This window comes from Amycolatopsis sp. w19, from assembly GCF_051373225.1.
GTDB lineage: Bacteria > Actinomycetota > Actinomycetes > Mycobacteriales > Pseudonocardiaceae > Amycolatopsis > Amycolatopsis japonica.
The window spans coordinates 112138-167196 of the sequence record NZ_JBPQFM010000018.1; the positions used below are offsets into that span (position 1 = coordinate 112138).

Here is a 55059-nt window from a genome sequence, read left to right on the forward strand (position 1 = left end):
CCGCGTCGTCTGATCGGCGTGACCAGTCCTTCGGCTTCGAGGACCCCAACGGCCTTGCGAACGGTGTTGACGTTGACGTCGTACTCGTCGGCCAGCTCGTCTTGCTTGGGCAGCGTGGTGTCCGGGGCGTAGTCGCCCCGCTGGATCGCGTCTCGCAGGATCGCGGCCAGCTCTCGGTATCCGGTGCCCACCTGGTCCTCCTTCGTCGGTCGATAACGCTAGCGGTATCACCCCATCATGGTCTACGGAGCCCGATAGAGATAGTTCTATTGACAACTCGCGCGACGAAGCGCTTAATAGAACTACCTCTAACAAGGTGTAAGCCCGCTAGGGCTCCAGAGACGACAGGAGACAGACGACATGGCGATCGCCAAGGGACACCGTTTCGAGATCGACTTTGATGCTGCGTTCCCGCTGGGGCTGGTGATGGTCGGTGAGGTCTCGCCGGACAACGAGTACCAGTCGCGGGAGGACAGGTCTGCTGGCCGACCTGTTCGTCAGCGGGTCGACGAAGTGACGGGCAAGCGTCAGTGGAAGGCGACGGTCACCGACCCGAGCGAGACCAACTCCAAGCGCGCGTCCTACGACGTCACGTTCCTGGCAGATGTACAGCCGGTGCCGACCACGTCGGAGGTGCTGCCGGGGATGCGGCCGATCGAGCTGGAGGGCCTGACGGCTGAACCCAAGGTGGCTGGCCAGGGCGAGTTCAAGTACCAGTCCTACCTGTTCCGCGCGACCGGCTTCAAGGCCGCTGCCTCGGGTGGCGTGTCCAAGTCGGGTCGGGCTTCCAGCGCTGCTGAGTCCACGCCCAAGGCAGCGTGATGACGGGCCGGGTGCCTGGTAGTCAGGGCGTGGCCGTGGTTCCACCGCACCTGGTCCAGGCCTGGGAGGCGGCGTACCGCCACTACAGCGCGATGACGCAGCGGACGGCGCAGAGCGGGGATGCTCTGGCGGCGCATGACATGGCCGTCGCTTCCTTCGCGGTGGCGTCGGCGTGGCGGGAACTGGCGACTCAAAGCCAGTTGCCCTGGTGGGTATTGGCTGCGGTGACGGCGGCGGCCGAAGGGTTCGAGGACAACGGGCGGTCGTGGGAAACGCGCGCCTACGGGGAAGGGCAGGTCCGTGGCGTTCAACGCGATGTGGAAGCCGGGGCCGCAGGCGGTGGCGGGGATGCAGGGCCATGGTTCGGCGGATCCGGCTCTGGTGATCTATCTGGATCCGGACAGCCTGGCGATTCTGCCGCCGTCCGACCCGGCCGTGTGGCCGGAGTTCATCCGGCTCCTTCGCCAAATCCGCGACAGCGCGGACGAACTGGCCGTCTTCCTCGGCAAACACACGACGGTGCGCGATGACGACGCCCGGCCGGAATGAGCCACAAACGTTGAAGGACGCGCACCTCGTCGCATCCGCTCGTCGCCCGAAACCGGGATCGAACCTGGAGACGTGGCTGAAGTTCCATCAGGCCAACGCGCGCATGTACCGCGAAGTGTCCGATGTGGACCGAGGGCACCACCATGAACTTCGTTACTGGGTGGGTTACGAGGAGCGGAAGGCGGAGGAGGTGGCCGCGCAGATCCAGAAGAACAAGTCGGAAGCTAGCTGAGAACCGAATAGCTGTAGGAAAACGTGCGTGGGGACGTGCGGCGTACAAACACGTCCTCACGCGTTTCCCTCGGCTCGTAAGGCGCAGAACCGGTACCTGGCCTAGGAAACCTCGCCGGTCCTGCGCTGTCCACAACCACTGGGAAGTGAACAATGACAACGCTAAACGATGGCAACAAGCGTCCGCTAGACGGGGTCACCCGAACGCGCTGCGCAGTCTGTAAGCGGTTCGCGAAGCTGCTGCCCGGCGAGACCGAGTGTGCTCCCTGCCGGGGAATGCTTCCGCTGGATCTGACCGGCGGTGGTCGCCGATGAACGCGAACGGACTCGGTCTTCTCCTCGTCGGCGGTGGGGTGCTGGGTGTGGTGGTGTGGCTGCTGCACAAGCTCGGCCGCGCCTTGGCCACGATCGCGGAGGTTCTCGCTGCGGCTGCGGTGGTCTTCATTGCCCTGTGGTCGGCTCTGAAGTTGTTGGTGTGGCTGGGAAAGCAGGTCTTCGCGCACTGGCGGACCAGCCTCGGTGTGATTGCCGTGGTGGCCTGGTGGCAGTGGCTCGGCTGGCTGTCGCTCGCGATCACGACGGGGTCGGTCGCGGTGGTCTTGGTGGTGTGGCGGCTGCTCGACGTGGTGTCGTTCGACCGGTGCTGTGGCCGGTTTTTGCGGGCGTGGTGGTTGCGCTGGTTCACCTACGCCCGGAAGCTGCCGGGCTGGCTGCACGCCTGTGGCCTGTCCATCTCTGACGGCACTGTGCCTGTGGAAGTGACCGTGAACCTCGTCGGCCGTCGTCGGAAGGCGGTGTCGCGTACTGCGGGCGGTGCTGCGGTGCAGGTGCCGAAGGTGCTGGGCGTGAGGTCGGGGCCGTCGTGGGATGAGGTTCGTGTCCGGCTCGTGCCAGGGCAGAAGCCGGAAGACTTCGACGACGCTGCCCGCGCCCTGGCCGTGGCTCGCAAGGTCACGCGGTGCCAGGTCCGGGAGCTGGAACCCAATGTCGTCTCCCTCGACTTCCAACGCCGGGACCTCCTCAAGACACCGGTGGACTGCACGGAGCTGCCCGAGCTGGTGGCCGTCGATGCAGTGGATCTGCGGCGGGTGTTCGCCGGACGCACTGAGTACGGGAAGGACTGGCGGGTTCCGCTGACCGGTCCGGGCGCTCACATGCTCGTCGCCGGGGCGACAGGGGCCGGGAAGAACTCCGTGATGTGGTCCCCACTGGTGTCGGCCGCCTCGGCGATCCGGACCGGAACGGTGCGCGTCTCGGGGATCGACCCGAAGGGGATGGAACTCGCCTACGGACGTGGAATCTTCGTCCGCTACGGGGTTGCGGGCAAGGAGGCGATCGAGGTCTTGGACGACCTCCTCGACGGTCTCGAATCTCGCAAGCGCGAGTTCGCCGGACACACCCGCAATGTCCCCATCTCCACCGAGAACCCCTTGGAGGTCCTGGAGTTCGACGAGATCGGGGCACTCACCAAGTACACCGACCGCAAGACCCGTGAAGCCATCGTGGAACGGGTGGCGATCCTGACGACGCAGGGCCGTGCGCTGGGCTACACGGTGCGGGGCTATGTGCAGGAGCCGACGAAGGACACGGTTCCGGTTCGGGAGCTGTTCCCTCGGCGGGTGTGCTTGCGCGTCACCTCGAAGACGCATGTCGGGATGGTCCTCGGTGATGGCGCGTACGAGCGCGGGGCGTGGGCGAACCGGATCGAGGAGTCGGCTGCGGGCGTCGGCTACGTCTGGGGCGAGGGCATCCGCGAACCCCTGCGGGTCCGTGCTGGCTGGGTCCCGGACGAGACGGTCAAGGCGCTGGAGACCTACGTGACCAACGACGGTGCCCACGTGATCGACCTTCCTATCCGTCGCGGCGGAGAGGAGGTGGCGGCGTGAACCGCGTTTTGGTGTTCCTCGATGCGATCCGCGATCACCTCGACTCCTACTCCTTTCCGCCGGTTGCGTCCGTGCGGGTTGGGATTGGCTCGGACCCCGGGTCTGTCCAGCTCGACACCGACCGTCTGACGGACGTGGCGCGGGGCCTGGTCGTCTGGGCGGATTCGCTAGAGAACGTGACCGCCTCTATCTGGCGGGTGCCCCATGGCGGCCGTGTGCATCTGGAAGTACAGGGCCGGACTCCCTGCGGCATCCCGGTCTTGGTCTACGGCGGAGTCCGGTTCGACGAAGCGACCTTCCCGGATCTCCCTGCGGGGATGCGGCAGGAGATGCCGGTGTTCGTGCTGCGGCAGTGGAACAGCGCTGGGGAGGTGGCAGCGTGACAGGCACCAAGGAAGCCGCGGTGACCCCGCCGGCCAACTCGCGGGCCGCTCGGATGCGCGAACCTCTGGCCTCGGACGTAGTCAAGGCGACCGCTGAGAAGCACGGGGTCTGTGTCCGGCCGTTCACGATGGAAGTCGGGGATACCGAGACCGGTGAACTCCGGTACGTTCCCGTCCCCTGCGGCTCGACCGTGGAATCGGTGTGCCTGCCGTGTGCCCGGAAGGCGAAGGCGCTGCGACAGGTTCAGTGCCGCGAGGGCTGGCACATCGACACCGAACCGGACTTCACGCCGGAACCACCGACCGAGACACAGACGGAGCTGTTGGCGTTCCGGGCTGACCTGGTCGCGGCCTACCGCGAGGTGAGCGACCAGGCCGAAGCCGACGAGCTGAGGGAGGAGATCCAGGGCGTCGACGACGAACTTCGGCAACTCGGGATGCGCGGCCGCCTCCCCTCCATCGACCTGCCCACGAAAAAGGCGGTCAAGCGGTCGACCAAGCGGCGACAGGACGCGCCGAACCTGCCTCGACGCAAGGTCGCCAAGACCACGCTCGGACGGGAGTACGCGGGCAAGTTCCGGCCCTCGATGTTCGTCACGCTCACCTGCGACACCTACGGCCCTGTTCGCTCCGATGGTGCTCCGGTGAACCCGGCGACGTATGACTACCGGCGGGCGGCTCGGGACGCGGTGCACTTCTCGGCCCTGGTGGACAGGTGGTGGCAGAACCTGCGGCGAGTCGTGGGCTGGGACGCGCAGTACTTCGCGACCGTGGAGCCTCAACGGCGGGCCGCTCCGCACCTGCACGCGGCGGTCCGGGGATCGGTGCCGCACGACGTGATCCGCCAAGTCACCGAAGCGACCTATCACCAGGTGTGGTGGCCTGCGCACGACGAAGTGGTCTATGTCGATCGGATGCCGCTGTGGGACGGCGACCGCAGGGTGTTCGTCGACCCCGACACCCGCGAACCACTGACCGACTGGGACGACGCTGTTGAAGCCGTGGAAGACCCGGCGCACGTGGTCACCTTCGGCCGCCAGGTGCACTCGAAAGGCATCCTCGGTGGCTCGGAGGAAGCCGGGCGGCACATCGGCTATCTCACGAAGTACCTCACCAAGTCCACCGGTGAAGTCGTCGAAGCCGACACCGTGCGGCAGAAGGACCATCACGACCGGTTGCACGCGGAGCTGTCGGTGACACCGTGCTCGCCTCGGTGCGCGGTGTGGTTGCTCTACGGGATCAATCCCAAGGGCGCCAACGGAAAGACCACGCCAGGGCACTGCAAAGGACGGGCGCATGGGCGGACCACGCTCGGCCTGCCGGGGCGGCGAGTGCTGGTGTCGCGGAAGTGGTCCGGCAAGACGCTCGTCGACCACAAGGCGGACCGGAAGGCGTTCGTCCTGGAGGCGCTGGCGGCGGTCGGGATCGAGAAACCAGCACCGGACCCGGCTCGGCTCGTCTGGCGCAAGGTCGACGCGGGCGACGCGGGCGACGCCAATGTGCCACCTCGGGACCACCTGGTGATGCACGCGATCTCGGAACGGATCACGTGGAAAGCCGAGTACGACAAGGCATTACTCGCCGCGCAGAGTCCGCCAGATCTTTCGGCAACTCCGCTGGCAGCTTAGGAACTGGGGGCGAAACCGTGGGAAAGAACTATCTGACAGTCGAAGAAGCAGCCGAGTACCTGAACACGCGCGTCCGGTTCGTGAGGCGGTTGATCGCGGAGCGGCGCGTGGCGTTCCACAAGGTCGGCGTACACGTGCGGTTCGCGGTCGCTGATCTTGAGGAGTTCATCCAGGCCGGTCGGGTCGAGCCGATCACGCGGGCGTCGGTGATCCGGGACCTCGGAAGGGCGGCCTGACATGGCGAGTAAGCGAGGACGCCGGGGTTTCGGCAATGTCCGGCAACGAGCATCGGGGAAGTGGCAGGCGCGCTATCCGGGACCGGACGGCCAGATGCGGAACGCTCCGACGACGTTCGCCAGCAAGCGCGCGGCCGAACAGTGGTTGTCAGTGACCGAAACGCAGATCATCAAAGGCGAATGGATCGACCCTGAGCGGGCGAAAGTCACGCTTGGGAACTACGCAGACCAGTGGATTACACAGCGGCCTGGCCTCCGTCCGCGCACGGTCGAGTTGTACCGGTGGCTTCTGCGGAAGCACATCGAAGCGGATCTCGGCGGCGTCGAACTGGGCAAGTTGTCGACGGCGATCGTTCGGCAATGGCGTGCGGATCGGCTGGCGGCGGGAGTGTCGGAGTCGGTCACTGCCAAGGCGTACAGGCTGCTGCGGGCGATCCTGACCACGGCGGTCGACGAGGACAAGATCTTGCAGCGGAACCCCTGCCGGGTACGGGGTGCCGATAAGGAGAACCCGGCTGAGCGGCCGATTGTCACCGTTCCACAGGTATTCGATCTGGCTGGGCGGATGCCGGAGCGGTTTCGGGCACTCGTGCTGCTGGCCGCGTTCGCGTCCCTTCGTTGGGGTGAGGTGTCGGCTTTGCGGCGGTGCGACGTCGCGGAGGATGGGAGCTGGGTTCGGATCTCGCGGGCGCTGGTCGAGGTTCCGGGTCGTGGGCTGATCGTCGGTCCGCCGAAGTCGCGGGCAGGAGTGCGGACGCTGATCGTTCCGGCGGCGATTCGGCGGGACGTGGTGAAGCACCTCAACGCGTTCGTGAAGCCGGATCACGACGCGCTGCTGTTCACCGGTGAGCGTGCGGGCAACCCCGTGCGGCGCCCGAACTTCAGTCAGCGGACCAAGTGGACGGAGGTCGTGGCGAAGATGGGGCTCAAGGGCCTGCACTTCCATGACCTCCGGCACGCCGGAAACATCTGGGCGTCGAAGGCGGGCACGTCGACCAAAGACCTCATGGCGCGGATGGGGCATGACGACATGCGGGCGGCGCTGATCTACCAGCGCGCGACCAGCGACGCCGACGAACGGATCGCTGATCGGCTCTCGAAGCTCGTCGACCAGCACCGGAAGGGCGGCACGGACGACGATGACGACGGTCTGAGCGGTCAGCCGGTACCGGTCGGCTAATGGCCCATTAATGGCCCAGCCAGAAGATCGGCCGGATAAAGCGAAAGCCCCAGGTCCTAAGTGGACATCCACTGACCTGGGGCTTTCGCATGAGAGCGGATGACGGGAATCGAACCCGCGTATTCAGCTTGGGAAGCTGATGTTCTACCATTGAACTACATCCGCAGTGCTCGGCCAGCATACATGGTCCGGATCTCCCCTTGCCAAGACCCCGCCCGCCTTGACGTCGCCGCCGAAAGTGACAACACTTGTTGTCTACCTCGGAGGTGATCCGGATGGGCGAGCGGCTGCCTGATCCCGAACTGTTCCGCCAAGGCGGGTTCCGGGTCGCGTCGAGGCTGTTCATCGAGGGCGACATCAGGGGTGACGAGCGCCAGGTGGCCCGGCTGCGGCAGTTCGCGCAGCGGGAGGATCCGGCGGCCGATGTGTTGGTGCCGTTGCTGCGCAAGGGCGGCCAGCCCAAGTTCGAACAGGCGCTGCGGCAAGGCATCGACAGTGTCCAGAGGCCGCCGGAAGAGCTCGAAGCCTTCTTTCGCAACGTCGAGGCGACGCCGTACTGGGTCGACCGGGACCGCCTTGACCGCGGAGCGCGGGCGATCACGCGTGCCGGGTTGCTCGGGCTCTTCCCGCTCGGCGACGTCTCGTTGATGGGCGGCTATCTCGCTTCGCGCGCTACGAAGTCGCTCGTCGGTACCGGCGAGATCGAGTACAAGGCCGCACGCCGTCTCGTCGAGACGGCGACGTGGTGGATCCACGTGACGACACCGGGCGCGCTGGTGCCCGGCGGCCGCGGGTACGAGTCCGCGTTGCGGGTGCGGATCGTGCACGCCCACGTCCGCGCGGCCATGAACCGCCGCAAGGACTGGGATTACGCGGCGTGGGACAGGCCGGTCAACCAGGTCCAGACCGCGGGCACGCTCCTGCTCTTCTCCCTCGTCTACGTCTTCGGCACCCAGCTGCTCGGGCTCCGCTACAGCGCCCGCGAGCGCGCCGACATCCTGCACCTTTGGCGCTATGTCGGCTGGCTGATGGGCGTCGACGAGGAACTCCTGCCCGCCGGCGAGGACGACGCCTGGCGGCTGCTGTGGCTGCTCGCGACCACCGAGTTCATTCCCGACGACGATTCCAAACGGCTCGCCGCGGCCCTCATGAAGGCCCACGCCGGGATCGGCGACGGCCGCGGCGCGCTCGGCAAGGTCCTCGCGCACGTGTCGGTCGCGGGGCACGGGGCGATCAGCAGGCTCCTGCTCGGCAAGACCAACGCCGACTTCCTCGAACTGCCCGACGATCCGATCGCCCAGGCGGCCGTGGTCGCGGCGGCCGGGGTCAACTTCGCCGCCGAGACGGTGCGGCGGGTGGTGCCCGGCGCGACGGCGCTCCAGGAGCTGATCGGGGCGGCCGGCCGTCGTCACTATCTACGGCAGGTGACCAAGGTGTTCGGGCTCGACCCGACCTACGGCAGGCACATGAATGCCGCTTGACTACGCTGATCGCGTGCTCCTCAGCGACCGTGACCTCCGTAAAGAGCTCGACGCCGGCCGTCTCGGCGTCGACCCGTTCGACCCGACGATGGTCCAGCCGTCGAGCATCGACGTGCGACTCGACCGCTTCTTCCGCGTGTTCGACAACAGCAAGTACACGCATATCGACCCGCAGCTGCAGCAGGACGAGCTGACTTCGCTGGTCGAGAAGGAGGGCGAAGACCCCTTCGTCCTCCACCCCGGCGAGTTCGTCCTCGGCACCACCTACGAGACCGTCACACTCGCCGACGACCTCGCCGGCCGCCTGGAGGGCAAGTCCTCCCTCGGCCGCCTCGGCCTGCTGACGCACTCCACCGCGGGCTTCATCGACCCCGGCTTCTCCGGCCACATCACCCTCGAGCTGTCGAACGTGGCGAATCTGCCGATCACGCTCTGGCCGGGCATGAAGATCGGCCAGCTCTGCATCTTCCGCCTGTCCAGCGCGGCGGAGTTCCCGTACGGCTCGAACGAGGCCGGTTCGCGGTACCAGGGGCAGCGGGGCCCGACCCCGAGCCGCGCGTACAAGAACTTCCACCGCGTCGACACCTGGAGGTAGCGCGTCAGCCCACTGGGGCTTCCCAATCGATCCGGTGCCGCCACATGAAGGCGTTCGGATCCTCCGCCGGTGGGTTCTTGAACGCCCGCGTGAGGAAGAAGTCCCGGATCACCCGCCCGACGGGCCCGACCGCCTTGTCGTCGCCGTTGCGCTTGCCGCGCTCGACGACGGCTTCGACGCGCTCGCGCCGCAGGCCTTCGTAAACGGCGAGCGCCTTCGGGATCGAGGGCACGTCACGCAGGCATCGCGCCAGCGTGACGGCGTCCTCGATGGCCATCGCGGCGCCCTGCCCGGCCGCGGGTGAGGTCGCGTGCGCGGCGTCGCCGATGATGACCATCCGGTCCGTCCGCCAGGTCGGCACGCTCGGGAAGTCGTACGTCGCCCACGGCCGGTAGATCTCGCGCGTCGCGCGCACGATCTCGACGGCCGGGGTGCGGTCCACCGCCAACCCCCGGATCAGGTCCTCGCGCCACGTGGTGGTCACGGTGAGGTCGGCCGGCGACGGCTCACGCTTCCGGGGGACGTTCGCGAACCACCAGACACCCCCGTCCGGGTGGACGACGTGGGCGAAGAACAGCCGCTTGCCGAACGTCATGTGCATGACGCCGGGTTCGTCGTCCAGCCCCAGGCCTTCGGCCAGCCCGCCCGTGTTCAGCAGCGGCACGTAGCGCGGTGACGGCGCCTTCGGGTCGATGATCGTCCGCACCCGCGAGCGGAGCCCGTCCGCACCGATCAGCAGATCGCCTTCGGCCGACGATCCGTCTTCGAAGGTCGCGAGGACGCCGTCGCCGGTCTCGCGCGCGTCGGCCAGACGTTTGCCATAGCGGATCTCGATACCGCGTCTGACGGCTTCGTCGCGTAGGCCGATGTAGAGCTCGGAGCGCAGCACCGTCTGGCTGACGGTGCCGTCCTCGAGCTGCCCGCCGAGGGCGAAATCCGCCAGCTCACGTCCGTCGCCGAGGTGCATCTTGATCCGCGGCGTATCGAATCCCAAGCCCTTGACCAGGCTTTTCAGTCCCAGTGGCGCCAGTGCGTCTAGGCCGTTCACCGCCAGGGTCAGGAACGCGCCGACCCCTTCCGCGGTCCGGTCGTACGCCTCGTGGATCACCGGCTCGTGGCCCGTCTCGTGCAGTGCGATCGCCGTGATCGTGCCCGCGATACCCCCGCCGGCGATCAGTACCTTCGCCATGTTGTTCACCCCATCGAATCTCTTAGAAACTAATTCGTTCTATCGAACTAAAGACTCCGCTAGGCTGGCCGATGTGTCAAGCGAGCGAGCGGAACTGGTCGAGCGGATCCTCAACGGGTCGCGCGCGCTGTCGACGGAGACGGTCATGTTCCACACGGCCATCGCCGAGCTGAGCGGACTTTCGGCGGTCGAAAGCAAGGTGACCGACTACCTCGCCCGCTTCGGGCCGCAGACGCCGAAGGCCCTTTCGCAGCTCTCGGGGCTCGCGCCGGCATCGATCACCGCGCTCATCGACAGGCTCGAAGGCAAAGGGATCGTCGCCCGGAAGCCGCATCCCGAGGATCGGCGGAAGGTCTTGATCGAGATCGACGCGGCGCGGATGAACGCCGTCGCGCCGCTGTGGGATCACCTGGTGAAGTCGGTCCGCGAGGCCTGCGAGAACTACGCGGACGGTGAGCTGGAGACCGTGATCCGGTTCCTCGCCGACGCGGCGGCGATCATGCACGACTCCACGGGCCGCCTCAGCCGCTGACCGGTATTACTACTTTCGGGGGTATTGCCGTAACCAGTTCGTGATAGTTTTCGGCCCCGTGTCCCCCAATAGAACACGAAGCCGGTTACTGCTTGTCACGCTCAGTGTCCTGCTGGGCGGGGTGATCGCCAGCGCGAGCTACCTGATGGTGACCGATCGGTTCCAGGGCACCGCGCTGAGCAATCTCTCACTCAGCGTCCCCGACACCAAGGGCAGACCCGGCGACGCCCTCGCGAAGCCGCCCGCCTACTTCGGCCAGACGTCCTCTCCGGCGCCGGAGGGTTCCGGGCCCGGCTCGGCCGCTCCGACGTCGTCCTCGGCGGCTCCCACGTCGTCCACCGCCCCGCCCAGCTCGTCCTCCGCCGCGGCCGAGCCGCCCGCGAAGTCTTCCGAGGCGCCCAAGCCCACTCCGAGCAAGGCTCAGGAGCCGCCCCGTTCGCAGGACAGCTCACTCGCCGGGCAGGTCATCGACCTCGTCAACGCCGAGCGCGCCGACGCGGGCTGCTCGCCGGTGAGCAACGAGTCGCATCTCGCCGCCGCCGCGCAGGGCCACAGCGACGACATGTCCGCGCGGAACTACTTCTCGCACACCACGCCGGAAGGCGTCACGTTCGACCAGCGGATCCGGGCCGCCGGCTACGACAAGCCCGGCGCCGAGAACATCGCCAAGGGCCAGTCGAACGCCGCCAAGGTGATGGACGCCTGGATGAACTCCGAGGGCCACCGCGCGAACATCCTGAGCTGCAAGCTGAAGAAGATCGGCGTCGGCGTCAACACCAAGGGCATGTACTGGACGCAGAACTTCGGCTACTGACCCTTGTCCCACCGTTCGGCGATGTCGCCGTAGCGGGCCAGCACGGCCGCGCGCAGTTCGGCGTCCGTGCGCGGGACCGGTTCGATGAACACCTCGGTGACGTCGCCGAAGGCCTCGGTCAGCTCGGTCGCCATCCGGACGCAGGCGCGTTCGACGTCCGCCGCGCCGAGTGAATCGTCGAAGTCGACGCGGGCGCAGACGAGCACCTGATCGGTGCCCATGAGCATGGTCTGCAGGTCGACGACGGCCTCGATCTCCGGCGCGTTCCTCAGGTGCTCCCGCACCCCGCGCACCAGCCGGGGATCCGCCTGCCTGCCGATCAGCAGGCCGCGGTTGGTCCGCCCGAGCACGTAGGCGACCAGCGCCAGCAGGACGCCGATCGCGATCGATGCCGCGCCGTCCCAGACGTGCGAGCCGGTGAGCTGGTGCAGCCCGATCCCGGCGAACGCGAGCAGCAGGCCGATCAGCGCGGCCGAGTCTTCGAACAGGACGGTCTTCGGCGCCGGGTCGTCGATCATCCGCAGGTACACGGAGACCTTCTGGCCCGAGGCGGCGGCGTCGCGGCGCACCTGCCGCACGGCCTGGAACCAGGAGACCGACTCGAGGGCGAACGCGATCGCGAGGACGATGTAGCCGACGATCGGATCGGTCTGCTCGGTCGCCTCGCCGAAGACCGTCGAAAAGCCTTCGTAGAGCGCGAACATCGCGCCGGAGGCGAAGATCGACACCGCCGCGAGCAGCGACCAGAAGTACCGCTCCTTGCCGTAGCCGAAGGGATGGACGCGGTCGGCGGGGCGGTCCGACCGTTTCAGCGCGGTCAGCAGGAGCACCTCGGTGATCGTGTCGGCCACCGAGTGCGCGGCCTCCGACAGCATCGCGCCGGAGCCGGTGATGATCCCGGCGATCAGCTTCAGCACGGCGATGGCGAGGTTGACCCCACCCGCCAGCACCACCGTCAGGGTGCTTTCGTCACCGGATTCTTCACTCACCTCGCGTAGCGTAGTGCGGGTGCGCCGATCTCACAGGCGACGCAATCCCTGCAGGACGCGTTCCATCAAGGCGAGTGCCGGATGACCGTCGAATTCAGCCTGCGTTTCATGAACGGTGACCAAACCGAGTTCGGCCATGTCACCCAAAAGGACCTTTGCAACGCCGAGTGGAACGCATAAGGACGCGGCCACTTCGGCGACGGAAGTCGGACGACGGCAGAGTGATCTCACGGAATGGAATTCGATGCTGAATCCCGGCGCGGTCCACGGTGCGTCGTTCCGGACGGAAATCATCGCTTCGATCGCGAAGTTCCGCTTGGACTGCGTGCGTCCGCCCGTGCGGACGTACGGGCGGACGCGCGTGCGTTTCCGTTCCTGTCGCGGCGGCCGCCGCGCGGCCGGGATGCTGGGGATGGTCGCTTCCTGGGCCACCCTGGCGAGTGCCGCGGACGACGGGATACGGGCGGTCGGGCGAACGGTCGGTGATCCCGGTGTGGCGAGCCGGTGCTCCCTGGCCGAGCGGAGTTCGTGACGGTTGCCCATTGATTCCTCGCCCCTTTTTTCCGGATCCGCTGCAGCCTATCGCCACGGTGTACCGCCGAACGGGTAATGGAACGAAATAACCGCACCGGGGATAAAACAAGAGGGGACATTCTCTCGCATTATGTGCGAGAGAATGTCCCCTCCGGGTGTGACGTTCTACTTGTCTTCCTCGGGCAGCGGAGTTCCGGTGGCCGTTTCGTCGGTCGGCGTGTCGGCCTTTCCGTCGAGTTCGGCGTCCGAGACGGTGTCCAACGAGGGCGCTCCCGCCGGGACCAGTTGCGGCTCCGGCTTCCGCTTGACGGCCGTCAGCAGCAGTTGCGCGACGTCGACGATTTCGACCTTCTCGCTCGCCTGGCCGTCGCTCTGGCGAGCGGTGAGGCCGTCGTTGAGCATCACCTTGCAGAACGGGCAGCCGGTCGCGATCTTCGACGGCGCGGTGCCGAGCGCTTCGTCGACGCGCTCGACGTTGATCCGCTTGCCGATCTTCTCTTCCATCCACATCCGCGCGCCGCCGGCACCACAGCACATCGACCGGTCGCCGTGCCGCGGCATTTCCCGCAATGTCGCGCCGGTGGCCCCGACGAGCTCACGGGGAGCGTCGTAGACCTTGTTGTGGCGGCCCAGGTAGCACGGGTCGTGGTAGGTGACGTCCTCGGCGACCGGGGCCACCGGGGTCAGGTGCTTCTCCCGCACCAGGCGGTTGAGCAGCTGCGTGTGGTGCACGACGTCGAACTGGCCACCGAGCTCCGGGTACTCGTTCGCGAGGGTGTTGAAGCAGTGGGCACAGGTGACGACCACCTTGCGCGCCTTGCGTTCGCGGCCCTCGAACACCGAGTTCAGGATCTCGACGTTCTGCTGCGCCAGCATCTGGAACAGGAACTCGTTGCCCGCGCGGCGGGCCGGGTCACCGGTGCAGGACTCCTCCGAGCCGAGCACGGTGTACTTCACGCCCGCGATGTGCAGCAGCTCCGCGACGGCCCGCGTGGTCTTCTTCGCGCGGTCCTCGAACGCGCCGGCACAGCCGACCCAGAAGAGGTACTCGGTGTCGCCGAGGTCGCCGTCGAACACCGGCACCTCGAAGTCCAGGTCCTCGGTCCAGGCGAGCCGGTCCTTGGCGTTCTGGCCCCACGGGTTCCCCTTGTTCTCCAGGTTCTTGAACATCCCGTTGAGCTCGCTGGGGAATGCGGACTCGATCATCACCTGGTAGCGGCGCATGTCGACGATGTGGTCGACATGCTCGATGTCCACCGGGCACTGCTCGACGCAGGCGCCGCAGGAGGTGCAGGACCACAGGACCTCGGGGTCGATGACGCCGCCGTCGTCGCCGACGAGCGCCTTCTGCGACTCCGCGATCGCGAGGACGTCGATACCCGCGTACATGTTGTCGCCGGACAGACCGACCTCGTCACCCGCCATGTCGCGCTTGCCGCCCGCGAGCAGGTACGGCGCCTTCGCGTAGGCGTGGTCGCGAAGCTGCGTGATGACGAGCTTCGGCGAAAGCGGCTTGCCGGTGTTCCACGCGGGGCACTGCGACTGGCAGCGCCCGCATTCGGTGCAGGTGGAGAAGTCCAGCCAGCCCTTCCAGCTGAAGTCCTCGATCTTGCCGACGCCGAAGGTGTCCTCGTCCGGGTCCGCCTCTTCGAGGTCGAGCACCTTGCCGTTGCTCATCATCGGCTTGAGCGCGCCCAGCGCGACGCCGCCGTCGGCCTCGCGCTTGAAGTAGATGTTGAAGAAGGCGCTGAACCGGTGCCAGGCGATGCCCATGGTCATCGTGCGCGCGATGACGATCAGCCAGATCGTGGCGCTCATCAGCTTGACGAAGGCGAACACCGAGACCAGGTTCGGGCTGGCGGGCAGCAGCTCACCGAGCGGGTGCGAGACGAACGCGGCCCAGACCGGGGTCTCGTGGACGTCCAGCGCGGACTTCGCGGCGCGGACGCCGATGATGCCGATGCCCTCGATGAGCACGACGGCCTCGATGAAGTACGCCCACTTGAAGTTGGAGCCCTGGAAACGGGACTGCCGGTCGGCGCGGCGCGGGTGGTTCTTCTGCCGGACCCAGATCAGCACCAGGATGCCGACGATGGTGCCGACCCCGAGCAGCTCCATGAGCAGCTGGAACAGCGACCAGTCGTCGAGGATGGGCCAGCCCCACGTCGGGACGAAGACCTCGCCGTACGCCTCGAACAGCGCGAGCGACCCGATCAGGAAGCCCCACATGACCAGCCAGTGCGCCGGGCCGACGCTCTTGACCTTGTTCATGCGGGTGTGCGCGGCGAATTCCTTGATCAAGGTCTTCATGCGCGGGATGAACGGGCCGTTGCGGGTCGAGTCCGGCTGACCGAGGCGGATCACCCGCACGAAGCGGGCGATGGTCGCGAAGAACATTCCCCAGGCGACGACGCCGAGCAGGACCGCGATCCCGCCGAGCGTCAGCTGTACAGCGCCCATTGTCGGGTGCCTTTCGTCCGAGTGAAGCTGTGGTGGTGGAGGCAGACTAATGCTTCTTACTGATGGGTAACCCACTGACCGCGCCCAAGTCCCACCGATGTGGTGTACGCCTCTCTTGGTTTTAAGACGATCGTCCAGGTAGTTTTTGTGACATGGGTGCGTATCTCCTTCTGGCTTTGGCCATCGCCGCTGAGGTATCCGCGACGGTGTCGTTGAAACATTCCGAGGGCTTCAGCAAGGTGGGGCCGTCGATCGTCGTGGTCGTCGGATACGCCGTCGCGTTCGTCGCGCTCGCGTATGTACTGAAGGCGGGTGTGCCGGTGAGCGTCGCGTACGCGATCTGGGCCGCGGCCGGGGTCGCGCTGGTGGCGGCCGTCGGGATGGTGTTCTTCAAGGAGCCGGTCAACCTCTCCGTGATCGCCGGTCTGGTACTGGTGGTCGGCGGCGTCGTGTTGATCGAGGCAGGGAGCGCGCACTAAGTGAAGATCCAGGTCGACGGCCGCAAGGCCAGGGGTGAGAAGCGGCGCGAGGAGATCATCGCGGCCGCGTTGCGGGTGATCGAACGGGACGGCGTCGCCGGCGTCACCCATCGGACGGTCGCCGCCGAGGCGGGCGTGCCGACGGCTTCGACGACCTATCACTTCTCGAGCCTCGACGACCTGCTGATCGCCACCCTCATCTCGTGCGCGCGGGATATGGCGACCGAGGTCTACTGGATGATCGACCGCGCCCGGTCGCGCGGCAGCCGCGGCGCGGAAGAGGTCGCCGGGCTGCTCGCGGAGGCGCTGGGCCCGCGCCGGGGGCGGACGATGGCGGAGTACGAGCTGTACCTGCTGGCCGCGCGCAAACCCGAGCTGCGGCCGGCCGCCCGGCGCTGGCTGGACGTGCTGACCTCGATGGTCCGGCACGACGACGAGGTCGCGTTCCGGGTGTTCCTCGCCGGGATCGACGGTCTGCTGATCCAGGGCCTCATCGACGACGAGCCGCCGTCCGCGGAGGAACTGCGGCCGGTGGTGGACTACCTGCTGAAACCTCGTTGACCTGCTGGGTAGCGTTCGGAACATGAGGATCGTCGGCGCGTACGAACTGGATGACGACCCGGCACGGGTGGACCTCGACGTGGTGTGGAAGCACCTGTCCACCGGCGTCTACTGGGGCAAGTGGCGAGACCGCGAACTGGTCGAGAAGGTCTTCAGGAACGCTTGGCGCGTCGTGGGCGCGTACGAGACCTCGACCGGTCGCCTGGTCGGCTTCGCGAGGGCGTTCTCGGACACCATCGGCAGTGCTTATCTCGCGGACGTCTTCGTCGTCGATGAGGCGCGTGGCGCGGGGCTCGGCAAGGAACTGGTCCGGGAGATGATCGACAACGGGCCGGGCGCGGAGTTCCGGTGGATGCTGCACACCGCCGACGCGCACGGGCTGTACCGGCAGTTCGGCTTCGGCGACCCGCCCGAGGGGCAGTACATGGAGCGGGGCCGGGCGAACGGGCAGTGCTGAAGGGGACCTTCCCCGCATGAGACGTGGTGAAAGCGTCCTTCACCGCGTGCCATGCAGGGAAAGCGTCCTTCAGCCCTTGTTCTCGTGCAGGGCCGTCAGCGACGCCCGGGCGATCGCGTGGCCGAAGAGGTTGAAGCCGAGGAACGCCGGCGTCGCGTCTTCGCCGACTTCCAGCTTTTCGACGTCGACGGCGTGCACCGCGAAGATGTACCGGTGCGGCCCGTGTCCGGGCGGCGGAGCCGCGCCCAGGAACTGCTTCACGCCGCCGTCCCCCTTCAGGGTGACGGCGCCCTCCGGCAGACCGGAGCCCGCTTCGTCGCCCGCGTTCGCGGCCAGCGCGGTCACCGACGCCGGAATGTCGAACACCGCCCAGTGCCAGAATCCGCTCGCCGTCGGGGCGTCGGGGTCGTAGCAGGTCACGGCGAAGCTCTTGGTCTCGGCGGGGAACCCCTCCCACGACAGCTGCGGGGAACGGTCCTCGCCGCCCGCGCCGAAGATCCCGGAAAGCTGGGGTGTCGGCAGGAAGCCGCCTTCTTCGATGTCGGTGCTGCTCAGGGTGAAGGCAGGCAGATCGGGCAGGAAGCTGTACGGATCGGGTGCCTGCGGCATGCGTCCTCCTGGTCGTTGAACAGATGACGGAGCCAGGCTAGGCCGTGTCCTGTAAGTCTGTTCGATGGGCTTTGTGATCCAGGTGGTTCCTGGCGGCGCGGGCGGGTCGGCCTCGTACCGGGTCGTACTCGGCCGAGCCCGCCCGTGCCGTCAGGGACCGCCTGGGCGCGAAGACCGCGAACATGACTTGCCGGACAGTGCCTGGGACCCCGAGGACCCGGGCGCGGGTTCAGGGACGAATCCGGGGGTTACCCCTATGTCCAAGCCGTCGTGGTGCCCTTAGCGTCGGGTTACACGAAAACCTGCTCTGGAGGGACTCAAGACCATGGCGCGCCCACTCCTCGCAATCGGCGGCATCGCCTTGATCGGCGTCGGTGTCCTCACCGGCCTCGGCTGGTGGTGGCCGTCCGACGCGGAGGCCACCGCGGAGGTGGCCCAGCCGATCCGCAGTGTGCGCATCGACAACGAGGAGGGCCGCGTCAAGGTTCACGCGGGCGAGGGGCCGGTGCGGATCCACCAGCAGTTCGAGTACCGCGGGAGCAAACCGGGCGACGCCTTCCGCGTGGACGGCGACACCCTGGTCCTCGCCGACTGCGGCTCGTCCTGCGAGGTCGCCTACGACGTGGTGGTCCCGGCGGGTATCCCGGTCTCGGGCAAGCTGGACTCGGGGGCGCTCGACATCGCCGGAGCGTCCACTGTGGACGTCACGGTCGACTCCGGCCGGGTCGAGGTGCGCGACGTGCCGGGCACTGTGAAGGTGCGGTCCGAAGCCGGTCGCGTCGACCTGGCGAACATCGGGCAGGCCGTCACGGTGCAGGCGGCTTCGGGCGGTATCAAGGGAGAACGGCTCGGCGGCAACGTCGAAGCGCGGACCGACAGCGGCCGTATCGAACTCGAACTCCTCAAGGGTGCCGACGTCACCGCGCGGACCGACAGCGGTTCGGTCGAGGTCACCGTCCCGTCGGGTGAGTACAACGTCACCGGCGACACCGGCAGCGGCCACCGCGACATCGGCGTGAACCAGTCCGGTTCGGCCCAGCACAAGCTCGATCTCAACACCGACAGCGGAAGCGTCACGGTCAAAGCGGCCTGACAGACTTATCGGGGGAATACTTTCTCATGGGGAACAAGGAGAAGCGCGTTCTCGGCGCGCTCGCTCTCGGCGCGCTGACCGCCTTCGGGATCGTCGGCTGCACAGGGGAATTCCAGCAGAAACTGAGTGACGGCGCGCCCGTCACCGAGCAGATCACCGCGATCCGGGTGGACGTGCCGGTCGGCGCGGTCACGCTGCGGGTCGAGGACGGCGCGCCCGTCTCGCTGCGCCGCGAAGTGACTTATAACGGCAAGAATCCCGGAAAGACGTACAGCGTCGAGAACGGCACGCTGGTCCTCGGCGGCTGTCAGCAGTGCGGCGTGGACTACGACGTCGTGGTGCCGCGCGAGCTGGCGATCTCCGGGTCCATCGGCACCGGCAAGATCACCCTCGCCCGCGCCGCCTCGGTCGACCTGAAGGGCGACGTCGGCGACTTCAAGGTGATGGGCACGTCCGGGCCGGTCAACCTGCGCACCGGCACCGGCGACATCGAGATCGGCCTGGCGAAGCCGGGCGCGGTCACCGCGAACGCGGAGGTCGGCAAGGTCGTCGTCACCGTTCCCGACGGCGCGTACCAGGTCCGCGCGAAGGCGGAGACCGGCAAGGTCGAGACCGGTGGCGTGCGGCAGGACCAGGCTTCGGCGAACGTCCTGGACCTCCAGTCCGGCACCGGCTCGATCACGGTGAAGCCCGCATGAAGGCGCTCGCCGCCGTCGCCGCGCTGACCCTGCTTCCGCTCACCGCGCTGCCGGCGTCCGCCGCGTCCGGGATCGACTGGAAGCCGTGCGCGACCGAGTACGCGCCGACGCTGGAATGCGCGAATCTCCGGGTGAGCGGCGGGTTTTCGATCGCGCTGGCGAAACTGCCCGCGACCGATCCCGGGCGCCGTATCGGTTCGCTGCTGACGAATCCGGGCGGGCCGGGTGGTTCCGGGGTCACCGTGCTCAAGTACGGCGGCCGCGGTTTCGCGCTGGACAAGCCGGAGATGGCCGAAGTGCGGCAGCGGTTCGACGTCATCGGATTCGATCCGCGCGGCGTCGGCGAAAGCACGCCCGCGATCACCTGCGGGCCGGATCTGCACGATCCGGCGGTCGGCCGGTTCCCGCGGAGCCGCGCCGACTACGACAAGCTCCTTGCGCACAACCGCGCGTCGGGCGAGGAATGCCTGAAGCGGACCGGGCGAGCACTGTCCTCAATGGACACTTGGCACGCCGCGGACGACATCGAAGCGATCCGTGGCGCCCTCGGCGAGCCGAAGGTGAACTGGCTCGGCGTCTCCTACGGTTCCGAACTCGGCGCCGTGTACGCGGAGAAGTATCCGAACCGCATCCGGACGATGGTGCTCGACGGCGCCGTCGACCACTCGCGGCCGACCAGGCAGGCGGTCCTCGAAGAAGCCGTCGCGACCGAAGGCGCCCTCAAGGACTTCGCGAAGTGGTGCACGACGTCGGCCGACTGCGTGCTTCGCGGCAAGGACGCCCTCGCCACCTATGACGCCTTGATGCGGACGCCCGGCGGCGTGCCGTCGAAACAGCTCGGGCGGAACGTGACCGCCGAGGAGATGGCGTCCGGGGTCTACGGCAACCTCATCTTGCCCGCGTTCTGGCCGGGCTTGGCGAAGGCGATCGACGCCGCGACGGCGGGCGACGCGGACGGACTGCTGCCGTATTCGCAGCTCGACCCGTCCTATGGCGCGTATCGCTCGATCGGCTGTCACGACTTCGGCTCGCCGTTCACCTCCTACGCCGACATGAGGGCGATGCAAGGACTGGTGAAGACGCTCTCGCCGCACGGCTGGCGGTACTCGGAGTTCTGGGACATGGCCAGCGGGTGCGCGGCCTGGCCGGTGCCCTCGGCGTACCTGCCGCGGCCGCAGAAGGTGAGCGGCGCGGCGCCGATCCTCGTGGTCGGCGGTGAACACGATCCGGCGACGCCGCTCGTTTGGGCGAAGGGGCTCGCGAGGAACATCGAGAACTCGACGTTGCTCGTCGACGCCGGGTACGGGCACACGGGGCTGCTGAACTCGGCCTGCGTGCGCTCCGAAGAGGTGAAGTACCTGGTGAGCGGTGTCACACCCGCTCCGGGCACGGTCTGCCGGTAGTCCGGGAACAAGACGACCGTGCCGCACGTTGAGCCGGATACAAGGTTGAGTGAGGGTGACTCAAGTCCGGCTTGACGGAAGCCCCACCATCCCGATACAACTTGCGTTGAGCCCACTCAAGGTGGGTGAGAACGTGCAGGTCACGAACTAGCAGGAGGATCACACCATGGCGCGAGCGGTCGGCATCGACCTCGGCACGACCAACTCGGTCGTCGCTGTCCTTGAGGGCGGCGAGCCGACGGTCATCGCCAACTCGGAAGGTTCACGCACCACCCCGTCCATCGTCGCCTTCGCCAAGAACGGCGAAGTGCTGACCGGTCAGCCGGCGAAGAACCAGGCCGTGACGAACGTCGACCGGACCATCCGGTCGGTCAAGCGGCACATCGGTACCGACTGGAAGACCGAGATCGACGGCAAGGCCTACACCTCGCAGGAGATCAGCGCCCGCGTGCTGATGAAGCTCAAGCGCGACGCCGAGGCGTACCTGGGCGAGACCATCACCGACGCGGTCATCACCGTCCCCGCGTACTTCGAGGACGCGCAGCGGCAGGCCACGAAGGAGGCCGGGCAGATCGCCGGCCTGAACGTGCTCCGCATCGTCAACGAGCCCACCGCGGCGGCGCTGGCGTACGGCCTCGACAAGGGCGAGAAGGAACAGACCATCCTGGTCTTCGACCTCGGTGGCGGTACGTTCGACGTCTCGCTGCTGGAGATCGGCGAGGGTGTCGTCGAGGTCCGCGCGACCTCCGGTGACAACCACCTCGGCGGTGACGACTGGGACGAGCGGATCGTCACCTGGCTGGTCGACAAGTTCAAGTCGTCCAACGGCATCGACCTCACCAAGGACAAGATGGCGCTCCAGCGCATCCGTGAGGCCGCCGAGAAGGCGAAGATCGAGCTGTCCAGCTCGAACTCGGCCAGCATCAACCTGCCGTACATCACCGTGGACGCGGACAAGAACCCGCTGTTCCTCGACGAGCAGCTTTCCCGCGCCGAGTTCCAGAAGATCACCTCGGACCTGCTCGAGCGCACCCGCAAGCCGTTCAACAACGTCATCCGTGACGCGGGTGTCGCCGTCGGCGACATCGACCACGTCGTGCTCGTGGGTGGTTCCACCCGCATGCCGGCCGTGTCCGAACTGGTCAAGGAGCTGACCGGCGGCCGCGAGCCGAACAAGGGCGTCAACCCGGACGAGGTCGTCGCGGTCGGCGCGGCGCTGCAGGCCGGTGTGCTCAAGGGCGAGGTCAAGGACGTCCTGCTGCTCGACGTGACTCCGCTTTCGCTGGGCATCGAGACCAAGGGCGGCGTGTTCACCAAGCTCATCGAGCGCAACACCACGATCCCGACCAAGCGTTCGGAGATCTTCTCCACCGCGGACGACAACCAGCCGTCGGTGCAGATCCAGGTGTTCCAGGGCGAGCGTGAGATCGCGGCGCACAACAAGAAGCTCGGCATGTTCGAGCTGACCGGTCTCCCGCCCGCCCCGCGTGGCGTGCCGCAGATCGAGGTCACCTTCGACATCGACGCCAACGGCATCGTGCACGTCCTCGCGAAGGACCTCGGCACGAACAAGGAGCAGTCGATGACGATCACCGGTGGCTCCGCGCTGCCGAAGGACGACATCGAGCGCATGGTCAAGGACGCCGAGGCGCACGCCGAGGAGGACAAGCAGCGCCGCGAGGAGGCGGAGACCCGCAACCAGGCGGAGACGCTGGTCTACCAGACCGAGAAGTTCGTCAAGGACAACGAGGACAAGCTGCCCGACGAGCTCAAGGGCAAGGTGAAGTCCGCGATCGACGAGGCCAACGAGGCGCTCAAGGGCACCGACTCGGCGAAGATCCGCGAGTCCATCGAGAAGCTGAACACCGCTTCGCAGGAGCTGGGCACCGCGCTCTACGCCAACGCCACCCCGGGCGCCGAAGGTGCCGCCGGTGAAGGCGCCGCCGGTGCGGCGGGCGCGGGTACCGGTTCGCAGGCCAAGGCGGACGACGTCGTCGACGCCGAGATCGTCGAAGAGGACGAGAAGGACAAGAAGTGACGGGACGCTACGACGAAACCGAGGGCCGGGGCCCGGAGGAACCGGTGGTCGTGCGGGACCGTAGGCGGATCGACCCGCTGACCGGTGAGGTCCGCCCGGCCGCCCCGGCCGCCGAACCCCAGGACGGCCCGAAGCACGCCGCCCCGGCCGAAGAGGCCACCGCGCAGACCGAGCCGGAGCCCGCCGCACACGCGGGCCCCGGCCTCGGGGAGTCCCTTGTGGACGATTCGGTGTCGGTGGCCACCGGTCTGGAGAAGGAGCTGGCGGAACGCACCGCCGACCTCCAGCGCCTCCAGGCGGAGTACGCCAACTACCGCAAGCGCGTGGACCGCGACCGCGAGCAGGTCGTCGTCGGCGCGAAGGCGTCGGTCGTCGGCGATCTGCTCCCGCTGCTCGACGACCTCGAGCGCGCGGAGCAGCACGGCGATCTGACCGGTGCCTTCAAGTCGGTCGGCGAGAAGCTGGTCGGAAGCCTGCAGCGGTCGGGCCTCGAGGCGTTCGGCACCGAGGGCGAGCCCTTCGACCCGAGCGTGCACGAGGCCGTGCAGCACAGCACGTCTCCGGACGTCGCCGGGCCGACGGTCACCATGGTCATGCGCCGTGGTTACCGCTTCGGCGAGCGTGTGCTGCGTCCGGCGATGGTCGGGGTCACCGACCACGAGCCGGGTGGCGCCCCGGTGGACCCGCCGGTGGGCGGCGAGCTGCCGCTCGAGGGCGAACTTTTCGATGAGAACAACCGCTGATCGGCGATACGGCGTGAAAGGAGGAGACGTTCGGTGAGTGCACGGGAATGGATCGGTAAGGACTTCTACCGTGAACTGGGCGTCTCCTCCGACGCCACCGCGGACGAGATCAAGAAGGCCTACCGCAAGCTGGCCAAGGAGAACCACCCCGACGCCAACGCGGGCAACGCGGAGGCCGAGAAGAAGTTCAAGGCGGTCTCCGAGGCGTACGGCGTGCTGTCCGACACGGCCAAGCGCAAGGAGTACGACGAGGCTCGCCGCCTCTTCGGCTCCGGCGGTCCCGGTGGCTTCGGCTTCCCGGGCGGCGGTGCCGGCGGCGGCGGTTTCGACGTCGGCGACATCTTCGGCCAGGCGGGGCAGCAGCAGGGCGGCTTCGGCGGGCTCGGCGACATCCTCGGCGGGCTGTTCGGCCGTCGCGGCGCCGCGGCCGGTGCCACGGCGAACCGGCCGCAACGCGGCGCGGACGTGGAGACCGACGTCCGGATCGACTTCGCCGAGGCGGTCAAGGGCGCGACCCTGCCGCTGCGGCTGTCGAGCCCGGCGACCTGTTCCACCTGTGGTGGCAACGGCGCGAAACCGGGGACCTCCCCGAGGACGTGTGCGACCTGTCAGGGCAGCGGGCTGGTCAGCCGTAGCCAGGGCGCGTTCGCGTTCTCCGAGCCGTGCCGTGACTGCCGCGGCCGTGGCCAGATCATCGACGACCCGTGCCCGGAATGCGCGGGCGAGGGCGTCAGCACCCGTACTCGCACGCTGACCGTGCGGATCCCGCCGGGCGTCGCCGACGACCAGCGGATCCGGCTGGCGGGCCAGGGCGAACCCGGCCGTGGCGGCGCGCAGCCGGGCGACCTGTACGTCCGCGTGCACGTCGCTCCGCACACGTTGTTCGGGCGCAAGGACCTCGACCTGACGATCACCGTGCCGGTGTCCTTCACGGAACTCGCCCTCGGCGGCACGATCACCGTGCCGACGCTCGAGGGCAAGGTCTCGCTGAAGGTGCCGCAGGGTACGGCGAGCGGTCGCGTGCTTCGCGTGCGAGGCAAGGGAATCGCGAAGCGTGACGGTTCGCAGGGCGATCTGCTGGTCACCCTGCAGGCGGCCATCCCGGCCAAATTGGACGACAAGGCCCGTGAGGCGCTGGAGGCGTACGCGGAAGCCATGGCCGGCCACGACCCGCGACCGGAGATCACCGAACTTCTCGAAGGCAGGTGAGCACGATGTTCGGCGGGCTGCCGCACGGTGCGGACGAGGACACCCCGGTGTTCGTCATTTCGGTGGCGGCACAGCTTTCCGGCCTGCACGCGCAGACCCTGCGGTCCTACGACCGCCAGGGTCTCGTGTCGCCGGGCCGGACCTCCGGTGGTGGACGGCGTTACTCGATGCGGGACATCGCGTTGCTGCGCGAAGTGCAGCGACTGTCCCAAGAGGACGGTGTCAACCTCGCGGGCATCAAGCGGATCATCGAGCTGGAGAACCAGGTCGACGCGCTCCGCGCGCGCATCGCCGAACTGACCGAGGAGCTCACGGCGGCGTACCTCACCGCCGAACAGACGGCCGCGGCCGTGCACGCCTCCTACCGCAAGGATCTCGTCCCCTTGCGGCAGCAGACGGCCCTCGTGGTCTGGAAGCCCAAAAAACGCAATTAGTCCTCTGAATGCCGCGGGTCGCCAGCCCTCGTGAGTACGTGAAGGCCCCCTTCACTGCGCTAGACGCAATGAAGGGGGCCTTCACGTACTTCACGCGTTTAGTCCTCTAAATGCGTCATTGGCCGGGGACCAGGGTCCGGATCTGCTGGACCTCGCCGGTGCGCGAGTCCTGGATCCGCTGGGCCAGCGCCTTCGACTCGGGGTTCTTCCCGTCCTTCAGCTCGGTCCTCGCCAGCGCGACCCCGTTGTGCTGGTGCGCCACGAAGATGTCGGCGAAGTCCAGACTGAACTCCGCACCATCCTTTTTGGACAGTGCTTCGAGCAGACCCTTGTCGGTGAGCCCGTCGCCACCGTGATGGTGGTGCGCCTTCGGGTCCATGGAACCCGTCTCGGGTTTGCCCCAGGCCTTCAGCCGGTTCCGCATGTCGGTCGTCTCGGTCTGCTGTGTCGCCTCGATCGCGGCCGCGAGATCCTTGAGCTCCTGCTTCTGCCCCTGCTTGGCCTTGACCAGCTTGACGATCTCCACGCCCTGGTCGTTGTGGGCGATCATCATCTGCAGGAACATCACGTCGGCGTCGTTGTACTCCGCGGACGCCCCGGCCGACTGGGGAACCGGGGAGATCGGGGCGCCGGCGTTGGTGGATGAGCCATCACCGGCCCCGCAGCCCGCGAGGGCCACGAGACCGGCGACGAGAACAAGGGCCAGCTTCACTGGCACGTCCCCCTTACTGCCGGGTCCACAAGGCGGGGGTGTTCGGCGGTTCCCAGCCTTGGATCGCGGTATGCGCCATCTGGCAGCGGTAGGTCGCGCCGCCGTAGGTCACCGTGTTGCCGACCGCGTAGGACGTCCCGGCCGCCCAGGTGCCGCCGGTGGGCGGGTTGCCGGTGCTGGTCGGCGGGTTCGACGTCGTGGGCGGGTTGCTGGTGGTCGGCGGGTTGCTGGTGCTGGTGGGCGGGGTGCCGCCGCCGATCTGCAGGTCGATGCAGCTGTAGAAGGCCATCGGCGTGTCCGCGATGTTCCAGATGGCGAGCACCTTCTGGCGGCCGCTGAAGCCGTTCAGGCTCACCGTGTGCGACGTCGGGTCCTTCGGCGCGGAGTTGTTCCCGCTGATGTCGGCGATCTTGGTGCCACCGATGTAGTACTCGTAGTTCGTGGTCCGGTGGTAGGCGGTGAACTTCCAGTTGAAGGTCACGCTGTTGCCGACCGACGCGGCGGGCCACGGCTTCGACTCGTCGTTGAGCTCGGCGAATCCGGGAAGGCCGCCGTTGCAGCTGCGGAGCCCCTTGGGGCCTTCGACGCTCTGCGGTTCGTAGACGATGGCGCCGCAGCCGGAAACCTTGCCTTGGGCGCAGTTCGCCTGGCGGCTGGGCGGGGACAGCACATAGCCGTGGGCGCTGGCCACCTGCGGGATGGCCACGATGGCGATCGGGGCGAGGATCGCACCGGCGGCGGCTGCCACGAGCTTGCGTTTGACGGTCATGCCGGCTCCTGGGGATGGAACGACGGTGTTCCCGTGAGGGGGAGCAATGTGGTCTAGACCATAAATCCGCCGGTGACCGTGGTCAATGATTCACTGACCTACTGCTGCGTCGGGCCCAGGTGGAACAGCCGATCGGCCTAATACGAACGAAGTATCACCTCAGTCCAGGGTGAAGGGGTCGTACTTGATCCGGCTCAGGTCCGTGCCCGCGGCGAGCAGTTTCGCGATGGTCGCCCGGATCATCGACGGCGACCCGGCGACGTACACGTCACGCTCCTTCCAGTCCCCGCGCTGCGTGACCGCCGTGGCCAGCGTGCCGCGATCACCGCCGGTGACGGCGCCTTCCTCGGTCACCGGTGTCACCGTCAGCCAAGGGCAGGTGACGGTGAGCCCGCGGAGTTCGTCGAGGGCGTAGAGGTCTTCCGGACGGCGCCCGCCGAAGAAGAGGTGCACCGGCGGGTTGTTCTTCCAGCGCGACATGTCGTCGAGCAGGGCGAGCAAAGGCGCGACGCCGGTGCCACCGCCGATCATCAGCAGCGGACGGCTTTCCGTGTGACTCACCGAAAGCGCGCCGAGCGACGGGCCGAGACGCCAGACGTCGCCGAACCGGGTGTGGTGGACGATTGCGCGCGAAACCCAGCCGCCGCGGACGGCGTGCACGTGGAACTCCATCGTCCCGTCGTCGTGCGGCGCGGTGGCGGGCGAGAAGTACCGCCACATCCGCGGCCGTTGCGGAACCTCGACGCTCACGTAGCCGCCGGCTCGGTACGGCAGCGGCTGATCGGTGCGCACCTTGACGATGGCGACGTCACGGGACACGACGCGGTGTTCGATGACGGTCGCCTTCCACCATGCAGGCCCGACCTCCTTGCCCGCGGCCTCGCGCATGCTCTTCGAAATGACGCCGTACGCGGTGACCCAGGCGTCCTCCACCTCGGGAGTCCAGTCGTCCTTCAAGAACCTTTTCAACGCGGCGATCAGCGCGACGCCGACGGCGTCGTAATGGCGGCCGAGGACGTCGAACTTCCGGTGATCCCGGCCGAGCTGGCCGAGGAAGGTGGCCAGTTCGTCGGGCCGGTCCACCATCTGCACGACGTAGACGAGAGCGCGCAGCAAACGATTTCGCTGCGTGGCCATGTTGATCGGGAAGAGCGCCCTGGCGTCGGGCGAAACGGAGAAGAGCGCCCCGTAGAAGTATTGGGACAACTCCTCGGACTTCGTTTCGACGGCGGCGAAACTCTCCCTGATGAGCTTGGCCAGCTGGACGGACTTGTCCGCCGTCGGCGTCTCGATCAAGGGCGGGACGGGAATCGGTGAGGATCTGGACGAACTGGGCGGATGCTCGTACTTCACTGTTTCGGCAGTCATGGGTGAACGATTTTCTCCAGTTGGATCGGGCATATTCTCCAGACCCGATGTCATCGTGCTCGTGTTCCCCCGAGGGTTCTCGACTGTATGCCCGAAAGTCGCGAAAGGATCCAAGAATGTTTGTTTCCCGCTCGAACGGAGCAAACGATATACGCGCCGTCAACCCCGTCTGGCACTAAGTAAAGGAAAGCGTGATCGGCCGATCGGGTGGGTTTTTCTCCGTGCTTACGAGATCACGTAACGCGGCCGAACACCATTGTGGAATCGAATTGCCTAGTCGATGGTGAAGGGGTCGTACGCGATCTGGTCGAGCGCGCTGCCCGCGACCAGCATCCGGGACACCGTCGCCCGGATCATCGCGGGCGAGCCGGCGACGAGGATCCGGTGTCCCGGCCAGGATCCTTGCTGTGTAACGGCTTCCGCGAGCGTGCCCTGCACGCAGCCGGGGGCTTCTTCACCGTGCTCGACCACCGGGGTCACGGTGAGCCACGGGTTCGTGGCCGCCAGGGCGCGCAACTCGTCGAGGTCGTAGAGGTCCTCACGCGACGGTCCGCCGTAGAACAACTGCACCTTCGGGTTCTCGCCCCACTGCGCCAGATCGTCCAAGATGGCGCGCAGCGGCGCGACACCGGTGCCGCCCGCGATCATCAGGACGTCGCGGCCGTCGGTCCGGTCGACCGAAAGCCTGCCGAGCGGCGGTCCGAGCCGCCAGACGTCGCCGGGCTGCGTGTGGCTCACGATGGCGCGCGACACCCAGCCGCCGTCGACCGCGCGCACGTGGAACTCGATGCCGCCGTCCTCGCGCGGCGCGTTCGCCGGCGAAAGGTAGCGCCAGAGCCTCGGCCGCTGCGGTACCTCGACGCTCATGTACTGGCCGGGCAGGTAGGGCACCGGGAATTCGGGCTGGACGCGGACCAGGGCGAGATCCCAGGTGAGCCGCCGGTGTTCGAGTACGGTCGCCGACCACGACGCCGGGTTGACGTCGGCCGCGGCGGCCTCCTGCATCGCGCGGGCGACGATGGTGAACGCCTCCGCCCAGGCCCGTTCGACCTCGGGTGTCCAGTCCGGACCGAGGTGGTTCTTGAGCGAGGCGAGCAGCGCGGTGCCGACGGCCTCGTAGTGCCGCGGGATGACGCCGAACTTGCGGTGGTCGCGGCCGAGCTGGGTCAGGAACGGGACGAGGTCGTCCGGCCGGTCGACCATCTGCACGATGTGGACCAGCGCACGGACGAGCCTGCCGCGCTGGACCTCCATGTTGATCGGGAAGAAGTCGCGGGTGGCCGGCGCGAGGGTGAACAGCATCCCGTAGAAGAACTGCGAGATCTCCGGGATGAAGGGTTCCGACTTCGCCCAGGTGTCCCGGATGAGCCGCACCATCGCGGTGACGGCGGGCGGTGCTTCACGCGGCGCCGAAGACCGCGGGACCGGGCTGACCGCGTCGGCCGTCACGGGCTGGGAGTCGCTGATCGGGAAGCGCATACCGGAAGACAGTTCCCCGGATTCACGTACGAGGGTCCACTGGAGAAGAATTCACGGATCATTCACCTCTCCGGTCAGTGGCTGTCGGCCGGTCGGCTGAGTTCCGGCTCGTTCGCGAGACTAGCCGCCGAGAGACCTTTTGCCCGCATCGTTGCTCCGGACGGGTGTACTCGAAGCCGGTCCACAGTGGGCGATCTCACGAGGTAAATAGTTGTCTTACGCAAGTGTTGCCGAATAAAGTTGTACTGTACAAGTAGCCAGGAGGGACCGATGAGCTCCGCGGACGACGCCAGGGTCGAGCTGATGCGTGAGCTGAAGGCCGCCTCGCAGCTGCAGCACGCCTGGATAATGCAGGCGTGGCAGGACGACCCCGGGCTGCATCCGGCGGCCGCGATGCTGCTGTCGGATCTGGCGAAGCACGGCGAGGCACGCCCTTCCGAATTGGCCAAACGACGCTTCGTGGACCTTTCGGTCGTAAGTCGTCAAATTTCCCAGCTGTCCGCGGCGGGCATGGTCGACCGCCGTCCGGCGCCCGAAGACGGCCGCGCGTCGATCATCAGCATCTCCGAGCGCGGGCGCGCGGAGCTGGGCCGCAGGCGGGCCGGCTATCTGGAGTTCATGGAGCGCGCGCTGGGCGGCTGGGACGACGAAAAGGTCCTCGAACTGACCACGCGCCTGGCGGAGATGAACGCCGACGTCCGCGCCGCCCTGTCCGTACGGATCTGCGACGTTTGACCCAGGCCGTTACTACCCGCCGGTCTTGACTGAACGGACCTTTCGTAGCGCTGTGACGCCGGTAGCGTCGTATCAGTGCGTAACCGGGTCGCATTGCTGGTCGCCTTGGGAATCGACAACTTCGGCTCGGGACTTTTCCTCCCGCTCGGGCTGGTCTTCGTCATCCGGGTGGTGGGTCTGCCCCTCGCTCAGGCGGGGAGCGCCGTCACTCTCGGTGCACTGGCCGGCTTGCTCGTCCCCGCGTTCGCCGGACGGCTCGTCGACCTGATCGGCCCGCGGACGGTGATGATCTGCGCCCATGTCCTACAGGCCGCCGGGGTGGGCGCCTTCCTGCTGGCCCGCGGGTTCGCCGGGGTCGTCGGCGCGTCCGTGATGCTCGCGGCCGGGCAGCAGCTGTTCTACAGCTCGCAGTTCTCGCTCATCGCCGACGTCGCGGGCGAAGGACCGAAGGACCGGCCGTTCGCCGAAGCCGCGATGGTCCGCTCCGCGGGCTTCGGGCTAGGCGGGCTCGCGGCGGCAGGGCTGCTGGTCTGGATCGGGCGCGAAGGCCTCTACGTCGCCGTGATGCTGGACGTCGCGACGTTCGTCATCGCCGCGGCCATCCTCTCGACGCTCGTCACGCCCGCCCCTCGGCATCTGCCGCGGCGTTCGGGGTCCGTGCGGGTCTGGCGGGACCGCCCGTACCTGGCGCTCATCGTGTTCAGCGGCCTCTTCGCGCTCACGATGGACTTCTTCCTCATCGGGATGCCCGTGTACGTCTTCAACGCGTTGCATGGGCCTCGATGGCTTCCCGGCGCGATCATCGCGCTGCTCACCGTCGTCACCAGTCTGGGTGGAGTCCTCGGGCTGCGGCTGACCAGGAAGCTGACCCGGATCGCCGCGATGCGCGCCGGTTCGGCGTTGTTCGCGGTGTGGTGCCTCGCCTGCCTGATGGTGGTGTTCGTGCCGAAGGTGTTCCAGCCGGTTTACCTGCTCAGCGCGACCCTCGTGCTGGCCGCGGGCGATCTCGCGTTCGGTCCGCGCTCCGGGGCGCTGGCCGAAGCGGCGGCGCCACCGGAGGCGCGGGGCCGGTATCTGGCGGCCTTCCAATACGCGTTCACGCTCGCCGCGGTGATCGCTCCGGCCGTCGTCGCGCTGTTCTCCGTGGCAGTCTGGATCCCGTGGGTGCTCGTGGCCGCGTGCGCCTGCGCGGCCGTCGTCGGCCTCGGCCGGGTGGGTCCTCGTCTGCCCGCGGAAGCCGTCTCGCCGACGGGGAGTTGAAACTTTTCAGGGTTGAGTGGAACAGACTCAACTTTCCTGACGTTGTACCTGTCGACAGAGCTTTGCAAGACCTAGTACGAGGTGAGGGATGGACGCTTTCAACCCGACCACGAAGACCCAGCAGGCGATCTCGTCGGCGGCTCAGGCGGCCACGATGGCGGGGAACCCGCACGTGGCGGCCGCACACCTGCTCGGCGCCCTGCTGGCGCAGGGTGAGGGGCTCACCGCACCGCTGCTGACCGCGGTCGGGGCCGATCCGGCGCAGGTGCACAAGGAGCTGGAGCCGCTGATCGCGGCGTTGCCGTCGGCGACCGGCGCCACGGTGTCGAGCCCGCAGTTCGACACGAACGCCGTCAAGGCGCTGACGCACGCGCAGAAGCTCGCGACCGAACTCGGCGACGAATACGTCTCGACGGAGCACCTCCTCGTCGGCCTCGCCACCGAAGGCGGGCCGGTGGCCGAGCTGCTCAAACGGCACGGCGCCACCCCGGACGCGCTGCGCGAGGCGTTCGCCAAGGTGCGCGGCTCCGCGCGGATCACCAGCGCGGATCCCGAAAGCACGTTCAAGGCGCTGGAGAAGTACGGCGTCGACTTGACCGAGCGCGCCCGGGCGGGCGAACTGGACCCGGTGATCGGCCGTGACACCGAGATCCGCCGCGTGGTGCAGGTGCTCTCGCGCCGCACCAAGAACAACCCGGTGCTGATCGGCGAACCCGGCGTCGGCAAGACGGCCATCGTCGAAGGGCTCGCCCAGCGCATCGTCGCCGGTGACGTGCCGGAGTCGCTGCGCGGCAAGCGCGTGGTGGCGCTGGACCTCGGCTCGATGGTCGCGGGCGCCAAGTTCCGCGGTGAGTTCGAAGAGCGGCTGAAGGCCGTGCTCAAGGAGATCACCGACTCCGCGGGCGAGGTCGTCACCTTCATCGACGAGCTGCACACCATCGTCGGCGCCGGCGCGACCGGTGAGGGCGCGATGGACGCGGGCAACATGATCAAGCCGATGCTCGCCCGCGGTGAGCTGCGGATGGTCGGCGCGACCACGCTCGACGAGTATCGCCAGCACATCGAAAAGGACGCCGCGCTGGAGCGGCGTTTCCAGCAGGTGCTGGTCGGCGAACCGTCCCCTGAGGACACCATCGCCATCCTGCGCGGGCTCAAGGAGCGGTACGAGGTGCACCACGGTGTGCGCATCACCGATGCCGCGCTGGTCGCCGCCGCGACGCTGTCCGACCGCTACATCACCGCCCGGTTCCTGCCGGACAAGGCGATCGACCTGGTCGACGAGGCCGCTTCGAAGCTCCGCATGGAGATCGACTCGCGGCCCGTCGAGATCGACGAGGTCGAGCGCGCCGTGCGGCGGATGGAGATCGAGGAGATGGCGTTGTCCAAAGAGGACGATGCCGCGTCCAAGGAGCGCCTCGCCGCGCTGCGCTCGGAACTGGCCGAAAAGCGGGAAACGCTGACGGCCCTGACCGCGCGCTGGCAGAACGAGAAGGGCTCGATCGAACGCGTCCGCGAACTCAAGGAGCAGCTGGAGCAGCTGCGCGGCGAGTCCGAACGCGCCGAACGCGACGGCGACCTCGGCAAGGCCGCCGAACTCCGCTACGGCCGGATTCCCGCGCTGGAGAAGGAGTTCCAGGCCGCGACCGAGGCGAACGAGGTCAGCCAGCAGAACGTCATGCTCAAGGAGGAGGTCAGCGCGGACGACGTCGCCGACGTGGTCAGCGCGTGGACCGGCATCCCGGCCGGACGGCTGCTGGAAGGCGAGACGGGCAAGCTGCTCCGGATGGAGGAGGAGCTCGGCAAGCGGGTCGTCGGGCAGAAGGAGGCCGTGCAGGTCGTCTCGGACGCGGTGCGCCGCACCCGGGCCGGCGTCGCCGACCCCGACCGGCCGACCGGTTCGTTCCTGTTCCTCGGCCCGACCGGTGTCGGCAAGACCGAGCTGGCGAAGGCGCTGGCGGAGTTCCTGTTCGACGACGAGCGCGCGATGCTGCGGATCGACATGAGCGAGTACGCCGAGAAGCACTCGGTGGCGCGCCTGGTCGGTGCGCCCCCGGGCTACGTCGGCTACGACCAGGGCGGGCAGCTGACCGAGTCGGTGCGCAGGCGGCCGTATTCGGTGGTGCTGCTGGACGAGGTCGAGAAGGCGCATCCGGACGTGTTCGACGTGCTCCTGCAGGTGCTCGACGACGGACGGCTCACCGACGGCCAGGGCCGAACGGTCGACTTCCGCAACACGATCCTGGTGCTGACGTCGAACCTCGGCTCGCAGGCCATCGCCGACCCGGCGCTCGACGAGCGTCAGCGCAACGACGCGGTGATGTCGGTGGTGCAGCGGCAGTTCAAACCGGAGTTCCTGAACCGGTTGGACGACATCGTGGTCTTCCACGCGCTGGGCACCGACGAGCTGACGTCCATTGTGGACATCCAGATCGAGCGGCTCGCCACGCGGCTTTCGCGGCGCCGCCTGACGCTGGAGGTCACCGACGGGGCACGCGAGTGGCTCGCGCTGAACGGCTTCGACCCGATCTACGGCGCGCGGCCGCTGCGGCGGCTCGTGCAGTCGGCGATCGGCGACAAGCTGGCGAAACAGCTGCTGGCCGGTGAGATCCGGGACGGCGACACGGTCCGGGTGGACATCCCGGCCCAGGAGGCGTCGGACGCCCTGACGGTCACGCGGGTGGACTGAGCACACAGGCGCGGCGTGACTCGCGTGATCAGGGACGTGACTCGTGTGATTGGAGGCCGCACTCGGGTGTTCCGCCTCTGATCACGCGAGTTCCGGCTTCGGTCACGCGAGTCACGTCGCTGATCACGTGTGATCGCCGCACCGGGGTGGTCGAGGCACCTGGTCTCCCTCGCCTGAGTGCTATGAAAGGTCCTTTCCTTGCAAATTTCGCAAGGAAAGGACCTTTCATAGCGTTGGCGATACGGCGATTTGTCGACCTTTCCTTGCGTCTTTCGTGGTCTTTCCCGGGTGCCGCACCGAAAGGGGCGCGCGACACGGCGCCCGGCGATCACATCCGGTGAGGGCAGGGGGATACCCTGACCGTCGTGGGTATTCCGGCGTGGATCTGGTTCGTCATCGCCGCCGTCGCCTTGGTGGCGGGGCTGGCGCTGCTCGCGGCCGACCGGGCGAAGGAGGGCTCGCGCAATCGCGAGCGCATGCGCTGGGCCGAGCTGCGCGGCTGGCAGTTCGTCGAAGAGGACGAGCGGTTGCCGCGGCAGTGGTCCAACGGCGCGATCGGCTACTTCGGCGCGCAGCTGGCGGTCAACGTCGTGGCCGGGTCCACCTTCACCTCCGACGGACGGCGCCCCGTCTTCATCTTCGACATCGAGACCGAGGGCCAGATCCCGGCCGTCGTGGTCGCCGTGCGCTGCAACCGCGTGCACGAGACGCCGCTGGAGATGTGGCTGTCCAGCGTGCCGTTCCAGCGCCAGGACATGCCCGAGATGCTCGGCCCGATCGGTCAGCGCTACGCCTTCGCGGACGACTCCGAGGGTGCCCGCAAGGTGATCACGCAGGAACTCGTCGATGCGGCGGATTCGCTCGGCGGCGACGTCGGCGTGGCGTGGCTGGAGAACGAGTGGGTGCTCGCGAGCGTCGCCCCGAACGCCGGGCCGTCGCGGCTCGAGCGGCTGCTGCGGGACCTCGGCGAGATCGCCGACATCGTCGACCCGTTCGACGAGGAGTACGACAACGCCCCGACCCCGGGCCGCCACTGGCAGACCGAGACCCCTGACGACATCGAGCCCCAGGCCTAGGACTGCTTGAGTTCCACCGGGAGCGCTCCGGCGACGTAGCCGGTGTGCGCCGGCTGACCGAGCAACGTCAGGTCGAGCGTCCCGGACTGCGTCACATGCCCCGCCCGCGCCGGATCGGCGGTGGGCAGGACCCCGCGCACGGACGACGTCGTGGTGCCGCGGGCGGACGCGACCTCGCCGATGCCGAGGTCGCCGCTGATGGTGTGCGAACCGGCTCCGGTGAATCCGCCGCCGTGCTGCGCCAGATCCACGTCCTGTCCGGTGGTCACCAGGCCGGTCCCCGGGCCGACGGTGCCGCCGAACGCGTGTTCCTGGCCGAAGGCGCCGCCCGAGCCGACGTCGAGCGGGAGTACACCCTTGAATCGGCCGTTGCCGTGCTGTGTCGACGTCGTCCCGACGGACGCGAGGTCACCGAAGTCGACCGCGTGGCCCGACGACCGACCGGCCTCCAGGACACCGCCGAGGTCGCCGGTGAACCCGCCGTCGAGGCGGACGGCGCGGTCGAGGGTGCCGCCTGCTCGCTGGTCCGTCTCGTTGATCACGCCGATCCCCGGCAGCGGGCGGACGGCGTGGTAGGTCCCCTCGGCCGCACGGAGACCGCGGCCGTCCTGGGAGACGAAGGTGGGGACGCCGGTGCGAGGGTCCAGCGCGAGCTCGGTCAGCCGGGAGCCGGTCCGCTCGAGTTCGGTCTCGTTCCCGGCGACGACGCTGCCGTAGCGGTCGACCTTCACGGCTTCGCGCTGGCCTTGCTTGAGGGTCTCGGCCGTCTTCTCCGCGCCGAGCGCACCGACCTTGTCCGGGCGGGCCGTGACACTCTCGCGGGTCTCGACGGTTTCGCTGACCGAGCGGCGGACGTCCGCGACCACCTTCGCGTCGCCGAGGTCCTTGCCGAAGACGTTCCGTTCGGTGTTGGTCAAGAAACCGCGAAAGACGGATGTGTCGCCTTCGGTGGTGAAGCCGGCTCCGCGGTCGAGGCTGCCTTCGCGCTGGTGATCGAGGGGCAGCGGGATCGACGGGTCGGTCTGGGCGGCGATCGCGGTGGCCGGGCCGGCGAGCAACAACGCCAGCGGCGCCGCGCCGACCGCGACTTTGGGCAGGTAGCTCGGCTTGCGCCTGCTGTGCTTCCCCATGGGGGCGGACGATACTTCCCGACTCCGGCCATTGCACGTCAAATCCCCACGGTGGGTGACCCCCACGCTCGCCTCATCCGAGCGTCTTCCCGGAATCCGACCGAGGAGTAGGTTCGGCGGCATGACACAGACCGCCCTGATCACCGGTGCCACCGCCGGCATCGGTGCGCAGTTCGCGCGCCGGCTCGCCGCCGAGGGGTACGACCTCGTGCTCGTCGCCCGCGACGTCGACCGGCTGGAGGGCTTCGCGGCGGAACTGATCGAGGCGCACGGCGTCGACGTCGTCGTCCTGCCCGCCGATCTGTCCGAAGTGGACGGACGTGCGCTGGTCGAAGCCCGCCTGGAAGGCGAGCCGGTGGACCTGCTGGTGAACAACGCGGGCTTCGGCCTCAACGGCGATTTCTGGACCATCCCGCCGGACGCGCTGCAGCGTCAGCTCGACGTCAACGTCACGGCCGTCCTGCGGCTGACCCGCGCCGCGCTCCCGGGCATGATCGACCGCGGCGAGGGCGCGATCATCAACGTCAGCTCGGTCGCCGGTTTCTTCAGCGGCCGCGGCTCGACGTACACCGCCAGCAAGAACTGGGTCACCTCGTTCACCGAGGGCATCGCCGCCTCGCTGCCGAAGAACATCCGCATGATGGCGCTGTGCCCCGGGTTCACCACCACGGAGTTTCACGAGCGGGCGGGGCTGGACAAGCCAGGACCGAAGGCGTTCTGGCTCGGCGTCGACCAGGTAGTCGACGAGGCGCTCGCGGATCTGCGCCGCGGCAAGGTGATTTCGGTGCCGAGCCTGCAGTACAAGGCGCTCGTCGCGGTCGGCGGATTGCTGCCGAGGGCGGTGCTGCGCAAACTCGGCGGCGGTTTCGGCGGTAAAGGCCGAACCTAATCGTCATCGGCGGTTTCGATGGACCGCACACCTTCGGTCGCGGCGAGCACGGTCGGGGCGGTGGCGTGATCGGGGCCGGTGAGGTCGAGTGAGACCGTCACCTCGCCGTCGCGGTCGTCGGTGATCCGCAAGGACGTGATCGACCATCGGTGGCTCGTGCAGAGCGCCAGCAGATCGCGCAGGACACCCTGCCCGTCCGCGTAACTCACGCGCAGCCTGGTCGTGCCCGCGCCGCCCGGAAGATGCTCGGTCAGCCAGGTGAAACCGAGTACCACCACGAAAATGCATGGCCGTCACGACGACCGCCAGCAGCAGCAATCCGGCACCCGCCGCCATCCCGATGGCCACGGTCTCCCAGACCGCGGCGGCCGTCGTGAGTCCCCGGATCGCGCCCTGCCTGGTGATGATCACGCCGTGCCCACGATCGTCTGGGTCCGCAGCCCGGCGCTCTTGCCCCTGATCTGCCGCTCCAGCCCGATCGCCGCCGAAAGCGCGAACGCCGTCGTCAGCTCGCCGATCTGGAGCCAGCCCTGTCCGTTCGAGACCATCGCCCCACAGTGCCATCCGGTCCGGCGACGGTTCGAGCTCGCGCCGGGCGGGTACGCGCGGATCATGAAGTCATCACTTCTCGTCATCGCGGTCGTGCTGACGCTGGCCGCTTGTTCCACCGAGCCACCGCCGGGGCCCGCGGCTCCGGGGCCGGAAGCCCAGCCGGTGAAGGCGATCCAAGCCGCGGCGGCCGCCGTGCCCGGCGGGCGGGTGTTCGACGTGGAGCCCGCGAACGACGGCTGGGAGATCAAAGTCGCGTCCGGCGGGCAGGAACACAAGATCCGCGTGAGCCGGGACGGCGGTCAGGTCCTCGGCGATCAGCAGACGGCGAAGCCGAGCGACGACCTGGCGAAGATCGCGCAGGCGGACGTCGACGCGGTCAAGGCGCTGCGGACCGCGCAGCAACGGCAGCCGGGTGAGCTCGACGAGATGGAGATCGACCGCGCCACCGACGGTGCCCTCGTCTGGCAGGTCGGGTTGCGTGACGGCAAGGGGGTCCAGCACGACCTCGACGTGGACGCCAAGACCGGGGCGGTCAGGTAGGGCCCGCCCCACCAAGGAGACGCACGCTCGCCCCAGGGTGCTTCCGACCTGGGATTCCTAGGGTTTTCACCATGAACCCTGGGTGGAACGGAGACGCGGTCCGGCTCGACGGCGTCCGCAAGGAATACGGCAAGGGCGTCGTCGCGCTGGACGGGGTGACGCTCGCGTTCCCGCGTGGCGGATTCACCGCCGTGATGGGGCCTTCGGGCTCGGGCAAGAGCACCTTCCTGCACTGCGCGGCCGGGCTGGACCGGCCGACGTCGGGCTCCGTCGTGCTCGACGGGCAGGAGCTGGCCGGGATGAGCGAGACGAAGCTGACGAAGCTGCGCCGCGACCGGGTGGGCTTCATCTTCCAGGCCTTCAACCTGCTTCCGGCGCTGACCGTCGAACAGAACGTCACGCTCCCGCAGCAGCTCGCCGGTGCCAAGCCGGATCGTCGTGTCGTCGAGGAGATGCTGGCCCGCGTCGGGCTTTCCGGCCGCCGCAAGCACCTTCCCGGTGAACTGTCCGGCGGGCAGGCACAGCGCGTGGCGATCGCGCGGGCACTGGTCACCCGGCCCGCGGTGGTCTTCGCCGACGAGCCGACCGGGGCGCTCGACACCCGCACCGCCGCCGAGGTCCTCGAACTGCTGCGAGCCTCGGTCCGCACCACCGGTCAGACGGTGATCATGGTGACCCACGACCCGATGGCGGCCTCGTACGCGGACCGCGTCATCTTCCTGGCCGACGGCCGGATCGCGGACGAACTGCACGCCCCGACCGCGGACGTCGTCGCCGAACGCATGACCCACCTGGGTGCTTGGGGCAGCCCGGCCAGGGCGGGTGCGTGATGTTGCGATTCGCCTTCCGGACCCTGCGCCTGCGCAAGGGCGGTTTCATCGGCACCTTCATCGCCGTCTTCTTCGGCGCGCTGATCGTCGCCTCCTGCGGCGGCCTGATGGAGACGGGGATCCGCGGCAACGCGGAACCGCAGCGGCTCGCGGCCGCCCCGATCCTCGTCACCGGCGGCCAGACCTTCGAGCTGCCCAAGGAGGACCCGGCCTCCCTCGAACCCGACGACAAGCGCAAGTTCGAGGACGCGCGGCTTCCCGAACGCGTCCGCCTCGACGACGGCCTGGTCTCCCGGCTGCGGTCCGTCCCCGGCGTCTCGGACGTCGTCGGCGAAGTGAGCTTCCCGCTCGCGGCGGGCGGGAAACCCGCGCTCGGCCACGCTTGGGACTCCGCCGTCTTGACTCCGTACGCGCTGGTCGCGGGTGCCGCGCCGGTCGCGGGCGAGGTCGTCGTCGAGTCCTCGTCGGGCGCGAAGCCCGGTGACGTCGTGCAGGTCGCCGCGCGCGGCAAGACCGAGTCGTTCCGCGTCGCCGGGGTGGCCGGTGCGCCGCGTTCGATCACGCAGGCCGCCGTGTTCTTCTCCGCCGCCGACGCCGCCCGGCTCTCCGGGCATCCCGGCAAGGCCGACGTCATCGGTGTCTTCACCGATCCCGGCGCCGACGTCGAAACGGTGCGGGCGAAGGTCGCCGAGGCCGCGTCCGGGGCGAACGTCCTGACCGGTATCGACCGCGGTGTCGCGGAGTTCCCCGAGGCCGATACGAGCGGGACCAACCTGATCGTCATCGCCGCGGTGTCCGGCGGGCTTTCGGTGATGGTCGCGATGTTCGTCGTCGCCAGCACGCTGAGCCTGTCCACCCAGCAGCGTTCGCGGGAACTCGCGCTGATGCGGGCGATCGGCACGACCCCGCGTCAGCTGCGGCGCATGGTGCTCGGCGAAGCGCTGGCCGTCGGCCTGCTCGCCACCGCGCTCGCCGCGGTCCTCGGCCCGGTCCTGGGCGAATGGCTGTTCGGGCAGCTCGTCGAGAACGGCGTGGTGCCCCCGGTCCTGCGGTTCTACCAGGGCTGGCTGCCCGCCGTCGTCGGCGCGGGTGCCGCGATGCTCGCGGTGTTCATCGCCGCCTTCGTCGCCGGCCGTCGCGCCGGGAAGATCCGGCCGACCGAGGCGCTCGCCGAGGCCGCGGTCACCCGCCGCTGGCTGACCCCGACGCGCTTCATCGTCGCCGCTCTTTGCTTCGGCGGCGGCACCGCGCTGGCCATCGTGACCGTCGCGGTGATGACCGGACCGATCGCGGCCAGTACCGCCGGCCCCGCGGTGATCCTCTGGGCGATCGGCGTCGCGATGATCACGCCCGGCGTCGCCAAGGTGATGACGGCGATCCTGCAGTGGCCGATGCGCCTGCTCGGCGGCATCGACGCCAAACTCGCCGTGCTCAACACCCGCGCCGGCATCGTCCGGGCGGCGGGCGCGGTCACCCCGATCATGCTCGCCGTCGGCATCGCGACCGCGAACATCTACCTGCAGACCACCCAGCAGGAGCTGGCGAACCAGGCCTTCACCGAAGACGTCCGGGCGGACGCCGTGATCGGTTCCGTCGCGGGCGGGCTGTCCCCGGACCTCGTCCAGCGCATCCAGGCCGTGCCCGGCGTCGCCGGCGCGTCCGAGTACGTCACCAGCAGCGTGTTCCTCGAGAAGCCGTACGACTCCTCCGACGAGGGGCGTCCGGCGATCGGCCTCACCGCTTCCGGCGCGGCCGCCACGACCGACACCAAGGTGACCCAGGGCGATCTGACGGCGCTGACCGGCTTGACCGTCGCGCTCCCCGAGGTCTTCGCGAAGGACTATGGGCGCGGCCTCGGCGACACGCTCAGCCTGCGGCTCGGCGACGGCGTGCCCGTCGACGTCAAGGTCGTCGCGGTGACCAGCCAGCGCCCCGGCTTCGAAAGCCTGCTGCTCCCGGCCGGTCTCCTGGCCCCGCACACCACCGCCGGGCTCGCCCCGCAGATGCTGGTCCGCGCCGCCCCGGACGTCGATCCGGCGGTGCTCACCGAGCGGCTCCGCGAGGCGACGGCCGGACTGCCGGTGTCCGTCGGTGATCGGGCGGCGCTCGTCGCGGCGCACGACAAGGACCAGGCCGTCGGCGCGTGGGTGAACTACCTGCTGGTCGGGATGATCATCGCCTACACGGTGATTTCGGTCGCCAACACGCTCGTGATGGCGACCGTGCGGCGGCGCCGCGAGTTCGGCCTCCAGCGGCTCACCGGCTCGACGAGGGCGCAGGTGCTGCGGATGGCCGGCTTCGAAGGCGGGCTCGTCGCACTGGTCGGGATCGTGCTCGGCACCGTCGTCTCGGCGGGCGCGATCGTCCCGTTCTGCCTGGTGGCGGCCGATTCGCTGCTGCCGATGGGCTCGCCGCTGATCTACCTGACCATCATCGGGCTCGCCGCGGCCCTCGCGCTGGCGGCGACCCTGGTCCCGGCCTGGGCGGCCACCCGCGGCCAGGCCGTGGACGCGGCGACGGCCGGCAGTGACTAGAGCTACCGTCGAAGGACCCGGCGGGCCGTGTGTAAGACTCTCGGCCGTGGCGTACCCCGGGTTGGATCAAGCGGCGAAACTCGAACTGGCGAGACTGGTCGGCGAACTCGCCGTCGTGCACGGCAAGGTGACCTTGTCCTCTGGCAAGGAAGCCGACTACTACATCGACCTCCGGCGGGCGACGCTGCATCACGCGGCCGCGCCGCTCATCGGGAAGCTGCTCCGGCAGCTCACGCACGACTGGGACTACGTCGCCGCCGGCGGCCTGACCCTCGGCGCGGACCCGGTGGCGCTGGCGATGCTGCACTCCGCGGCGACCGACGGCGTCGTGCTCGACGCGTTCGTCGTCCGCAAGGCCGTCAAGGAACACGGCATGCAGCGCCGGATCGAAGGCGTCGAAGTGCTGGGGCAGCGCGTGCTGGCCGTCGAGGACACCTCGACCACCGGCGGCAGCGTCCTCACCGCCGTCGAGGCGCTGCGCGAGGCCGGAGCGAACGTGGTCGGTGTCGCGACGGTCGTCGACCGGGACACCGGAGCGCGCGAGGCCATCGAGAAGGAAGGCCTCGAATACCGTTACATCCTGAACAAGGACGATCTCGGTCTGTCCTGAGTAAAGTCTCCCGAACGGGGCATCCTCTGTGCGAACGGAGGATGCCCCGTTTTTTCGTGAGCGTTTCTCAATACGAGAGGGGTAACGTCGCTGGTAGGGGTGTGAAAGGGGGCTTGAGGTGGCGGGTTTCCTGGCGAACGTGACAGTCGCGGTGCACATTTTCGCACTGTTGTTCATAGGATTCGGCGGTTTCCTGGCGTGGCGGTGGCCGAAGGTGATCTTCGTGCATGTGTTCTTCGCCGCATGGGGTGTTCTCGTCAACGTCTTCCCCTGGCCCTGCCCGCTGACGGCGGCCGAGAACTCCTTCCGGCACCAGCAGGGCCTCGGCGACCTGCCCGGCGGCTTCAACGCCTACTACCTCTACGACACCGTGTTCCCGCGTTCGTCGCTGCCGGTCGTCGTCGTGATCGCGATGGCGACGGTGATCGTCTCCTACGTCGGCGCGTACCAGCGCTGGCGTCACCGCCACCACGACGGAGACGCACCGGCGCACCGCGTCAGCATGGGCTGAGTGACAATCACCGGGTGAACTCGGAAGAAGCCGGGCCCACCGAATGGGTGGCGCGGGAAGAGGTCGGCGTCGGTCCGTGGGAGGGCGAGTGGCCCGCGGACGAGCGTTACGACCCCGAACTCCTGGCCAACGGTGATCGCCGCAACGTCGTCGACCCGTATCGCTACTGGCGGCGTGAGGCCATCGTGTCCGATGTGGACTCGCGGCGGCATCCGTTCCACGTGGCGATCGAGAACTTCCAGCACGACCACAACATCGGCACCGTGGTCCGGACGGCGAACGCGTTCGCCGCGGCGGCGGTGCACATCGTCGGGCGGCGGCGCTGGAACCGGCGCGGCGCCATGGTGACCGACCGCTACCAGCACCTTCTCCACCACGAGGACGTCAACGGCCTGCTGACCTTCGCCGCGACGGAAGGCCTCGCCGTGGTCGCCGTCGACAACACGCCCGGTTCGCAGCCCGTCGAGACCGCCGAACTGCCGCGCGAGTGTGTCCTGCTGTTCGGCCAGGAAGGGCCGGGGCTGTCGGCCGAGGCGCAGAAGACGGCGTCACTGGTCGTTTCGATCGCGCAGTTCGGCACGACCCGCTCGATCAACGCCGGCGTCGCCGCCGGGATCGTCATGCACGCCTGGGTCCGGCAGCACGCCGACCTCGCCCAAGCCTGGTGACCCCCGCATTTCGTCCTCTGAATGCGGTCCTTGCGCGTGCAACTACCGCATTCAGAGGACGAAACGCGGGCTAGACGGGGGCCACCTCCACCGGGATCCCGTTCAGGACGGCGTTCCCGGACGGCACGTCGAGCAGGGTTTCGTCGGCGACCAGGTTCGAGTTGACCCCGGCGTGCGCCGCTGCGACCTTCGTCCGCGTTCCGTCGAGGTCGTGCCCCCAGCCGTGCGGCATGCTCACCACGCCGGGCCGGACGTCGGCCGTGACCTCCACCGGCGCTTCGAGCTTGCCCGCCCGCGAAGTCACCGACGCGAGCCCGCCGTCAATGAGCCCGAGCCGGGACGCGTCGTCCGGATGCACCTGGACGGTGCACCGGTTCCCGCCGCGCACCAGCGGTGTCAGGTTGTGCATCCACGAGTTGTTCGAGCTCAGATGCCGTCGCCCGATCAGCAGCAGCCCGCCGTCGGGCGCCTTGTCCAGCTCCGCGCGCAGCCGCGGCACGTCTTTCGTGATCGCCTCCGGGGCCAGTTCGACCTTCCCGCTCGCGGTGGCGAGCGCCTCGGGCAGCCGCGGCTTCAACGCGCCGAGGTCGATGCCGTGCGGGGCGGCTTCGAGGTCGGCCAGGCTCAGCCCGTACGGCCCGCCGCGCAGCATCAGATCGATCATCCGCGCCGGTCCCGTACGGCCTTCGGCCAGCGAGAGATCGACGCCGGTGCGCCGCGCCGTTTCGCCCGCGACCATCGTGTCGAAGGCGGCGACGTCTACGTCCGGGCCCTGGCCCGCGGCGATCCCGGCCAGCCGCAGCAGGGTCACCCACTCCTGCGGCATGTCCGTCTCGAGCGTCTGCGGCGTCCAGTTCGCGACATTGCGCACGGCGAGCGCGTACAGCGCGACGTCGTAATGCGGCCGCTCCAGCGGCGACGGCCCGGGCAGGATGACGTCGGCGTGCCGTGTGGTCTCGTTGAGGTACACGTCGAGCGAGACCATGAAGTCCAGCTGCCGCAACGCTTCCGAGAGCCGCGCGGAGTTCGGCGTGCTCAGTGCCGGGTTGCCGCTGATGGTCACCAGCGCCCGCACCTGGCCTTCGCCGGGCGTCTCGATCTCGTCCGCGAGCGTGGCCACCGGCAGTTCGCCGAGCACCTCGGGATACCCGCGCACCCGGCTCGTCCAGCGGCCACTGGTGAACGGCGAGGACCGGCGCGGTCGCCACAGGGCGGGCAGCGGGAACATCACGCCGCCTTCGCGATCGAGGTTGCCGGTCAGCGTGTTGAGGACGTCGACCAGCCAGCTCGCGATGGTGCCGTACGCCTGGGTCGTGGTGCCCATCCGGCCGTACACCGCGGCGCGTTCGGCGTCCGCGAGGTCGAGCGCGATGCGGCGGATCTCCGCGGCGTCGATCCCGGTCGCGGGCGCGACCGCCTCCGGCGTGAACGGCTCCGCGAGCGCGCGGACCTCGTCGACACCGTCGACGTGCTCGCCGGGACGGACGCGGTTCTCCGCGAACAGGATGTTGACCAGCGCGAACAGGAACAAGGCGTCGGTGCCGGGCCGGATCGCGTGGTGCTCGTCGGCGAGCTGCGCGGTCCGGGTGCGGCGCGGATCGAGGACGACGATCTTGCCGCCGCGTTTCTGGATCCCGCGCAGCTTTCCGCGGGTGTCCGGGGCGGTCATCAGGCTTCCGTTGGACACCAACGGGTTCGCGCCCAGGATCAGCAGGTGCTCGGTGCGGTCGAGGTCCGCGACGGGGATGGTCTGCGGGTCGCCGAACAGGTAGCCGGAGGAGAAGTGCTTCGGCATCTGGTCGACCGTGGTCGCGGTGTAGAAGTTCCTGGTGCCCAAGGCTTTGAAGAACACGCGGCCGTAGAGCACCTGCGCCGAGTTGTGCACCGTCGGGTTGCCGGCGTAGACCGCGACGGCGTTCCGGCCGTGCTCGTCGATGATCGGCCGGAGCCGCCGGTCGATCTCGGCGAACGCTTCGTCCCAGGTGACCTCGACGAACTCGCCGTCCCGTTTGACCAGCGGCGCGGTGAGCCTGTCCGGGTCATGGTGCAGCGCGCCGAGCGAAGCGCCCTTCGGGCAGATGTAGCCCTTCGAAAAGACGTCCTCGCTGTCGCCCCGAACCCGGGTCACCAGGCTCTTCTCGTCGATCGTCACCTCCAGACCGCAGGTGGCTTCGCAAAGCGGGCAGGTCACGTGCGCCGTGGTCATGAAGCACCTCGCGGGTCCGGGAATCATCCCAACATACTGAGCGGTATGTCAGCGGGCAAGGGATGATGGCCCGATGACTGCTCTCGCCGACCGGGCCGCGACCGCCGAGCGCGCGATCCGCGACCGGCATCTGCGCCGCGTGTGGGGGCTGCCGGGGACCGTGCTGGGCCGCAGCGGCTGGCCGCCCTCGACGGGGCAGCGCGTCCATTGGCACTGGAACTACTGGTGGCAGGCGCATCTGCTGGAGACCCTCGTCGACGCCCAGTTGCGGGATCCGTCGCCGGATCGGCTGAAGCTGATCGACCGGTTCGTGGTGTCCGTGCGGCTGCGCAACTTCGGCAAGTGGATCAACGACTACTACGACGACATCGCCTGGCTCGGCCTCGCGCTGCAACGTGTGGGGCATCTCGGGCTGGACGTCCGCGGCGGGCTGGAGGCGATCAGTTCGCGGCTGCGCGAAGGCTGGACCGACGACGCGGGCGGCGGGATCTGGTGGCGTGTCGGAGACGACTTCAAGAACGCGCCCACGAACGGCCCGGCCGCGATCTTCCACGCCCGCGAAGGCTCCACGCAGCACGCTCGTGGGTTGACCGACTGGATGACCGAGCGGCTCGTCGACCCGGAATCCGGGCTGGTGTGGGATGGCCTGCGCGTCGGCAGCGGCGAACTGGTGAAGCATATTTTCACGTACTGCCAAGGGGTCTACCTCGGCGCCTGTCTCGAACTGTCCGAAATGGACAGAGTGGAGCACACGATCCACGCGGTCGCGGAACACGTCGCGCCGAACGGCGTGATTCGCGGGCAGGAAGGCGGCGACGGCGGCCTGTTCGGCGGGATCCTCGCCCGGTACCTGGCGCTCGCGGCGCCGCTGCTGCCGAGCGGGGTGGCGCGCGACCTGGTCATCCGGTCGGCTGACGCGTGCTGGTCGGGTGCCACCGAGACGCCGCACGGGCCGCTCTTCAGCGCCGACTGGGCGACTCCGGCGCCTTCGCTGCCCCTCGCCGCCGACGCTCCCGAACGCGACCTGTCCGTCCAGGTGAGCGCGTGGATGCTGCTCGAAGCCGCGGCCACCCTGGAACACCGCATTTAGTCCTCTGAATGCGGGGATGAGGCGGAGGTAGCGGGGTTGCGAAAGCCACTTTCGCAACCTTCAACGTTGCGAAAGTGGCTTTCGCAACGTCAGGGAACGCGGGTCACCAGACGTCGCCCGCCCGCCAGTCGCAGGTGATCTCCCCGTCCAGATCCAGCGTGACCCCCACCGGCAGCACATGGATCGACCCGTCCTCCTCCTTCGTCGCCTCGATGCCCGTAGGCGTCATGGCCGACGAAGTCCCGCGCCACAGCAGCCAGCCCCGCGACGCGTAGAACTCCAGCGCCTCGTCGGACGCCGAAAGCGCCCCGAGGTCATACGCCTTCCTCAGGACCCGCTCCAGCGCGTCCATCATCGCGGCGCCGTGCCCGCGCCGCCGGTGATCCGACCGGACGGCGACCGCCTCGATATAACCCGTGCGGAGGACCCGTCCGTCGTGCACGAGCCGCCGCTGGACCAACGACGCGTGCCCGATCAGCTCACCGGCCTCCCACACGAGCGTGTGCATGCCGCCGAGGGCGTTTTCCCAGTCGTGGTTGCTGAAATCGCCGTCGAAAGCGTCGTCCAGCAGAGCGCGTGCCGCGGTCAGCACGCCTGCTTCGAGGTCGGCGGTGTGCACGGTCCACAGGTCGGTCATTCCGCCATCATCACCCGGCGGCGGGCTTCTCACCAGCGACTTGTGATTCAGCAGCCGCACGACTGCCGGTGGATGAACCGCGGCGCGAGCCGTACGGATTCGGGTCGTCGCTCGGGGTCGGTGATCCGGGCCAGCAGGAGTTCGACGGCCTTGCGCCCGATCTCCTCGATCGGCTGCGCCATGGTGGTGACCGCCGGGGTCACCTGGCCTGCCCACTCCATGTCGCCGTAGCCGACGATCGCGAGGTCGCGCCCGATCCGGATGCCGAGCCGGTGCGCCTCGTACTGGACGCCGATCATCATCGCCTCGCTCGCCACCACGAGCGCGGTCGGCGACGGCCAGCTGTCGAGCAGTTTCGCGGTCGCGGCGGCCGCCCCGCCGGGGGTCGACCGCCCGCACGCGACCAGCTGCGACGTCCACCGCAGGCCGGAGCGGCCGAGGCCGAGCCGGTAGCCCAGCGCCCGCTCCTCGTAGGTGGTCACGTCCTCTTCGCCGGAGATGAAGCCGATCTTGCGGTGCCGCAGCCCCGCGAGGTGCCGCACGAGCGCGCACACGGCCTGGATGTTCTCGGAGCCCACCTGGTCGACGTCGTTGCGTCCGGCCATCCGGTCGACGAGCACGGTCGGCACACCCATCCGGACCAGCCCGTTGATCACCGCTTCGTCGCCGGCCGCCGGGACGAGCAGGACACCGTCGACGCGGTCCGCCCGCAGCGCGCGGATGACCGCGGCTTCTTCGGCGACGCTGTCGCCGGTGTCGGCGAGGGTGATCTCGCAGCCGTGACGGCGCGCGGCGCGGCGGATGGCGCGGACGAGTTCACCCGAATACGGATTCGCGTGCATCGCCATGGCCACCCCGAACCGGTGGGTGACAGGGGTGTCCTCCCACAGGGGTAACGCCGGGGACAATGCGGTCATCGCTCCACGCCTTCATCCGAGCTTGAATGACGGTAACGGCTGACGGAGCGTCACTCGGCGGCGAGACCGGAAAGTCTCCCAACAATCATCAATGTGAGTGAACGAGAGCGCATCCGCAGGACGCGCGATGGCGGAGCGTAGGCGGAATCCGCATCGTCTGGGCCTTGCGTGCGGGATCGTTGATGCGGGCGAGCAACAGGCGCACCGCCTGTGTGCCTATCTCCTCGATCGGCTGGGCCATCGTGGTCAGCGGCGGATCGACCAGATCGGCCCACTCGACGTCGTCGTAGACCACCACCGGCAGGTCGACACCCGCGCGCAGGCCGCGGCGCCGCAGTTCGTGCAGCACGCCGACCATCATGGTGTCGTTGGCGACCACGAGCGCCGTCGGCGGCTCCGGGAGCGCGAGCAGTGTGCTCAGCGCGAGCGCGCCACCGGCCTGCGAAGACTGCCCGCACGCGACCAGGTCCTCCGACCAGGTCAAACCCGAGCGCCCGAGCCCCAGCCGATAGCCGAGGATCCGCTCCTCGCTGGTGCTCAGCCCGGCCGTGCCGCTGATCATGCCGATCCGCTGGTGCCCGAGCGACGCCAGATGCGCCGTCAGTGCCGACGTCGATTGGATGTTCTCCGCGCCGACCTGGTCGACGTCGGTGCGCGTGGAGAGCCGGTCGATGAGCACGGTCGGGACGTCGAGCGAGACGAGCTCGCCGATCACCGAACCGTCGCCCGGCGACGGCGTGATCAGCAACCCGTCCACCCGGCGCGAACGCAGCGTCCGCACGGTCTCACGCTCGGTGTCGACGGTGTCGTGCGTGTCCGCGAGCAAGACCGTGTACCCGGCGAGCGCGGCCTCGCGTTCGATCGCCTGGATCAGCACGGCGAAGTACGGGTTCGCGATCAGCGAGATCGCGACGCCGATCGACCGCGTCCCGCCGGTCACCAGCGAGCGGGCGATGGCGTCGCCGGTGTAGCCCGTCTGCTCGATCGCGCGCAGCACCGCCAGCTTGGTGTCCTCGGCCACCGCCCTCGTCCCGTTGACCACGTGGGAAACGGTGGTGATCGAGACTCCCGCCAGCTCGGCGATGTCGCGTTGGGTGGGACGGGACGAGCGAGACGGCGGCATTACCAATCCTCGTGAAGTCAGCTGGCAAGCGTTTGCGCAAACGCTTGCGACTGAGCATAACCCTGTCTACCTTCCGGTCCATCACGGACAGCCTTGAATCGGAGGGCATCCCCCATGAGACAGCGCAGTCTCGCCGCGCTCGCCCTGGCCGCCGCCTTGACGGTGACCACGGCCGGGTGCACCGTCGAACGCCACTGGGGTGGCGGCTCGAACGCAGGCGGCGGTGGCAAGGCCAAGGTCGGCCTGGTCACCAAGACCGACACCAATCCCTACTTCGTGGAGCTGAGAGCGGCCGCCAAGGCTGCCGCCGAGGCCAACGGCGCGGAGTTCAGCGCGCTCGCCGGACAGTTCGACGGCGACAACGACGGTCAGGTCCGCGCCATCGAGAACCTCATGCAGCAGGGTGCGAACACCATCCTGATCACGCCGAGTTCCTCGACCGGCGTCCTCGACGCCATCGACCGCGCCCGCAAGGCCGGGGTGCTGGTCATCGCGCTCGACACGGCGACCGAACCGGACACCGCCGTCGACGCCACCTTCGCCACGGACAACTTCGAAGCCGGACGCCAGCAGGGCGCGTACGTCAAGGCCGCCCTGAACGGCAAGCCGCCGAAGCTGTTCATGGTGGACGGCACCGCCGGGTCCACAGTGGACACCCAGCGGCACACCGGATTCCTCAAGGGCATCGGGCTCACCGACGCGTCGCCGGAGATCAAGGGCAAGACGCCCGCGAACGGCGACCAGAGCCTCGCGCAGCAGGGTGTCGAAAACCTGCTGCAGCGCACCACCGACATCAACGCCGTCTACACGATGAACGAGCCGATGGGCCGCGGCACCTACGCCGCGCTCCAGGCCCGCGGTCTGGTGAACCAGATCGTGATGGGCTCGATCGACGGCGGCTGCGAAGGCGTCAAGAACGTACGCGACGGCCAGTACGCCGCGACGGTCATGCAGTTCCCCAAGAAGATGGCCGAGCAGGGCGTCCTCGCCGCCGTCGAATACGCCAAGACCGGGAAGAAGCCGAGCGGGTTCGTCAACACCGGTTCCGCGGTGATCACGGACAAGCCGATCCCCGGCGTCGAAAGCCAGGACACCAAGTGGGGCCTCGAGAACTGCTGGGGGACGAAGTGACTACCGCAACCCTCAAAGGCAACGAACGCCCGTCCATCGGTGAGTTCTTCCTGCGCGCGCCCGCGGTCGGGCCCGCGCTGGCCCTGCTCGTCGCGATCGTGGTGTTCTCGCTGTCGACGGACACCTTCCTCGACCTCGACAACCTTTCCCTTGTGGTGCAACAGTCCCTGGTGGTCGGCACGCTCGCGCTCGGGCAGACGCTGATCATCCTGACCGCGGGTATCGACCTGGCCAACGCGGCCGCGATGGTGCTCGCGACGCTGATCATGGCGAAGCTCGTGGTCGGCGGCGTCTCCGGGATCTGGGCGCTGCTGCTGGGAATCGTGGCGACGGTGGTGATCGGGATGGTCACCGGTTCGCTGGTCACCCGGATCAAACTGCCGCCGTTCATCGTCACGCTCGGCCTGCTGACCGTGCTCACCGCGGCCGCGAAACTGTTCGCGAGCGGGCAGGCCGTCCCGGTCGCCGACGAACTGCTCAAATGGCTCGGCACCCGCCGGTACCTCTTCGGCGGCATCCCGATCACCTACGGCATGACGCTCGCTTTGCTGATGTACCTGGGACTTTGGTACGCGCTCACGCGGACGCCGTGGGGCAAGCACGTCTACGCGGTCGGCAACGCGCCGGAATCCGCGCGGCTGTCCGGGATCAAGGTCAACCGGACGATCCTTTCGGTGTACATCGTCGCCGGGGTGATCGTCGGGATCGCCGCCTGGCAGGCGCTCGGCCGCGTGCCGAACGCCGACCCGAACGCCTTCCAGCTCGGCAACCTCGACTCCATCACCGCGGTGGTGCTCGGCGGCGCGAGCCTGTTCGGCGGCCGGGGTTCGGTACTCGGCACGATGATGGGCGCGCTGGTCGTCGCGGTCCTGCGGTCCGGGCTGACCCAGCTCGGGGTGGACGCGCTCTACCAGGACGTCGCCACCGGCGCCCTGCTCATCGGCGCGGTCTGCGTCGACCGGTTCGCGAGGAGGCAGCAGTCATGACGACGCCCACGTTGTCCGCTCAGGGACTGGTCAAACGCTACGGCCGGGTCACCGCCATCGACGGCGCCGACTTCGAGCTGTTCCCCGGTGAGGTGCTCGCCGTCGTCGGCGACAACGGCGCCGGGAAGTCGAGCCTCATCAAAGCCCTTTCGGGCGCGGTGATCCCGGATGCCGGAGAGATCAAAGTGGACGGTCAGACCGTCCACTTCAAGTCCCCTTTGGACGCTCGGCATTACGGGATCGAGACGGTGTATCAGGATCTCGCCGTCGCCCCCGCGCTCGACATCGCGTCGAACATGTTCCTCGGCCGGGAAAAGCGGCGCACGGACCTGTTCGGGAGAGTGTTTCGCAAACTGGATAGCGCCGCGATGCGGGCCGACGCGCAGCGGATCCTGGACGAGCTCGGCATCAACATCAAATCCATCACGCAGCCGGTGGAGACGTTGTCCGGCGGGCAGCGCCAGGGTGTCGCGGTCGCGCGGGCGGCGGCCTTCGGCACCAAGGCGGTGATCATGGACGAGCCCACCGCCGCGCTCGGCGTCGCCGAATCGGGCAAGGTGCTCGACCTGATCAACCGCATCCGCGAACGCGGCCTGCCGGTGGTGCTGATCAGCCACAACATGCCGCACGTGTTCGACATCGCCGACCGTATCCACGTGCACCGCCTCGGCAAGCGGGTCGCGGTGGTCTCACCGAAGACGCACACTATGAACCAGGTCGTCGGCCTGCTCACGGGTGCGCTGAAGATCGGTGAGAACGGCGAGGTCGAAGAGGTCGCTTCAGCCGTCCACACTGGACTGTAGTGATGCGAGTGCTGCTGGCGGGCTTGTGCACCGTCGACCAGATTCAGCGCGTCGCCGAGATCCCGGCGCCGGGCGAGAAGGTGCGTTCGCTGTCGATGTACGTCGCCGCCGGGGGGCCGGCGACGAACGCGGCGGTGACCGTGGCCGCGCTCGGCGCCGGGGCGACGTTGCTGACGGTCGCCGGTGCGCATCCGCTGGCGGCACTCGCCCGCTCCGACCTCGATGCGCACGGCGTCGACCTGGTCGACCTCGATCCCGAACGACCGGATCCGCCCGCGATCAGCGCCATCGTCGTCCGCGATTCCGACGGGGAACGCACCGTCGTCTCGCGCAACGCCCACGCTTCCTCGCGTTTCGTCCTCTCGATGCGGTCCTTGCACGCGCGACTACCGCATTCAGAGGACGAAATGCCGGGGTGTGTGCTCCTGGACGGGCACCATCCGGAGGTCGCGCTGGCGGTCGCGCGCTGGGCGAAGGACCGGAAGGTGCCGGTGGTGCTCGACGCCGGGAGCTGGAAGCCGGTCTTCCCCGAACTCCTCCCGCTGGTCGACGTCGCCGCGTGCTCGTCGCTGTACCGCGGGGACGATCCGCGTGAGCACGGCGTGCCGGTGGTCGTCACGACCGCCGGACCCGAGCCGGTCCGCTGGTCGACGAAGGACGGATCCGGTGCAGTTCCCGTTCCCGTCGCGCGGGCGCGTGACACGCTGGGCGCGGGCGACGTCTGGCACGGGGCTTTCGCGTACGCGGTCGCCAGGGGCACAGGGGATGTCCCGGGCTGGATCGGGTTCGCCAACGAGGTGGCCGCCGAACGGGTGCGGCATGAAGGACCGAGGTCGTGGACGGCCGCGGTCGCGAAGATGGGAGAAGGACAGCCATGAGTGCCATGCCTCCGGTGTTCGAGGACCTGTTGAGCAGGGCTCAGACGCTGGCGAAGCCGGGACAGCGCAGTGTGCTCGGCATCGTCGGCGCCCCCGCGTCGGGCAAGACGACACTGGCCTGGGGCCTGGCGAAGGCGCTGGGTACGCGGGCGGCCGTGGTCGGGATGGACGGGTTCCACCTGGCGCAGGTCGAACTGCAGCGGCTCGGGCGGGTGGAGCGCAAGGGCGCGCCGGACACCTTCGACGCCGCCGGGTACGTGCACCTGCTGCGCAGGCTCGCCGAAGGCCGCGAGACGGTCTACGCGCCCGAGTTCCGCCGGGAGATCGAGGAGCCGATCGCCGGCGCCGTCGCGGTCACGCCGGACGTCCCCCTGGTCATCACCGAGGGCAACTACCTGCTCATGCAGGACGACCCGTGGAGTGGCGTGAAGCCGATCCTCGCCGAGTCGTGGTTCCTCGCGCCGGACGAACCCGAGCGCATCGAGCGGCTCGTCTCGCGGCACCGCCGCTACGGCCGTTCGCTGGTCGAAGCGCGTCGCCGCGCGCTCGGTTCCGACCAGCGCAACGCCGATCTGATCGCGTCCACCAGCGACCGGGCCGATCTGGTCCTCGAGAATCTGCCGCTGGTCAACTTCGCCATATGATCCGGTCATGACTGGGGTTCTCGTCGTCACCGGCGGAAGCAAGGGCATCGGCGCGGCGGTCTGCGAACTGGCCGCCGCGCGCGGATACGACGTCGTCGTCAACTACGCGGGCGACGCCGAAGCGGCCGAAGACGTCGCTTCGCGCGTCCGGAAGCACGGCGTCCAAGCGATCACCCAGCGCGGTGACGTCGCGTCCGAAGACGACGTGGTGGCCCTGTTCGACGCCGCCGTCGCACTCGGCCCGCTCGCCGGGGTGGTCGCGAACGCGGCCATCACCGGCAACACCCCGGGCCGCTTCGACGAGTACGAGGTCGACGTCGTCCGCCGCGTGGTCGACGTCAACGTCACGGGAGTCTTCCTGTGCGTCCGCGAGGGCATCCGCCGGATGTCCACCCGGTACGGCGGTGCGGGCGGCTCGATCGTCACGCTGTCGTCCACCGCCGCGAAAACCGGTTCACCCGGGGAATGGGTCCATTACGCGGGCACCAAGGCGGCGGTGGAAACGATGACCTACGGCGTCGCGCAAGAAGTCGCGAAAGAGTCCATCCGGGTCAACGCCGTCGCGCCGGGCATGATCCACACCGGATTGCACGCCGCGGCGGGGATGCCCGACCGCATGGACCGGATCGCCCCCACCATCCCGATGGGACGGGCGGGTGAACCCGGCGAAGTCGCGGAAGCCGTGCTGTGGCTGCTTTCCCCGGCGGCGTCGTACACCACCGGGACGGTGCTGACCGTCGGCGGAGGACGTTGACACCCGGGGCCACGGACCGGTCACGGGGCGATATCGGGTCCGCGTGCGGTTCAGCCACTTTTTAACACCCTTTCCCGGCGGATATCACGATTCATGTGGGAAGTCGGCGGATCACCTCGTGGCCAGAGGCGCCTGTGTCACCCTGGTGGCGCCCCCAAGCTTCTTGATCAGGACGGTCATCCCCGATGTCCAAGCTCATGTCTGTGCACCACCTGGCACTCACCGTGACCGATGTGGACCGGAGCGTGCCCTGGTACGCCCGTGTGCTCGAACTCGAGGAGTTCACGCGTCGCGAGGACCCGGAGACG

At 68.5% G+C, this 55059-nt stretch carries 58 protein-coding genes, 1 tRNA gene and 1 pseudogene (2 of these 60 cut by a window edge); 41 read left to right on the forward strand and 19 right to left on the reverse strand.

The features are described from left to right. Positions 1-191, reverse strand: the start of a protein-coding gene (locus ACSMFO_RS29665; RefSeq protein WP_436461294.1) for a GntR family transcriptional regulator. It extends 577 nt beyond the left edge of the window; only the first 191 of its 768 coding nucleotides appear in the window; the start codon lies at positions 189-191; its stop codon lies beyond the left edge, outside the window. 169 nt (positions 192-360) lie between these two features. Between ACSMFO_RS29665 and ACSMFO_RS29670 the strand changes: the two genes are divergently transcribed. From ACSMFO_RS29670 to ACSMFO_RS29705, 8 genes are all read left to right on the forward strand, one after another. After that, positions 361-822, forward strand: a complete 462-nt coding sequence (locus ACSMFO_RS29670; protein ID WP_436461295.1) for a hypothetical protein — start codon at positions 361-363, stop codon at positions 820-822. A gap of 300 nt (positions 823-1122) precedes the next feature. Then, positions 1123-1371: a hypothetical protein gene (locus tag ACSMFO_RS29675; protein ID WP_436461296.1), complete on the forward strand. Its 249-nt coding sequence runs from the start codon at positions 1123-1125 to the stop codon at positions 1369-1371. Next, complete coding sequence (locus ACSMFO_RS29680) at positions 1349-1603, forward strand: AMED_5909 family protein (RefSeq protein WP_436461297.1); 255 nt, start codon at positions 1349-1351, stop codon at positions 1601-1603. The genes ACSMFO_RS29675 and ACSMFO_RS29680 overlap by 23 nt, the downstream gene beginning before the upstream one ends. Positions 1604-1913: 310 nt before the next feature. After that, positions 1914-3488, forward strand: coding sequence for an FtsK/SpoIIIE domain-containing protein (locus ACSMFO_RS29685; RefSeq protein ID WP_436461298.1), 1575 nt, complete (start codon positions 1914-1916; stop codon positions 3486-3488). Then, positions 3485-3871 (forward strand): hypothetical protein, encoded by a 387-nt coding sequence (locus ACSMFO_RS29690; protein WP_436461299.1) that lies wholly within the window; start codon positions 3485-3487, stop codon positions 3869-3871. Before ACSMFO_RS29685 ends, ACSMFO_RS29690 begins: the two co-directional genes overlap by 4 nt. Before the next feature lie 53 nt (positions 3872-3924). Further along, a complete protein-coding gene (locus tag ACSMFO_RS29695; protein ID WP_436461343.1) occupies positions 3925-5499 on the forward strand; it encodes a replication initiator in 1575 nt (524 codons plus the stop codon). A gap of 17 nt (positions 5500-5516) precedes the next feature. Next, a complete protein-coding gene (locus ACSMFO_RS29700) occupies positions 5517-5735 on the forward strand; it encodes a helix-turn-helix domain-containing protein (RefSeq protein ID WP_101611401.1) in 219 nt (72 codons plus the stop codon). A gap of 1 nt (position 5736) precedes the next feature. Next, on the forward strand, positions 5737-6915 hold the full coding sequence (locus ACSMFO_RS29705) for a tyrosine-type recombinase/integrase (protein WP_436461300.1): 1179 nt from the start codon (positions 5737-5739) through the stop codon (positions 6913-6915). Positions 6916-7009: 94 nt separating this feature from the next. Here the strand turns inward: ACSMFO_RS29705 and ACSMFO_RS29710 are convergent. Continuing rightward, positions 7010-7080 (reverse strand) — tRNA-Gly (locus ACSMFO_RS29710). A 110-nt stretch (positions 7081-7190) separates the two neighbouring features. On the opposite strand from ACSMFO_RS29710, the gene ACSMFO_RS29715 reads away from it, so the two are divergent. After that, positions 7191-8396, forward strand: a complete 1206-nt coding sequence (locus tag ACSMFO_RS29715) for an oxygenase MpaB family protein (protein ID WP_436461301.1) — start codon at positions 7191-7193, stop codon at positions 8394-8396. A 13-nt stretch (positions 8397-8409) separates the two neighbouring features. Then, entirely contained in the window at positions 8410-8991 is a 582-nt protein-coding gene (gene dcd, locus ACSMFO_RS29720; protein ID WP_436461302.1) for a dCTP deaminase, read from the forward strand. Positions 8992-8995: 4 nt separating this feature from the next. Here the strand turns inward: dcd and ACSMFO_RS29725 are convergent, their stop codons facing one another. After that, positions 8996-10180 (reverse strand): FAD-dependent oxidoreductase, encoded by a 1185-nt coding sequence (locus ACSMFO_RS29725; protein WP_436461303.1) that lies wholly within the window; start codon positions 10178-10180, stop codon positions 8996-8998. 73 nt (positions 10181-10253) lie between these two features. On the opposite strand from ACSMFO_RS29725, the gene ACSMFO_RS29730 reads away from it, so the two are divergent. Then, the gene (locus tag ACSMFO_RS29730; RefSeq protein WP_436461304.1) at positions 10254-10712 is read left to right on the forward strand and encodes a MarR family winged helix-turn-helix transcriptional regulator; all 459 of its coding nucleotides are present in this window, start codon (positions 10254-10256) and stop codon (positions 10710-10712) included. Between the two features lie 121 nt (positions 10713-10833). Then, positions 10834-11526: a CAP domain-containing protein gene (locus ACSMFO_RS29735; protein ID WP_436461344.1), complete on the forward strand. Its 693-nt coding sequence runs from the start codon at positions 10834-10836 to the stop codon at positions 11524-11526. Here the strand turns inward: ACSMFO_RS29735 and ACSMFO_RS29740 are convergent. The 3 genes from ACSMFO_RS29740 to ACSMFO_RS29750 form a co-directional block, all read right to left on the reverse strand. Continuing rightward, complete coding sequence (locus ACSMFO_RS29740) at positions 11520-12515, reverse strand: cation diffusion facilitator family transporter (protein ID WP_436461305.1); 996 nt, start codon at positions 12513-12515, stop codon at positions 11520-11522. The two genes, ACSMFO_RS29735 and ACSMFO_RS29740, sit on opposite strands and share 7 nt — an antisense overlap. Positions 12516-12545: 30 nt before the next feature. Beyond that, on the reverse strand, positions 12546-13058 hold the full coding sequence (locus tag ACSMFO_RS29745; protein WP_436461306.1) for a DUF742 domain-containing protein: 513 nt from the start codon (positions 13056-13058) through the stop codon (positions 12546-12548). Between the two features lie 156 nt (positions 13059-13214). Continuing rightward, a complete protein-coding gene (locus ACSMFO_RS29750) occupies positions 13215-15509 on the reverse strand; it encodes a (Fe-S)-binding protein (RefSeq protein ID WP_436461307.1) in 2295 nt (764 codons plus the stop codon). A gap of 152 nt (positions 15510-15661) precedes the next feature. Here ACSMFO_RS29750 and ACSMFO_RS29755 point away from each other — a divergent pair, with 152 nt between their 5' ends. The 3 genes from ACSMFO_RS29755 to ACSMFO_RS29765 are packed head-to-tail and all read left to right on the forward strand — an operon-like array spanning position 15662 to position 17006. Beyond that, a complete protein-coding gene (locus ACSMFO_RS29755) occupies positions 15662-15988 on the forward strand; it encodes a DMT family transporter (RefSeq protein WP_436461308.1) in 327 nt (108 codons plus the stop codon). Further along, positions 15989-16549 carry a TetR/AcrR family transcriptional regulator gene (locus tag ACSMFO_RS29760; protein ID WP_016338154.1) on the forward strand — a complete coding sequence of 187 codons (561 nt, stop codon included), beginning with the start codon at positions 15989-15991 and terminating at the stop codon, positions 16547-16549. Positions 16550-16571: 22 nt separating this feature from the next. Further along, positions 16572-17006 (forward strand): GNAT family N-acetyltransferase, encoded by a 435-nt coding sequence (locus ACSMFO_RS29765; RefSeq protein WP_038521639.1) that lies wholly within the window; start codon positions 16572-16574, stop codon positions 17004-17006. A 69-nt stretch (positions 17007-17075) separates the two neighbouring features. Here the strand turns inward: ACSMFO_RS29765 and ACSMFO_RS29770 are convergent, their stop codons facing one another. Beyond that, positions 17076-17615: a YbhB/YbcL family Raf kinase inhibitor-like protein gene (locus ACSMFO_RS29770; RefSeq protein WP_436461309.1), complete on the reverse strand. Its 540-nt coding sequence runs from the start codon at positions 17613-17615 to the stop codon at positions 17076-17078. A gap of 325 nt (positions 17616-17940) precedes the next feature. Between ACSMFO_RS29770 and ACSMFO_RS29775 the strand changes: the two genes are divergently transcribed. The 7 genes from ACSMFO_RS29775 to ACSMFO_RS29805 all read left to right on the forward strand — a co-directional run bounded on the left by ACSMFO_RS29775 (position 17941) and on the right by ACSMFO_RS29805 (position 25233). Beyond that, positions 17941-18708 (forward strand): DUF4097 family beta strand repeat-containing protein, encoded by a 768-nt coding sequence (locus ACSMFO_RS29775; RefSeq protein ID WP_360083378.1) that lies wholly within the window; start codon positions 17941-17943, stop codon positions 18706-18708. A gap of 26 nt (positions 18709-18734) precedes the next feature. Further along, entirely contained in the window at positions 18735-19406 is a 672-nt protein-coding gene (locus ACSMFO_RS29780) for a DUF4097 family beta strand repeat-containing protein (protein WP_436461310.1), read from the forward strand. Continuing rightward, positions 19403-20809, forward strand: coding sequence for an alpha/beta fold hydrolase (locus ACSMFO_RS29785; RefSeq protein ID WP_436461311.1), 1407 nt, complete (start codon positions 19403-19405; stop codon positions 20807-20809). Before ACSMFO_RS29780 ends, ACSMFO_RS29785 begins: the two co-directional genes overlap by 4 nt. Positions 20810-20975: 166 nt before the next feature. Beyond that, positions 20976-22847 carry a molecular chaperone DnaK gene (gene dnaK / locus ACSMFO_RS29790; RefSeq protein ID WP_016338148.1) on the forward strand — a complete coding sequence of 624 codons (1872 nt, stop codon included), beginning with the start codon at positions 20976-20978 and terminating at the stop codon, positions 22845-22847. Next, complete coding sequence (grpE, locus tag ACSMFO_RS29795) at positions 22844-23590, forward strand: nucleotide exchange factor GrpE (RefSeq protein ID WP_360120691.1); 747 nt, start codon at positions 22844-22846, stop codon at positions 23588-23590. The genes dnaK and grpE overlap by 4 nt, the downstream gene beginning before the upstream one ends. Before the next feature lie 33 nt (positions 23591-23623). Next, on the forward strand, positions 23624-24799 hold the full coding sequence (gene dnaJ / locus ACSMFO_RS29800; protein ID WP_436461312.1) for a molecular chaperone DnaJ: 1176 nt from the start codon (positions 23624-23626) through the stop codon (positions 24797-24799). 5 nt (positions 24800-24804) lie between these two features. Further along, entirely contained in the window at positions 24805-25233 is a 429-nt protein-coding gene (locus ACSMFO_RS29805; RefSeq protein ID WP_038524831.1) for a heat shock protein transcriptional repressor HspR, read from the forward strand. A gap of 115 nt (positions 25234-25348) precedes the next feature. Here ACSMFO_RS29805 and ACSMFO_RS29810 read toward each other — a convergent pair whose 3' ends face one another. The 4 genes from ACSMFO_RS29810 to ACSMFO_RS29825 form a co-directional block, all read right to left on the reverse strand. Continuing rightward, a complete protein-coding gene (locus ACSMFO_RS29810; RefSeq protein WP_360083368.1) occupies positions 25349-25951 on the reverse strand; it encodes a DUF305 domain-containing protein in 603 nt (200 codons plus the stop codon). A gap of 7 nt (positions 25952-25958) precedes the next feature. Then, positions 25959-26714 carry a lytic polysaccharide monooxygenase gene (locus ACSMFO_RS29815; protein ID WP_436461313.1) on the reverse strand — a complete coding sequence of 252 codons (756 nt, stop codon included), beginning with the start codon at positions 26712-26714 and terminating at the stop codon, positions 25959-25961. A 159-nt stretch (positions 26715-26873) separates the two neighbouring features. Next, a complete protein-coding gene (locus ACSMFO_RS29820; RefSeq protein WP_436461314.1) occupies positions 26874-28082 on the reverse strand; it encodes a globin domain-containing protein in 1209 nt (402 codons plus the stop codon). A 273-nt stretch (positions 28083-28355) separates the two neighbouring features. Next, positions 28356-29561, reverse strand: coding sequence for a globin domain-containing protein (locus tag ACSMFO_RS29825; RefSeq protein ID WP_174492084.1), 1206 nt, complete (start codon positions 29559-29561; stop codon positions 28356-28358). A gap of 270 nt (positions 29562-29831) precedes the next feature. Here ACSMFO_RS29825 and ACSMFO_RS29830 point away from each other — a divergent pair, with 270 nt between their 5' ends. The 4 genes from ACSMFO_RS29830 (at position 29832) to ACSMFO_RS29845 (ending at position 35318) form a co-directional block, all read left to right on the forward strand. Continuing rightward, positions 29832-30296, forward strand: coding sequence for a MarR family winged helix-turn-helix transcriptional regulator (locus ACSMFO_RS29830; RefSeq protein WP_436461315.1), 465 nt, complete (start codon positions 29832-29834; stop codon positions 30294-30296). Between the two features lie 75 nt (positions 30297-30371). Beyond that, positions 30372-31556 (forward strand): MFS transporter, encoded by a 1185-nt coding sequence (locus ACSMFO_RS29835; protein ID WP_436461316.1) that lies wholly within the window; start codon positions 30372-30374, stop codon positions 31554-31556. An 88-nt stretch (positions 31557-31644) separates the two neighbouring features. Beyond that, positions 31645-34242, forward strand: coding sequence for an ATP-dependent chaperone ClpB (gene clpB, locus ACSMFO_RS29840; protein ID WP_436461317.1), 2598 nt, complete (start codon positions 31645-31647; stop codon positions 34240-34242). A gap of 365 nt (positions 34243-34607) precedes the next feature. Continuing rightward, positions 34608-35318 (forward strand): hypothetical protein, encoded by a 711-nt coding sequence (locus tag ACSMFO_RS29845; protein WP_038521608.1) that lies wholly within the window; start codon positions 34608-34610, stop codon positions 35316-35318. Here the strand turns inward: ACSMFO_RS29845 and ACSMFO_RS29850 are convergent. After that, positions 35315-36448, reverse strand: coding sequence for a hypothetical protein (locus ACSMFO_RS29850; protein WP_436461318.1), 1134 nt, complete (start codon positions 36446-36448; stop codon positions 35315-35317). The genes ACSMFO_RS29845 and ACSMFO_RS29850 overlap by 4 nt on opposite strands. Before the next feature lie 121 nt (positions 36449-36569). Here ACSMFO_RS29850 and ACSMFO_RS29855 point away from each other — a divergent pair, with 121 nt between their 5' ends. Beyond that, on the forward strand, positions 36570-37337 hold the full coding sequence (locus ACSMFO_RS29855; protein WP_038521603.1) for an SDR family NAD(P)-dependent oxidoreductase: 768 nt from the start codon (positions 36570-36572) through the stop codon (positions 37335-37337). Here ACSMFO_RS29855 and ACSMFO_RS29860 read toward each other — a convergent pair. The 3 genes and pseudogenes from ACSMFO_RS29860 to ACSMFO_RS29870 all read right to left on the reverse strand — a co-directional run bounded on the left by ACSMFO_RS29860 (position 37334) and on the right by ACSMFO_RS29870 (position 37885). Further along, a complete protein-coding gene (locus ACSMFO_RS29860) occupies positions 37334-37615 on the reverse strand; it encodes a hypothetical protein (RefSeq protein WP_436461347.1) in 282 nt (93 codons plus the stop codon). The genes ACSMFO_RS29855 and ACSMFO_RS29860 overlap by 4 nt on opposite strands. A 64-nt stretch (positions 37616-37679) precedes the next feature. Further along, positions 37680-37748: pseudogene (locus tag ACSMFO_RS29865) on the reverse strand (MgtC/SapB family protein); the annotation flags it as partial. After that, entirely contained in the window at positions 37745-37885 is a 141-nt protein-coding gene (locus ACSMFO_RS29870; RefSeq protein ID WP_436461319.1) for an MgtC/SapB family protein, read from the reverse strand. The gene ACSMFO_RS29870 and the pseudogene ACSMFO_RS29865, both read right to left, overlap by 4 nt. A 64-nt stretch (positions 37886-37949) precedes the next feature. Here ACSMFO_RS29870 and ACSMFO_RS29875 point away from each other — a divergent pair, with 64 nt between their 5' ends. The 6 genes from ACSMFO_RS29875 (at position 37950) to ACSMFO_RS29900 (ending at position 43582) form a co-directional block, all read left to right on the forward strand. After that, the gene (locus ACSMFO_RS29875) at positions 37950-38429 is read left to right on the forward strand and encodes a PepSY domain-containing protein (protein ID WP_436461320.1); all 480 of its coding nucleotides are present in this window, start codon (positions 37950-37952) and stop codon (positions 38427-38429) included. 71 nt (positions 38430-38500) lie between these two features. After that, positions 38501-39259: an ABC transporter ATP-binding protein gene (locus ACSMFO_RS29880; protein WP_125733015.1), complete on the forward strand. Its 759-nt coding sequence runs from the start codon at positions 38501-38503 to the stop codon at positions 39257-39259. Continuing rightward, positions 39259-41793 carry an ABC transporter permease gene (locus ACSMFO_RS29885; RefSeq protein WP_436461345.1) on the forward strand — a complete coding sequence of 845 codons (2535 nt, stop codon included), beginning with the start codon at positions 39259-39261 and terminating at the stop codon, positions 41791-41793. The genes ACSMFO_RS29880 and ACSMFO_RS29885 overlap by 1 nt, the downstream gene beginning before the upstream one ends. A 46-nt stretch (positions 41794-41839) precedes the next feature. After that, on the forward strand, positions 41840-42403 hold the full coding sequence (pyrE, locus tag ACSMFO_RS29890; protein ID WP_007032460.1) for an orotate phosphoribosyltransferase: 564 nt from the start codon (positions 41840-41842) through the stop codon (positions 42401-42403). A gap of 118 nt (positions 42404-42521) precedes the next feature. Continuing rightward, complete coding sequence (locus ACSMFO_RS29895; protein ID WP_436461321.1) at positions 42522-42914, forward strand: DUF2784 domain-containing protein; 393 nt, start codon at positions 42522-42524, stop codon at positions 42912-42914. Positions 42915-42928: 14 nt separating this feature from the next. Beyond that, positions 42929-43582: a TrmH family RNA methyltransferase gene (locus ACSMFO_RS29900; protein WP_350598559.1), complete on the forward strand. Its 654-nt coding sequence runs from the start codon at positions 42929-42931 to the stop codon at positions 43580-43582. Between the two features lie 70 nt (positions 43583-43652). Here the strand turns inward: ACSMFO_RS29900 and ACSMFO_RS29905 are convergent, their stop codons facing one another. Then, positions 43653-45788 (reverse strand): molybdopterin-dependent oxidoreductase, encoded by a 2136-nt coding sequence (locus ACSMFO_RS29905; RefSeq protein WP_436461322.1) that lies wholly within the window; start codon positions 45786-45788, stop codon positions 43653-43655. A 73-nt stretch (positions 45789-45861) separates the two neighbouring features. Between ACSMFO_RS29905 and ACSMFO_RS29910 the strand changes: the two genes are divergently transcribed. Then, positions 45862-46878: a glycoside hydrolase family 76 protein gene (locus ACSMFO_RS29910; RefSeq protein ID WP_436461323.1), complete on the forward strand. Its 1017-nt coding sequence runs from the start codon at positions 45862-45864 to the stop codon at positions 46876-46878. 103 nt (positions 46879-46981) lie between these two features. Here the strand turns inward: ACSMFO_RS29910 and ACSMFO_RS29915 are convergent, their stop codons facing one another. From ACSMFO_RS29915 to ACSMFO_RS29925, 3 genes are all read right to left on the reverse strand, one after another. Continuing rightward, entirely contained in the window at positions 46982-47515 is a 534-nt protein-coding gene (locus tag ACSMFO_RS29915) for a GNAT family N-acetyltransferase (protein WP_436461324.1), read from the reverse strand. A gap of 47 nt (positions 47516-47562) precedes the next feature. Further along, positions 47563-48432, reverse strand: coding sequence for a LacI family DNA-binding transcriptional regulator (locus ACSMFO_RS29920; protein WP_038521587.1), 870 nt, complete (start codon positions 48430-48432; stop codon positions 47563-47565). A gap of 88 nt (positions 48433-48520) precedes the next feature. Further along, positions 48521-49555 (reverse strand): LacI family DNA-binding transcriptional regulator, encoded by a 1035-nt coding sequence (locus ACSMFO_RS29925; RefSeq protein WP_037334537.1) that lies wholly within the window; start codon positions 49553-49555, stop codon positions 48521-48523. 114 nt (positions 49556-49669) lie between these two features. On the opposite strand from ACSMFO_RS29925, the gene ACSMFO_RS29930 reads away from it, so the two are divergent. The 7 genes from ACSMFO_RS29930 to ACSMFO_RS29960 all read left to right on the forward strand — a co-directional run. After that, positions 49670-50686, forward strand: coding sequence for a substrate-binding domain-containing protein (locus ACSMFO_RS29930; protein ID WP_038521584.1), 1017 nt, complete (start codon positions 49670-49672; stop codon positions 50684-50686). Beyond that, entirely contained in the window at positions 50683-51672 is a 990-nt protein-coding gene (locus ACSMFO_RS29935) for an ABC transporter permease (protein WP_037334541.1), read from the forward strand. Before ACSMFO_RS29930 ends, ACSMFO_RS29935 begins: the two co-directional genes overlap by 4 nt. Next, complete coding sequence (locus ACSMFO_RS29940; protein ID WP_394360162.1) at positions 51669-52475, forward strand: ATP-binding cassette domain-containing protein; 807 nt, start codon at positions 51669-51671, stop codon at positions 52473-52475. The genes ACSMFO_RS29935 and ACSMFO_RS29940 overlap by 4 nt, the downstream gene beginning before the upstream one ends. A 2-nt stretch (positions 52476-52477) precedes the next feature. Then, a complete protein-coding gene (locus ACSMFO_RS29945; protein ID WP_436461325.1) occupies positions 52478-53353 on the forward strand; it encodes a PfkB family carbohydrate kinase in 876 nt (291 codons plus the stop codon). Continuing rightward, positions 53350-53997, forward strand: a complete 648-nt coding sequence (locus ACSMFO_RS29950) for a nucleoside/nucleotide kinase family protein (RefSeq protein WP_038521576.1) — start codon at positions 53350-53352, stop codon at positions 53995-53997. The genes ACSMFO_RS29945 and ACSMFO_RS29950 overlap by 4 nt, the downstream gene beginning before the upstream one ends. Positions 53998-54004: 7 nt before the next feature. Continuing rightward, entirely contained in the window at positions 54005-54751 is a 747-nt protein-coding gene (locus ACSMFO_RS29955; RefSeq protein ID WP_350592646.1) for an SDR family oxidoreductase, read from the forward strand. Positions 54752-54936: 185 nt separating this feature from the next. After that, on the forward strand, positions 54937-55059 hold the 5' end (the start) of the coding sequence (locus ACSMFO_RS29960; protein WP_005160702.1) for a VOC family protein. It continues 291 nt past the right edge of the window; the window shows 123 of its 414 coding nt (coding positions 1-123); its start codon is at positions 54937-54939; its stop codon lies off the right edge, out of view.

What these genes read in the sequence shown, in the direction of transcription:
- ACSMFO_RS29695 (WP_436461343.1), top strand. Translation starts at nt 3,925, where the DNA reads ATGCGCGAACCTCTGGCCTCGGACGTAGTCAAGGCGACCGCTGAGAAG.
- ACSMFO_RS29885 (WP_436461345.1), top strand. Translation starts at nt 39,259, where the DNA reads ATGTTGCGATTCGCCTTCCGGACCCTGCGCCTGCGCAAGGGCGGTTTC.
- clpB (WP_436461317.1), top strand. Translation starts at nt 31,645, where the DNA reads ATGGACGCTTTCAACCCGACCACGAAGACCCAGCAGGCGATCTCGTCG.
- ACSMFO_RS29870 (WP_436461319.1), bottom strand. Translation starts at nt 37,885, where the DNA reads ATGGTCTCGAACGGACAGGGCTGGCTCCAGATCGGCGAGCTGACGACG.
- ACSMFO_RS29850 (WP_436461318.1), bottom strand. Translation starts at nt 36,448, where the DNA reads ATGGGGAAGCACAGCAGGCGCAAGCCGAGCTACCTGCCCAAAGTCGCG.
- ACSMFO_RS29725 (WP_436461303.1), bottom strand. Translation starts at nt 10,180, where the DNA reads ATGGCGAAGGTACTGATCGCCGGCGGGGGTATCGCGGGCACGATCACG.
- ACSMFO_RS29765 (WP_038521639.1), top strand. Translation starts at nt 16,572, where the DNA reads ATGAGGATCGTCGGCGCGTACGAACTGGATGACGACCCGGCACGGGTG.
- ACSMFO_RS29950 (WP_038521576.1), top strand. Translation starts at nt 53,350, where the DNA reads ATGAGTGCCATGCCTCCGGTGTTCGAGGACCTGTTGAGCAGGGCTCAG.
- ACSMFO_RS29775 (WP_360083378.1), top strand. Translation starts at nt 17,941, where the DNA reads ATGGCGCGCCCACTCCTCGCAATCGGCGGCATCGCCTTGATCGGCGTC.
- ACSMFO_RS29915 (WP_436461324.1), bottom strand. Translation starts at nt 47,515, where the DNA reads ATGACCGACCTGTGGACCGTGCACACCGCCGACCTCGAAGCAGGCGTG.
- ACSMFO_RS29910 (WP_436461323.1), top strand. Translation starts at nt 45,862, where the DNA reads ATGACTGCTCTCGCCGACCGGGCCGCGACCGCCGAGCGCGCGATCCGC.
- ACSMFO_RS29815 (WP_436461313.1), bottom strand. Translation starts at nt 26,714, where the DNA reads ATGACCGTCAAACGCAAGCTCGTGGCAGCCGCCGCCGGTGCGATCCTC.
- ACSMFO_RS29785 (WP_436461311.1), top strand. Translation starts at nt 19,403, where the DNA reads ATGAAGGCGCTCGCCGCCGTCGCCGCGCTGACCCTGCTTCCGCTCACC.
- ACSMFO_RS29705 (WP_436461300.1), top strand. Translation starts at nt 5,737, where the DNA reads ATGGCGAGTAAGCGAGGACGCCGGGGTTTCGGCAATGTCCGGCAACGA.
- ACSMFO_RS29770 (WP_436461309.1), bottom strand. Translation starts at nt 17,615, where the DNA reads ATGCCGCAGGCACCCGATCCGTACAGCTTCCTGCCCGATCTGCCTGCC.
- ACSMFO_RS29805 (WP_038524831.1), top strand. Translation starts at nt 24,805, where the DNA reads ATGTTCGGCGGGCTGCCGCACGGTGCGGACGAGGACACCCCGGTGTTC.
- ACSMFO_RS29685 (WP_436461298.1), top strand. Translation starts at nt 1,914, where the DNA reads ATGAACGCGAACGGACTCGGTCTTCTCCTCGTCGGCGGTGGGGTGCTG.
- ACSMFO_RS29670 (WP_436461295.1), top strand. Translation starts at nt 361, where the DNA reads ATGGCGATCGCCAAGGGACACCGTTTCGAGATCGACTTTGATGCTGCG.
- ACSMFO_RS29920 (WP_038521587.1), bottom strand. Translation starts at nt 48,432, where the DNA reads ATGACCGCATTGTCCCCGGCGTTACCCCTGTGGGAGGACACCCCTGTC.
- ACSMFO_RS29680 (WP_436461297.1), top strand. Translation starts at nt 1,349, where the DNA reads ATGACGACGCCCGGCCGGAATGAGCCACAAACGTTGAAGGACGCGCAC.
- ACSMFO_RS29750 (WP_436461307.1), bottom strand. Translation starts at nt 15,509, where the DNA reads ATGGGCGCTGTACAGCTGACGCTCGGCGGGATCGCGGTCCTGCTCGGC.
- ACSMFO_RS29755 (WP_436461308.1), top strand. Translation starts at nt 15,662, where the DNA reads ATGGGTGCGTATCTCCTTCTGGCTTTGGCCATCGCCGCTGAGGTATCC.
- ACSMFO_RS29820 (WP_436461314.1), bottom strand. Translation starts at nt 28,082, where the DNA reads ATGACTGCCGAAACAGTGAAGTACGAGCATCCGCCCAGTTCGTCCAGA.
- ACSMFO_RS29875 (WP_436461320.1), top strand. Translation starts at nt 37,950, where the DNA reads ATGAAGTCATCACTTCTCGTCATCGCGGTCGTGCTGACGCTGGCCGCT.
- ACSMFO_RS29880 (WP_125733015.1), top strand. Translation starts at nt 38,501, where the DNA reads ATGAACCCTGGGTGGAACGGAGACGCGGTCCGGCTCGACGGCGTCCGC.
- ACSMFO_RS29825 (WP_174492084.1), bottom strand. Translation starts at nt 29,561, where the DNA reads ATGCGCTTCCCGATCAGCGACTCCCAGCCCGTGACGGCCGACGCGGTC.
- ACSMFO_RS29715 (WP_436461301.1), top strand. Translation starts at nt 7,191, where the DNA reads ATGGGCGAGCGGCTGCCTGATCCCGAACTGTTCCGCCAAGGCGGGTTC.
- dnaK (WP_016338148.1), top strand. Translation starts at nt 20,976, where the DNA reads ATGGCGCGAGCGGTCGGCATCGACCTCGGCACGACCAACTCGGTCGTC.
- ACSMFO_RS29905 (WP_436461322.1), bottom strand. Translation starts at nt 45,788, where the DNA reads ATGACCACGGCGCACGTGACCTGCCCGCTTTGCGAAGCCACCTGCGGT.
- ACSMFO_RS29780 (WP_436461310.1), top strand. Translation starts at nt 18,735, where the DNA reads ATGGGGAACAAGGAGAAGCGCGTTCTCGGCGCGCTCGCTCTCGGCGCG.
- ACSMFO_RS29855 (WP_038521603.1), top strand. Translation starts at nt 36,570, where the DNA reads ATGACACAGACCGCCCTGATCACCGGTGCCACCGCCGGCATCGGTGCG.
- ACSMFO_RS29940 (WP_394360162.1), top strand. Translation starts at nt 51,669, where the DNA reads ATGACGACGCCCACGTTGTCCGCTCAGGGACTGGTCAAACGCTACGGC.
- ACSMFO_RS29945 (WP_436461325.1), top strand. Translation starts at nt 52,478, where the DNA reads ATGCGAGTGCTGCTGGCGGGCTTGTGCACCGTCGACCAGATTCAGCGC.
- ACSMFO_RS29955 (WP_350592646.1), top strand. Translation starts at nt 54,005, where the DNA reads ATGACTGGGGTTCTCGTCGTCACCGGCGGAAGCAAGGGCATCGGCGCG.
- ACSMFO_RS29930 (WP_038521584.1), top strand. Translation starts at nt 49,670, where the DNA reads ATGAGACAGCGCAGTCTCGCCGCGCTCGCCCTGGCCGCCGCCTTGACG.
- ACSMFO_RS29745 (WP_436461306.1), bottom strand. Translation starts at nt 13,058, where the DNA reads ATGGGCAACCGTCACGAACTCCGCTCGGCCAGGGAGCACCGGCTCGCC.
- ACSMFO_RS29925 (WP_037334537.1), bottom strand. Translation starts at nt 49,555, where the DNA reads ATGCCGCCGTCTCGCTCGTCCCGTCCCACCCAACGCGACATCGCCGAG.
- ACSMFO_RS29830 (WP_436461315.1), top strand. Translation starts at nt 29,832, where the DNA reads ATGAGCTCCGCGGACGACGCCAGGGTCGAGCTGATGCGTGAGCTGAAG.